Consider the following 55,789-nt stretch of genomic DNA (forward strand, 5'->3'; position numbering starts at 1 on the left):
GAGCACGACCGCGAAGGCCGCGGTGGCCAGCGCCAGGTAGACACCCGAAAGCCGCAGTGCCGGAATCGCGATCACCGCACCGACCAGTCCCGCGATACCCATGGCCGCGAGCAGCGCCCACCACTGACCGTCCGGTCCCAGATGCCCGTAGGCCACCGCGCCGATACCAGCCAGACCGAGCTGGCACAGCGAGATCTGTCCCGCGAACCCGAGCAGCGGCACATACGACAGCGCGATGACGCCCCAGGCGAACATGGCGCCGTAGGTGATCAGATCCGGCTCACTGAGCATCGTCGCCAGCATCAACCCCAGCGTGATGATCACCGCCGCGAAGACCGCCGAGCCGCCGAGGGTGGGCAGCGGCACCGCGCCCACCCGCCGGTCGCGCCCGCGTAACCGGCCGTGCGGGAACAGCAGCAGCGCGACGAACAGCAGCAGCGCGGGCGCGGCGAGCCGCAGCCCCGGCAGGTATTCGTTCTGCGGCAGGTACCCGGTCAGGTAGCTCTCCAGCAGGCCGACGACCACCGCGCCGGCGAACACCATCGGCAGATTGCGCAGCCGCCCGAAAATGGCCGCGGTGTAGGCACTCACGATCAGCAGCGACAGTTGCGCCGCGTCCAGCGTGACCATCGGCGCGATCAGGATGCCGCCGATCGCGGCCAGCTCGATGCCGAGGATCCAGGCGATCCGGTTGGCCCGCTGCGGGTCGGCGCCGGTGAGCCCCACCAGGGCGCGGTCGTCGACCGTGGCCCGCATCTCCACCCCGGTTCGAGTGCGGTACAGCAGGATTCGCAGCGCGACCGCCACCGCGATCGCGACCGCGATGGTCAGGGCCTGGTGCCAGGTCAACGTCACCACGCCCAGATCGAGCGACGGCTGGTCGGGGAAGAAGCGCGGCAGCGACCGCGACTCGTTCGGATTCCAGATCCAGCGCGCCAGCACGATCAACCCGCTGAGCAGCGCGATGGTCATCACCAATTTCTCGGCGTCGCCCAAACCCTGGGTGGGAGCGAGGGTCCAGCCGAAGAACAGACCGAAGGCCGGGGCGAAGACGAGCAGCACCGCGGCCAGCGCGAGCGGAACCGGCCAGCCCCAGCCCACCGACAACTGCCAGTAGACGAAGGCCGAGACCATGCCCGCGGCACCGTGCGCGAAGTTGAACACCCCGGTGGTGGTGTAGGTGAGTACCAGGCCGCTGCCGATCACGGCGTAGATCGCGGCGGTACTGAGGCCGACGATGCCGAAGGCGAGGAATTGCTCCATCAGCGGACGCGCTCCGTCACTTCAGATCCGCGAGACTCTTGTTCACCCAGGCCAGGGTCATCGGCTGACCGAAGTCCGCCTTGTACCGGTACGGGGTGAAGCCGCAGCGGTAGAGCCCGTCGGTGTTCGGCGAGAACTGCGCGGACTTCCACCCGCCCGGACCCGCCTGCTGCACGTTGAAGCAGCGGGTCTGATCGGCCAGCGGCTTGGACAGGTCGACCGGCGCCTGCAAACCGCCTGCGGTCCAGGCGGTCTCGGCGGCCGCGGTCTTGTAGACGCAGGCGCGAGTCAGATCGGCACCACAGGCGGTGGCCGACTTCGCGAACAACAGCCAGGACTGAAAGGCGCGCAGCACCTGGAAGGTGATGGCACTGCCGGGGGCGTACTGCTGGAAGAGGTCCTTCACCTGCTGCACCGCGGGCACCCGGTCGGCCGCGTCCAGCGGGGCGGTGCCGCTCATGTCGAGCACGTTGTTCTGCTGTCCGAGTGAGCTCTTCGCCGAGTCCAGGAACACCTGGTTGTAGGAGTTGGCGTTGGCGTCGATCCAGTCCAGCTTGTAGTTCATGCTGGTCAGCACATCCTGGAGCTTCGCCAGGTAGCGGAAGTCACCGTAGAAGATCAGGCCTTTCACCCCGGCCGCCTTGATGGCCTGGGCGTAGGGCGTCCAGTCCGAGACACCCGAGATCGGGTACAGGTCGCTGTAGGCGATCTTCGCTCCTGCCGCGGTGAGCGACTCGGTGAGCTTGTCGCCCATGACCTTGGTGATCGGCGAGTCGCCGTTGATCATGCCGATGGCGCTCTTGGACCCGGGGAAGGCCTCGTTGATCAGCCAATCCTGGAATCCCGTATAGGGATTCACGTTCTCCGACATCGACGAGCCCGCGCCCAGCTGCAGGTCCGAACCGGTGTTGGCGGTCTGGGAGACCTGCGCCGGGAACTCCGGCAGCAGACATTCGAGCCGGTCCTTGACGCCGAGACCGTCGAGCGCGGCGCTGCCGCCGACCAGGACGAAGTCCTCCCGGCAGGCCTCGAGCATGCGCTGGCGGACCTCCATGAGTTTGGTGTCGCGCAGGTTGGTGACGATCTTGCGGCCGTTGATTCCACCCGCCGCGTTGCACCACGACGTGAAAACCTTGGCCGCGTCGACGAAGTCGGGATTCTTGGTGAAGCCGATGTCGGAGAAGACACCGACCTCGATCTCGGTCGCTGTCACGCCCTGGGCCTGCGCGCTGCCCGGCGTGCCCGGCGTGCAGACATCGCTGAGCGTGCCGAAGTCGCCGGACGCGGCAGGCGCCGGACCGCCCGCACCGTCTTCGCGCGCTCCGCTCTCCCGGCCGCACCCCGCCACCAGGAGAGCGACCGCCATCAGGGCGATGACTGTTCGCTGTGGTTTCACCGTATTCCTCCTCCGTGAGCAGCGGCGGCATGGCGCCCGCTGCAACGGAAACTATCTTCTCAGAATCGGATAATCAATATCGAGTTTCCGGAGAGTATGAATCTTCCAGGTCGGCCGGGGCGGCCGACTCGACGCTCGCACCGGGCGGCCGAAGTCGCGTTTGACAGCGCCCGACCTGCATGGAAATCTGGTAGTCAGTTTTGGAGAATCATATTCTCACGAGAGGGAGTCCCTTGGCACACTTCACCAAGCCGGCGGCAGGGAGCTGGACGCAGAACTATCCCGAGCTGGGCACCGCCCCGGTGGACTACACGGATTCGATCGACCCCGCCTTCTACGAGGACGAGCGCCAGGCGATCTTCCGCAAGACCTGGCTCAATGTCGGCCGGGTCGACAAGCTGCCCAAAGTCGGCAGCTACTTCACCAAAGAGCTCGCCTGCGTGGGCACGTCGCTGATCATCGTCAAGGACAAGGAGGGCGTGGTCCGCGCCTTCCACAACATCTGCCGTCACCGCGGCAACAAGCTGGTCTGGGACGACTACCCCAACCAGGAGACCGCCGGTACCTGCCGGCAGTTCACCTGCAAGTACCACGCCTGGCGCTACGGCCTCGACGGCGAGCTGACCTTCGTCCAGCAGGAAGGCGAGTTCTTCGACCTGGACAAGAGCGAGTTCGGGCTCAAGCCGGTGCGCTGCGAGATCTGGGAAGGCTTCGTCTTCGTCAACCTCGACGAGGCCGCGGCGCCCCTGACCGAGTATCTGGGCCCGATGATGAAGGGCCTGGAAGGCTATCCGTTCGCGGAGATGAGCGAGGTCTACAGCTACAAGGCCGAGATCGGCTCGAACTGGAAGCTGTTCATCGACGCCTTCGCCGAGTTCTACCACGCGCCGGTGCTGCACCAGAAGCAGGCGGTCAAGGACGAGGCAGACAAGCTCATCGGCACCGGCTTCGAGGCACTGCACTACGAGATCGACGCCCCGCACTCGATGGTGTCCTCCTGGGGCGGCATGGCGCCGCCGAAGGACCCGATGATGGTCAAGCCCCTCGAGCGCGAACTGCGCAGCGGTCTGTTCGGGCCGTGGGACCGCCCCGACATCGAGGGCCTCGATCCGCTGCCGCCCGGCCTCAACCCGGCAGGCCACAAGGCCTGGGGCGTGGACGAATTCGAGATCTTCCCGAACTTCTCCCTGCTGTTCTGGGCGCCGGGCTGGTTCCTGACCTACCACTACTGGCCGACCGCGGTGGACCGCCACATCTTCGAGGCGAACCTGTACTTCGTGCCCGCGAAGAACGCGCGCGAGCGCCTCGCCCAGGAGCTGGCCGCGGTCACCTTCAAGGAGTACGCGCTCCAGGACGCGAACACCCTCGAGGCCACCCAGACCATGATCGCCACCCGCGAGGTCACCGACTTCCCGCTCAACGATCAGGAGATCCTGCTCCGCCACCTGCACACCACCGCCCAGAAGATCGTCAAGGAGTACCGCGATGGCAAGCACTGATTCGACCAAGGCGCTGCCCGCCGAGTTCGCCGACCTGGAGCGCTTCGGCGACTGGATCCTGGCGACCGAACCCGAGCGCTACGCCAAGCGGCTGGCCTCGACGATGGAACAGATGCAGGAGCTCTACGACGCGGTGTTCCCGCGCATGCAGCCCGCGCTGGACTTCATCGACGGCAAGTACGAGTGGCACGATCTGCCGGAGGAGGGACGTCACCTTTTCCATCTGCTGCAGTCGCTGGTGATGGTGTCGTTCCCGATCGAGGTCTGGAAGCAGGCGCGGGTGCCCGATTCGGGTGCGGCCTACCTGGATGTCGTGCGCGAACCGGTGGTGTAGCCGATGACGACGCGCACGCTGCGAGCCGCCGGTCTCCTCGATGTCGACACCGGCGAGATCGTCCGGCCGGGCATCCTGCGGGTCGAGGACGACCGGATCACCGGTGTCGGCGGTGAGGTCGAGGGCGAGGTCGTCGAACTCGGCGACCTCGTCCTGCTGCCCGGACTGATGGACATGGAAGTCAATCTGCTGATGGGCGGGCGCGGGGAGACCGGGCTCGCCTCCAGCGTGAAAGACGATCCGGCCCTGCGGGTGTTGCGTGCGGTGGGCAATGCCCGCCGCACCCTGCGGGCCGGGTTCACCACCGTCCGCAACCTCGGCCTGTTCGTCAAGACCGGCGGGTATCTGCTCGATGTCGCGCTGGGCAAGGCGATCGATGAGGGCTGGATCGAGGGACCCCGCATCGTGCCTGCGGGCCATGCGATCACCCCGACCGGCGGACACCTCGACCCGACCATGTTCGCGGCCTTCGCCCCGGATGTGCTGCAGCTGACGATCGAGGAAGGGATCGCCAACGGCGTCGACGAGGTCCGCAAGGCGGTGCGCTACCAGATCAAGCACGGTGCGCAGCTGATCAAGATCTGTGTCTCCGGCGGGGTCATGTCGCTCACCGGAGCGCCCGGCGCACAACACTATTCGGACGAGGAACTGCGCGCGATCGTGGACGAGGCCCATCGTCGCGGGCTGCGGGTCGCCGCGCACACGCACGGGGCCGACGCGGTCAAGCACGCGGTGGCCGCCGGGATCGACTGCATCGAGCACGGTTTCCTCATCGACGACGAGGCCATCGCGCTGATGGTCGAGCACGGCACCTGGCTGGTGCCCACGACCCGGCTGGCCGATGCCATGGACGTCTCCAAGGCCGATCCGGCCTTGCAGGCCAAGGCGGCCGAGATGTTCCCCAAGGCCCGCACCTCGGTGCTGGCCGCCTACCGGGCCGGCGTCCGGATCGCGGTGGGCACCGACGCGCCCGCGATTCCGCACGGCCGCAACGCCGACGAACTCGTCGCCCTGGTCGAGCGGGGCCTGGCACCGATCGACGTGGTCCGCGCGGCCACCGTGCGGGCCGCGGAGCTGATCGGCGTCACCGACCGCGGCCGGCTGGCGCCCGGGCTGCTGGCCGATGTCATCGCCGTCCCCGGTGATCCCCTGGCGGACATCACCTGCACCAGGGACGTGCGATTCGTGATGAAAGGCGGAAGAATTCATGTCCAGAAGTGACGACCTGCTCGAGATCCAGCAGGTGCTCGCCCGCTACGCGGTGACCATCACCCAGGGCGACATCGACGGGGTGCTCGCGGTGTTCACCCCCGACGGCACCTACAGCGCCTTCGGCGACACCTACACCCTCGACCTGTTCCCCGACCTCGTCGCCGCCGCACCGAAAGGGCTGTTCCTCACCGGCACACCAGCGCTGGAGATCGACGGTGACAACGCGACCGGCACGCAGCCGCTGTGCTTCGTCGACCACAGCACCCACGACTTGCGCATCGGCTACTACACCGACACGCTTGTGCGCACCGACGACGGCTGGCGGCTGCGAACCCGGCGGATGACGTTCATCCGCCGCAACGGCGACCACGATTCCGGCATCCCGCACGCGTTCGAGCGTTCCCGGCCATGAGGGTCGACACCGGCCCGGAAGTGCCTGTCCTGCATGAGATCTCCGAGTTCCGGAACCGTCTGCGCGCATGGCTCGACGTCAACGACCTGACGCCGGCACGCGACGAATCCCTGGACGGCCACGTCGCCCAGCTGCTGCGGGTGCGGCGGGCGCTGTTCGACGCGGACTGGATGCGCTACGGCTGGCCCGCCCGGATCGGTGGTCTCGGCGGGCCCGCCGCGCTGCGCGCCGTCCTGGGTGAGGAGGTCGCGACCCGCGATCTGGCCGAGCCGGGTATCTGGTCGATGATCGAGGTCCTGGCGCCGACGATGATCTCCTACGCGTCGCCCGCGCTGGCCGCGCAGATGGTGCCGCCGCTGCTCTCCGGCCGTGAGCAGTGGTGCCAGGGGTTCTCCGAGCCCGGCTCCGGCAGCGATCTCGCCTCACTCAGCACCACGGCGACACCGCGCGGCCGGGACTGGGTGATCTCCGGCCAGAAGGTGTGGACCAGTCTCGCGCAGTACGCGGCCCGCTGTGTCCTGCTCACCCGGACCGGGCCGGGCCACGACGGGATCACCGCGTTCTTCGTCGACATGGACACCCCGGGAATCACGGTGCGCCCGTTGAGGACCATGCACGGCGTGGACGAGTTCGCCGAGGTGTTCTTCGACGATGTGGTGGTTCCCGACGACCGGATGCTGGGCACGCCCGGCGACGGCTGGCGGATCGCGATGGATCTGCTGCCACACGAACGGTCCACCTGCTTCTGGCACCGGATCGCCTACCTGTTCACCCGCCTCGACCGGGTCCTCGCGCAGGTCGATGATCAGGACGACGACGCACTCGGCGCGGCCTACGTCGCCCTGCACACCGCGCGCTGCCGGTCGCTGGGCACCCAGCGCCGCCTCGCCGAGGGCGCCCGGCTCGGCCCGGAGACCTCGATCGACAAGGTGCTGCTCGCCGGCGCCGAACAGCAATTGTTCGACCTCGCGCGCGATCTCCTGCCGGGTGCGGTCGAGCTCGACGACGGCCCGTGGCGCACCGAGTTCCTCTACTCCCGGGCGGCGACGATCTACGGCGGCACCGCCGAGATCCAGCGCAACATCATCGCTCGCAGGCTCCTCGATCTCGGGAAGGAATGACCGTGCCCGAACACCCAGGACTCGACCCGGCCGAGCGCGCCCTGCTCACCGGCTCGCTCCGCCATGCCATGTCCGGCCGCACCGGCCACGCGCTGGACACCGCGCTGGCCGAACTCGGCTGGCCCGAGATCCTCACGGCGGCACCCGAACTCACCGGTCCGGTCCTGTTCCGGCTGCTCGGTGAGACCGGCGCGCACGCGCCACTGGTACTCGACGTGCTCGCCCACGCCGGGGCGGACACCGCGGTCCTGCCCTTCGCGGGCGGGCGCTGGGTACGGTGGGCCCGACACGATCCGCATTCGATTGCGCCACACGGTGATTCGGTCGACGACGAGCTCCCGCTCTACCGCGCGGCGCCAGGTGTCCCGCCGGCCGCGCACCCCCTCGCCGAGGGCAGGCGCGTGCTGGGCTGGTGGTTGCTGGGCACCGGGCACGCCATGCTGACGCTGGCCCGCACGCACGCACTGGACCGGGCCCAGTTCGGCCGCCCACTCGCCGCGTTCCAGGCGGTGCGGCATCGCCTCGCCGAGACCCTGGTGGCGCTCGACGGCGCCGAGGCGGCACTGACCGTCGCCGACGAGGCCGCCCTCGACCCCACCCGCGCCGAGCACCGCGCCCCGGCCGCCCTGCTGGCCAAAGCGGCCGCCGGACAGGCGGCCCGCACCGCCGCCCGGCACTGTCAGCAGGTGCTGGGCGGCATCGGTTTCACCGCCGAGCACGCGCTGCACCGGCATGTCCGCCGGTCCCTGGTCCTGGACGGCCTGCTCGGCAGCGCGCGTGAACTCACCCGCGAGGCGGGCGCGGCGATCCGGCTGTCCGGCACGGCCACCCGGCTCGCCGACCTCTGACCCGCGCCACGACACGACGATCGCCCGGTACCGATGCGGTACCGGGCGATCGCGCGCGCTCAGCAGGCCGTCGAGGTCCCGCCCTGGATGGCCAGCAGCGCGCAGAACGTGGTCGCGGCGACCTTCCAGGTGTCGCCCTGCTTCACCGCCTGCCCGGTCTGATCCGGCAGCACCGGGTTACCGCCCATCAGTAGCGTGTAGCCGACGTCGGCGGTGCCTGCGCCGGTGACCTTCACCGTGGCCACGGTGACCGAGGTACCCGCGGACTGTGGATTCTGGGCCTGGGCCTGCAGGATCGCCAGGAAGGCGTCACCGCTCTCCACCAGCGCGGCCCGCTCGGTCGCCGGCTTGGAGCCGTCGAAGAAGGTCGTGTAGGTCCGGGTGATGGCCTGCGTGGTGGCGGCGTCGGCCGTCGCCGGGGCAGTGCTGCTGGTCGCGGCGGCGGACGTGGACGCTGCCGCGTCGGCCTCGTCGTCGGAGCCACAGCCGGTGAGTGCGGTGGCGAGGACGACACCGCAACAGACCGCGGTGGTGCGGAACAGGGATGTGCGCATGAAACTTCCTTGTCTCACTTGATGTTCGCTTTCATTTCGTCCATGTCGATCAGGATCGGATATCCGTTGACGCTCAACGCGTTTCCGTGTCCCGTCTGATGGATGTCGAAGACCGACTGGATGGCCGCGTAGAAGCCCTGCACATCCAGGGTCTGGTTGACCGCCCGCTTGGCCTGCCGCAGACCGAACGCCGGCATCGCCGCGATCCGGGCGGCCAGCTGCCGGGTGTGCTCGTCGAGTTCGGCGCGCGGGACGACCGTGTTCACCATGCCCACCTGCTGGGCCTCCTCGGCCGTCACCGGGCGTCCGGTGAACAGGATTTCCTTGGCCTTGCGCGCACCGAGTTCCCAGGTGTGGCCGTGGTATTCGACGCCGCCGATGCCCATCAGGACCACCGGATCGGAGAAGAGGGCGTCCTCGGCGGCGACGATCAGATCGCACGGCCAGCACAGCAGCAGCCCGCCCGCGATACACCGGCCCTGCACCGCCGCGATGGACGGCTTGGGCACATTGCGCCACCGCAGCGAATACTCCAGGTAGCGGCGCGATTCCAGCTCGTAGATCCGGTCCAGGGTGATCGAGCTCGGATCCGGCCACGACCTGTCCTTCAGGTCGTGCCCGGCCGAGAAGTGCTTGCCCTCGGCCCTGAGCACGATGACCGCGACGTCGGCCGATCCGGCGGCGCGCATCCAGGCGGCGTCCAGCTCGTCGAGCAGCTCACCGTTCTGTGCATTGGCGGCGTCCGGCCGGTCGAGGGTGATCGTCGCGATGCGATCGGCGACTTCGTAGCGGATGTACAAATCGATGCTCCTTGCCGGGCGGGATGCGATCTGACGAGAATAGCATTCTCATGATTGGAAGTAACAGTCTCTCGACTGTTGCGACATGCCGCACATGGCTACACAGTTAAACGAGGTTCTCCGGTACAGTGCATTCATGTTCTCTTCGCATGACCGGGGATCGAGGTGCCCGTGACCAGCCCGAGCGAGAAGCCGGCCTGGAAACAGCGCGCGGTCGAACGATCGCTACGCACGGCGACCCTGCGCGCCGAGGAGCGGGTACAGCGATTCCTCGACGCCGCGCAGGCCATCATCACGGAAAAGGGCAGCACCGACTTCACCGTGCAGGAGGTCGTCGACCGCTCCCGCCAGTCGCTGCGCAGCTTCTACCTGCAGTTCGACGGCAAGCACGAACTGCTGCTCGCTCTGTTCGAGGACGCGCTGTCGCGCACCTCCGAACAGTTGCGCGCGGCCGCGGACGGGCAGACCGACCCGATGGACAAGCTCCAGGTCACCGTCGAATTGCTGTTCGAGCTGTGTCGTCCTGATCCCGCGGCCCAGCGCCCGCTGTTCACCGATTTCGCGCCGCAACTGCTCGTGTCCCATCCCGGGCACGTCAAGGTCGCGCACGCACCGGTGCTGGCACTGTTCACCGAGCTGATGGACCTCGCCAAGGAAGCGGGCGAGATCACCGCCGACATGAACACCCGCCGTGCCGCGGCCATGGTGATGCAAACCGTCATGTTCACCGCGCAGTCCACCGGCGCGGTCGACGAGGAGACCCAGCATCCGATCACGGCCACCGAGGTCTGGAACTTCTGCGCGCACGGGTTCGCTCGCGCCTGAGTCTCCGGCCCTCCGCGGCCGCGTTGCCCCCTCGAACACACCACGAGAACCGGCAGGTCACCACCGACCTGCCGGTTCCCCTTTTCTCGGCACCGCTCAGACGGTAGGCACCTCGATCACCGTCGCCGATCCCATCCCGCCACCGGCACACAGCGCGGCGATGCCGAATCCGCCGCCGCGACGGCGCAATTCGTGGACCATGGTGACGATCATCCTGGCCCCGGTCGCCGCCACCGGATGGCCGAGCGAGCAGCCACTGCCGCTGTAGTTCACGATCTCCGGGTTCAGGTCCAGCGCCCGGATCGCCGCGAGCGGCACCGAGGTGAACGCCTCGTTGATCTCGATCAGCCGCACCGAGCCGAGCGAAATCCCGGCCCGGCGCGCGGCTTTCGTGATCGCCTCGATCGGCGCCAGCCCGGTGTCGGCCGGGTCGACGCCGACTGACGCCCAGCCCCGGATGTAGCCGAGCGCGGGCAGCCCGAGCCGATCGGAGGCGATCGCCAGCGCCGCGGCGCCGTCGTTGGCGCCGGACGCGTTGCCCGCGGTGATCGAGAAGCCGTCGATCTCGGGGTGCAGCACCTTCAGCGAGGCCAGCCGCTCCAGGCTGGTGTCGCGGCGTGGGTGCTCGTCGACGTCGAAGAGCCCGTGCGGGGTCTCGACGGGGAGGATCTCGTCCTTGAACAGACTTTCGTCGATGGCGGTGATCGCGTTGCGATGGGAGCGGAAGGCCCACCGGTCCAGGTCGTCCCGGGTGAGCCCGGCCCGCACCGCGGTATTCCAGCCGACGGTGATCGACATGTCGAGGGCCGGGGCGTCCGGGCGGTCGGGGTGACTGGGCGAGACCCACGGGTCGATCCATTCGTCCGCGCCGACCTTGAACCGCGCGCGCGGTGCGGTCGAATCACTGTTCACGCCACCGGCGATCACCAGCTCGTCCATCCCCGACCTGATGCTCGCCGCCGCCGACTGCACGGCGGCCATCCCCGCGGCACAGTGCCGGTTCTGGGCCAGGCCCGGCACCGCGGTCAGGCCGGCGGTGACGGCGGCATGTCGCGCGAGAACACCGCCGCCGTAACGGCCCTCACCGAGGATCACGTCATCGATCCGGTCGGTGTCGAGTTCCCCGGCGACCGCGCTGACCACGTGGTGGGCGAGGTCGAAGGCGGTGGTGTCGCGCAAGGTGCCCTTGCGGGCGGTGCCGATCGGCGTTCGCAGGGCGGAAACGATGACGGCTTCGGGCATGAGGGCCTCCTCGGTGGATTGCCCGCAATGGGCTGACGTGTCCTGATGAGAATAGTATTCTCTCTCATTGAGATTGGTATTCACAAGGAGGGATCGCGCTATGCAGATCAGTGGAAGTTCCGCACTCGTCGTCGGCGGCACCGGCGGCCTCGGCGAGGCGACCGTGCGGCGGCTGCACGCCGCGGGCGCGAAGGTCGTCGTCGCCGACGTCGCCGACGACAAGGGCAAGGAGCTGGTCGACGAACTCGGCATCCGCTACGTGCATACCGATGCCACCCAGGAGGATTCGGTGCGCGCGGCGGTCGCGGAGGCGCAATCGCTGGGACCGCTGCGGATCTCGGTCGACACCCACGGCGGCCCCGCGACGGGCGGCAGGCTCATCGGCAAGGACGGCTCGCCACTGGAGCTGGCCGGCTTCCGCACCACCATCGAGTTCTATCTGACCGCCGTGTTCAACGTGCTGCGCCTGTCCGCCGAGGCGATGGCGACCACCGAACCGCTGGACGAGGGCGCGCGCGGCGTCATCGTGAACACGTCCTCCATCGCCGCGTTCGAAGGCCAGATCGGGCAGCTCCCCTACGCCGCCGCCAAGGGCGGCGTCGCCGCGATGACCCTCGTCGCCGCCCGCGACCTCTCCCCCCTGGGCATCCGGGTGGTCACCATCGCGCCCGGCACCGTCAACACCCCCGCCTACGGCAAGGCGGCCGACCAGCTCGAGGGGTACTGGGGTCCGCAGGTGCCGTTCCCCAAGCGGATGGGACGCTCCGACGAATACGCCAAACTGGCCACCGCGATCGTCGAGAACGACTATCTCAACGGCGAAGTCATCCGCCTCGACGGTGCGCTGCGTTTCCCGCCGCGCTAGCGGCACACGGCAGCGAAGGGACCCGGATGGTTCCGGGTCCCCCTCGCTGTTGATGCCGATGCGTGCTGAGCCCCGCTACTTCCCGGCGGTGAGGCGGGTGATCACCGTGCGGAAGGCTTCGGTCTGGAACGAGAGGTCCTCCGCGGTGGTCGCGTAGTCGAGAGTGGCCAGCACGGCCCGCTCGAGATGCAGATTCAGCAGCCGCTTGGTGCTTTCCGCGGCCTGCTGGGGCAGTTCGGCGACCCGCTTGGCACAGGCCATCGCCTCGGCGAGCGGATCGGCCACCACATGATTCACCAGCCCCATCTCGCGCGCCCGTTCGGCCGTGATCTTGGCGCCGGTCAGGGCGTACTCCTTGGCCAGCAGCAGACTGGTGTGCAGCGGCCAGCTGAGCGGACCACCGTCGGCGGCCACCAGGCCGACCTGCACATGCGGGTCCTTGAGATAGGCGTCCTCGGCGATGTAGGCGATATCGCTCAAAGCCACCAGGCTGCAGCCGAGCCCGACGGCGGGACCGTTGACCGCGGCGATCACCGGCACCCGGCACCGCACCATGCCGAGCACGATCTCGCGGCCGTGCGCGATGGTCTTCGCGCGCAGCTCGGCATCGTGGGCGAGTTCGGCCAGGTAGGCGAAGTCCCCGCCGGCGGAGAACGCCGAGCCCGCCCCGGTGAGCACCGCGGCCCTGGCCGAGCGGTCGGCGGCGAGCCTGGGCCACAGCGCGGCCAGGCCGGAGTGCAGCGCGTCGTCGACGGCGTTGAGCGCGTCGGGCCGGTTGAGCGTGATGATCCGCAGCGGGCCGTCGGCCTCGACGAGGATCTCGGGGGGCAGGTCGTACATGTCAGGCTCCTAGCTCGAGGATTCGGGTGGCGATGATGTTCTTCTGGATCTGCGACGTTCCGCCCATCACGCTCTGGGCGCGGCTGTAGAGGTAGCTGCCGAACATGTCGTCGTCGGCGGTGCCAGCCACCGCGAGCGCCGCGTGGCCGACCGATTGCTCCACCCAGGTCATCAGCAGCTTGTCGAGGGAACCGTCCGGGCCGTGCACGAGCCCGTCGAGCTGCTCGGAGAGCCGGCGTCGCACATGCAGCCGCAGCATCTCCGATTCGACTGCCGCCCAGGCGAGTTCGTCGGGAATCCGGCCGTCGACCCGGGACTCGAGCTGCCGTACCGTCTTCGCGTAGCGGGCCGCGAAACCCAGTGTGGCCGGTTCGCGTTCGTGCCCGACCACCGTCATGGCGAGCTTCCAGCCGTCGCCGGGAGCGCCCACCATCCGGTCGGCGGGGACCCGGGCGCCGTCGAACCGGACCTGCCCGAACTCGCGGGTGACCCCGCTGATCATCCGCAGTGGCCGCTGCTCGACCCCCGGCTGGTGCATCGAGACGATGAATCCCGAAATGCCTTTGTGCCGTGGGGCGTCCGGGTCTGTGCGGGCGAGCAGCAGGCACCAATCGGCGACATCGGAGTAGCTGGTCCAGATCTTGTGGCCGTGCAGCACGTAGTCGTCGCCGTCGCGGGTGGCCGTCGTGCGGAGGGAGGCCAGATCCGAACCCGCGTCCGGCTCGCTGAAGCCCTGACACCACCGCTGCGAGCCGTCGATCATGCCGGGCAGAAAGCATTGTTGCAGTGCGGGACTCGCGTGCCTGCCCAGCCCGTGGACCAGATAGCCGAGGCTGGGGCGGGCGGGCGCACCGGCCCTGGTCAGCTCTTCGTCCAGGATGACGTCGTAGACCGGTGCCAGCGCGTGTCCACCGAACTCCTTCGGCCAGGACAGGCCGAAGAAGCCCGCGCCGTACAGGGCCCGATGCCAGTCCCCCGCGCGGGCCCAGTACTCGTCGCCGGAGGAGGGGAAGGACGCGGCCGCGCCGGCCAGCCAGTCCCGCAACCGGGCGCGGAAGGCGGCTTCGTCCGGCGAATCACGATAGTCCACGGTCGATGTCCTCCAGACGTGTTGCGAACAGTTCGGTCGAGGTCAGCACCCGGCGCAGGTAGACGTGCGCCAGGCATTCCCAGGTGTTGCCGATGCCGCCGTGCACCTGAATCGAGGTCTCGCACACCGTGCGGGCGGCTCGTGCGGTGTAGACCTTGGCGATCCGGGCCGCGCGCAATGCCTCGGCGGGCGCCAGCTCGTCCACCGACCAGGCCGCGTAGCGCAGCACGCTGATCGAACCCTCGATCAGCGCCAGGCTTTCGGCGAGCAGGTGCGCCACCGCCTGATAGGTGCCGATGGGGTGGCCGTACTGCGCGCGAACTTTCGCGTAATCCACCGCCAGCCGGTGTGTGCCGCGTGCCGCGCCGAGCAGATCCGCGGTGGTCGTGGTGACGGCCAGTGCCCGCCACTGGACGAGTTGTTCCGGCGACAGCTCGCCGAGCAGTTCCCGCGCACTGCCGGTGTCCGCGGCCGTCCGGGTGAGGTCGGCGCCGGACAGCCGGGCACCGACCTCGGCGGCGTAGAGCTGCCGGTCGTCGAGCAGCAGCACCCGGTCGCGGCCCGCCGCATCGACCGCACGGCCGTCGACGCCGATCGTCCATCGCCCCTCGGCAGCCCCGCGCAGGTCATCGGCCAGGACCGGCCCCAGGAACGCGACGTCGACGAGTCCCCGCGCGAATTCCTCAGCGACCAAGGCGACTTCGACGCCGGAGGCGCCATCGGAGCGCAAGGAGCGCCACCCCGCGACATCGACCGCCTTCTCGAGTCGCTCCCGCCGGTTCGCGTCGTCGAGATCGGCGACCGAGCCGGGCCCGAGGTCGTCGGCCAGCCGGGCGGCGGCATCACGCAGCTGACGCTGCTCACTGGTCAGTCGGACGTCCATGACGCTCCTCGAGGACTCGGCGGAGCACCTTGCCCGAGGGCAGGCGCGGGATCTCGGGTACGAAAACGACGCGCCGGGGCCGCTTGTAGGAGGCCAGGCGGTCACCGACCAGCGTGATCAGCTCGTCGGCGGCGACGGTGTCGAGCACGGCGACCGCGGCCACCACCGCCTCCCCGTCGTGGGGATCGGGCGTGCCGAACACCGCGCAGTCGGCGACCAGCGGATGGTCGTGCAGCACCGCCTCGATCTCGGCGGGCGCGACCTGGAAGCCGCGCACCTTGATCATCTCCTTGGCCCGGTCGGTGATCCGGATCCAGCCGTCGGAGTCGACGTGCCCGACATCGCCGGTGCGGTACCACGGGCCGTCGAAGGCGTCCGCGGTCGCCTCGGCAGGCAGGTAGCCCGCCATCGTCGAGGTCGACCGGCACTGGATCTCGCCGGTCTCCCCCGCCGCCACCGGTTTTCCGGTGTCGAGGTCCACCACTCGGATCTCGACGCCCGGCGCGGCCTTGCCGACCGAGTCCAGCCGCGCGCCCGCGAGCGGGTTGCATGCGATGACCGGCAGTTCGCTGGCGCCGTAGGCGGGCAGCCACGGCACCCCGGTGCGCACGGTCACCGTTTCGGCGATGCTCGCCGTCACCGGGGTGGCGCCCCACATGATGTAGCGCAGCGAACTCAGGTCGTAGCGTTCGAGTTCGGGGTGGGCGGCGAGGGCGATCGCGATCGGCGCGACGGCCATCTCGATGGTGATGCGGTCGCGCTGGATGCAGGACAGCATGGTGTTCAGGTCGAAGCGCCGGTGCAGCCGCATCCACACACCGGCCCGCAGCGCGGTGACGATATTGAGCAGGCCCAGGATGTGTGAGGGCGGGGTGGCGATCTGGATCCGGTCGGCACCGGTGAGGCCGAGGACCTCGGTCCACTGCCGCACCGCCACCGCGAGCGAACCGTATGTGTGCCGCACCGCTTTCGGCATCCCGGTCGTGCCGGAGCTGAACACCAGGACGGCGTCCGCGGCCGGATCCGGTTCGGCCGCAAGGTCTTCCGACGCGACGATCGGGTCGTCGAGGTGACGCATCGGCAACAGGTCACCCAGCACCGGACTGTCGCCGAGCGCGGCGACCGGTGCGGTGAGCGCCACGGCGTGCGCGACCTCGTCCTGTTTCCAGGCCGGGCTGATCAGGACGACGCAGGCGCCGATCCGCCACACGGCCAGCACCGCGACGACGAATTCGGGCCGGTTCGACGACATCAGCGCCACCCGGTCTCCCACCCGGACACCCCGGGCCGTGAGCTCTCCGCCCAGCCCGGCCGCGAGGGCGCCGAGTTCGTCTGCGGTGTAGGCCCGATCCTCGAATACGAGCGCGCTGGGCACGGTATCGGCCATCTTGGAAGGTTCCCGTCTCATGAGAGAGAATACTATTCTCATTTCGATAGAATCTTCATACCAGGAGGACGCGGTCCATGGCGACACTCTCTTCATATCTGCGAGCGACCGTGACCCGGGTGGTGGCCGAGAGCCCGGACGCGCGGACCTTCGTGCTCGCCCCGCACGACGGGCCGCTGAGCTACCGGGCGGGGCAGTTCTGCACGTTCCGGGTCACCGTGGACGGCGCCGAACTGTTCCGCTCGTACTCGATGTCGAGCGCGCCGGAGACCGATACCGAGCTGATGACCACGGTCAAACGCGTGCCCGGCGGCGCTGTGTCGAATTGGCTGCTCGACACCCTCGCCGAGGGCGACGAAGTGGAGTTGTCCAGGGCCGCGGGCCGGTTCTGCCTGCGCGACACCGATGTCGCACTGCTCGGCTTCAGCGGCGGCAGCGGAATCACCCCGATCCTGTCGCTCACCAAGGCGGCGCTGGCGAGCACCACGCGCCGGGTCCGGCTCCTGTGCGCGGACCGCGACCGGGCATCGATGCTGTTCGCGGACGCGCTCACCGACTTGGTCGCCCGCTATCCGGACCGGCTCGAGGTGGTCCGGCACCTCGACAGCGAGCGCGGATTCCTCGACGCCGCGACCGTCCGCGCCTTCGTCGGCGCGGACGCGCCCGGCGACCACTACATCTGCGGGCCCGAGGCCTTCATGGAACTGGTGGAGCGCGCACTCCCCGGACCGGGCGCGGTGTTCAGCGAGCGATTCGGCACACCCGTCGCCGACGGACCCAAACCCCCGATGGAAGACACTGCGGCAGTGGCAGATTCGGGTGGCACCGTCACGGTGATCCTGAACGGCAAGAAACGATCGGTGCCCCGCAAGGACGGGGAGACGCTGCTGGAGAGCGCCCGCCGCGGCGGCCTCACCCCGCCGTTCTCCTGCGAACAGGGCAACTGCGCGACCTGCATCGCCAAGGTGACCGCGGGCCGGGCGACCATGCGGCAGAACAACGCGCTGGCCGACGACGAGGTCGCCGACGGCTACGTCCTGACCTGCCAGGCGGTGCCCGACTCCGCCGACCTCACCGTCGACTACGAGTGAGTTCCGGTGGCGCCCAGGGCAACATCTCCGGGCGCCACCGGGGCCGTCATCCGCGCAGCTGCTGGGCCAGCTCGGCGATCATCGCCCTGGTCCGCTGCTTGGAGGCGATCAGCGCGTCGCGGTCGTCGCCGATCGGCAGCAGCCGCACCGAGATGTCGGTCGCGCCCGCCTCGGCATAGCGGCGCAGACCCGCCGCGATGGCGTCCTCGTCGCCGGCCAGGCACAGATCACCGATGGAGCTCGCATCGCCTTGCTCGAGCAGCCGCTGATAGTTGGGCGAGACCTCGGCCTCGCCGAGAATCCGGTTCGCCCGCTCGCGCGCCTCGTCGACCTGCCCCGGCGCGCACAGGCACACCGGTAATCCGGCGACCACCCGCGGCGCGGGTCTGCCCGCGTCGGCGGCGGCCTTGGTGATCCGCGGGACCACGTGCTCGGCGATCGCGCGTTCGTCGGCCATCCAGAGGACCGTGCCGTCGGCCCGCTCCCCCGCGATCCGCAACATCACCGGCCCCAGCGCGGCGACCAGCACCGGCACCGGGGCGACCGGGCCGAGATCGAGCGGATTGTGCACCGTGAAGGTGTCGTTCTCGACGTCCACCGACCCGCTGCCGGTGAGACCGGCGGACAGCACTTCGAGATAGTCGCGGGTGTAGGCCGCCGGCTTCTCGTAGGGCAGGCCGAGCATGTCACGCACGATCCAGTGGTGCGACGGCCCGACCCCGAGAGCGAGCCTGCCGCCCGCCGCCGCGTGCGCCGAGAGTGCCTGGCGGGCCAGGGCGACCGGATGCTGCGCCTGCAACGGGACCACGGCCGTGCCCAGTTCGATCCGCGAGGTGGCCAGCCCCATGGCCGCGACGGTGATGAGCGCGTCGAAGTCGGTGGGTATCTGGGGGATCCAGGCGGTGTCGAGTCCCGCCGACTCCGCCCAGGCGATATCGCGCAGCATGCGCTCGAGCTTGCGCCCGGAGTCACCTCTTTCCGGGCCGATCATCACGCCGATACGCACGGTTCCTCCAAGTGGGTCGCTGTGAGTGAATATGCTACTTGCATAGAATGAGAACACCAATACCATATTTGGAGAACGAGATGCCTGACCAGGATCACCCGCTGCGCGATCGCACCGTCCTCATTTCCGGCGCCAGCCGGGGCATCGGCGCGGCGATCGCCGTGGCCGCCGCCGAGCAGGGCGCCAATGTCGTCCTGCTGGCCAAGACCGACGCACCGCATCCCCGGCTGCCCGGCACCGTGCACACCGCCGCGGCCGAGGTCGAGGCCGCCGGTGGCCGGGCCGCCGCCGTCGTCGGCGATGTCCGCCGGGAAGACGATGTCGCCCGCGCCGTGGCGACCGCGATCGAGCGGTTCGGCGGCATCGACGTGTGCGTGAACAACGCGGGCGCCATCGCCACCGAGCGCACCGAGGCGCTCACGGTCAAGCGTTTCGATCTGCTGCACGACATCAACGTGCGCGGCACGTTCCTGCTCACCAAGGCCTGCCTGCCCTACCTGCGCACGTCGCCGAACCCGCACGTGCTGAGCATCTCGCCGCCGGTCAACCTCGCCCCGCACTGGCTCGGCGCGCACCCGGCCTACACCCAGTCCAAGTACGCCATGACGCTGCTCAGCCAGGGCTGGGCGGCCGAATTCGGTGATGCCGGAATCGGATTCAACTGCCTGTGGCCGCAGACGTTCATCGCCACCTCGGCCGTCGCGGCGCTCGAGAACGGCGCCGAGCAGCTCGCGTCGGCACGCAGCCCCCGGATCATGGCCGACGCCGCCATGGCGATCACCGCCCAGCCCGCGCGCGTCGTCACCGGCCGGTGCTTCCTCGACGCGGAGGCGGTCACACAGCTCGCGGGGATCGACGACCTGTCCCGCTACGGCGGTGGCGAGCACCCGACGCGCGACCTGTTCGTCGACTGACCCCCGTGACGCGAGAAGCGGCGGCCGGGATACCCGCCGCCGCTTCTCGCTACCGTTTCAGAGCTGAGCCCAGACCGACTTCGTCTTCATGTAGGACTCGACGCCTTCGCGCCCGAATTCGTGTCCCCAGCCGGACTGCTTGTAGCCGCCGAAGGGCACCCCGTGGTCGAACACCAACTGGCAGTTCAGCGACACGGTGCCGGCCTGCAGCCGCTTGGCGAGCCGATGGGCACGGCTGAGGTTGGTGGTCCAGGCGGTAGCGGCCAGGCCGTAGGAGGTGTCGTTGGCCAGCGCGACCGCCTCGTCCTCGTCGTCGAACGGGAGCACCGTCACCACCGGGCCGAAGATCTCCTCGCGGTAGAGCCTGCTCGTCGCGGGATCGACATTGGCGAGCACGGTGGGATGGACGAAATAGCCACTGCGGTCGAGGCGGTGCCCGCCGGTGACCACCTCGACACCATCGGACTTGCCCTCGTCGATATAGCCCATGACGCGGTCCAGCTGCTTGGCGCTGATCAGCGGCCCGATCATGCTGCCCTCTTCCTTCGGGCCGCCCAGCTTGAGGTTGTTCGCGACGGTCGCGATGCCCTCCACGACGCGCTCGTACACCCCGCGCTGCACGAAGATCCGGGAACCGCAGACACAGCCCTGGCCCGAGTGCACGAAGATGCCCATCGCCGCCATCAGCACCGCCATGTCCAGGTCGGCGTCGTCGAAGATCAGCACCGGCGACTTGCCGCCGAGCTCGAGCATCACCTTCTTGAGGTTGCCCACCGAGGCCTGCACGATCTGCTTGCCGACTTCGGTGGAGCCGGTGAAGGCCACCTTCTCGACGTCGGGGTGCGCCGTGATCGCGGCGCCCGCGGTGTGCCCGTAGCCCGTCAGCAGGTTGACCACCCCCTCGGGCACCCCGGCCTCGGCGATGAGCCGATCCAGCAGCAGCGCCGAAAGCGGCGTCTCCTCGGCAGGTTTCACCACACTGCTGCAACCGGCGGCGAGTGCGGGCGCCAGCTTCGCGCAGGCGTTGAACACCGGCCCGTTCCACGGGAAGATCAGCCCGACCACGCCGTAGGGCTCTTTGAGGGTGTAGGCGTGCATGTCGGCGTAGGCGCCGGACACGCCACCGGTCATCTGCACCTCATACGCCGAGCCATTGAGTTTGGTACACCAGCCCGCGTAGTAGCGGAAGAACTCGGCACAGGTGGGAACGATCATCTGAGCCTGAGCAAGTGGCATTCCCGTATTGAGCGAGTCCAGCTCCGCGAGCTCCTGCGCGTGGGCGTCCATGAGGTCGGCGATCCGCCACATGATCTTGGCCCGCTCACGCCCTGGCAGCCCCTGCCAGACCCCGGCCTCGAACGAGGTCCTGGCGCGGGCCACAGCCTCGTCCACCGCCTCGGGCCCACAGTCGGTGAACTCGGTGATCTGCTCCTCGGTCACCGGGTCGATGATCGGGATGACCTCGCCTTTTCCGGGTCGCTCACGTATTTCGTCCAGAACCGATCGCAGCGTCATCGCGCATCCCCTTCGGCGTCACAGCCCTCGTGGCACATGTCTCGAAGACAGGCTTAGCACCGGAGCGAAACCATGGTCAAGAGTTTCGTTCTACTTTTCGGAAATCAGATTCTCGATGAGTGGGGCGGCCACTCCGCATGGCGCATACCAGGTCGCCCGTCCAGATTTGTCCGTTCGTACAGCTTCCCGATTTTCCGCCTCAGGGCCGGTGGAGTTGTAGTACGACTGCTGATAAGCGCTTCGATCTCTCGGAATGGACTGTTCGTGGATGTTGCCCAGGACGCAGGACCGATCGTCGACTGGTGGGCCTACGCGCACCGACACACGCTGCGGTATCGGCTGGCGGTGCTGGCGACCGACGCCCGCGAAGTGGTCACCCACGCCGGTGGATGGCTGTTCGACCGCTCCATGGCCGGCTGGGACGTGAACGCCGTTCTCACCGATGTCACCGACCTGCTGCCGCTGCAGATCCTCGGCGCGAGCGTGCTCGAACTCGAAGGGCCCCTTGCTGTTCCGGTGCACCACACCTGGCCCGACGCGCTGGCCGTCGCACCGGATCTGCTCCGGTCCGACAGCCGGGTGCGCGACGGCGTCCTGAACTGCCTGGAACACGATCTGATCGAAATCGTGCTGTGGGGCCCACTGCCCGCGGAGTTCGAGAGCCGCGTCGACGTGATGAGCCATCGCCTCAGCACCGCCGCGCGGGCATTCAAGCAACGCGCGCTGGCCGCGACCGACACCGAGACCGGCACCGTGCCGGTGATCGAGGGATTCCGCAGCAACGCCGCCTCGCTCGCGGCCTCGCGGGGCGCTGCGGGCATCCCCTCGGTACGCTGACCAACCCTTTCGGCGCGGGACGTTCGAGGTGGGACTCGTCGCCTACTTCCCAGCCTCGCCGGCGTTCTGCTCCAGCCACTCGGTGAGCGACCGGCCCGCGTCCAGCACATGCCGTTCGGCGATCGCCCTGGCCCGCACCGCATCACGCTCGCCGAGCGCGTCGATGAGCTGATCGTGATCGTCGAGCGAGTGCTGTTCATGCTCGGGGAACAACCGCAGGAAGTTCGACGGGACCACCCGCACAGCCTGTTTGATCTGGGTCAGCAGGCGCGGTGAGTGCGCGGCCCGGTGAACTTCCTGGTGGAACCGCCAGTTGGCTTCGCCGATGGAGTCGTCACCGGAGCGGGACGCGACGTCGGCGGCGAGTTCGCGCAGATGCGCCAGTTCGGGGGTGCTCGCGCGCTGCGCAGCCCAGGCCGCCGCCTGTCCGGTGAGGACGCCCAGGATGGTGAAGCTGTCCATGATGTCGGCCGGGCTGATCCCGATCACCGTGATCCCACTGCGCGGCGCGACGCGGACCAGACCTTCGTAGGACAGCTCCAGCAGCGCCTCACGCACCGGCGTACGGCTGGTGGCGAATTCGTCGGTGATGGCGTCCAGGTCGATCCGCGTGCCCGCGGGCAGAGCCCCGGTGAGGATGCGATCGCGCAGCTCACGAGCCGCCCGTTCACGAACGGTCCCTGCGATGTCGGTTGCCATCCGCGAAGTTTAACAGGCCAGAGGTACCAGGTTTGAAATCTGATATGTCAGATGTTACATTCCAACTATGGCGATGAGGCACGGCGACCGGATGACGTTGGTCGCGTTCATGCAGGCGGGCAACACCTCGGTCTACTCGGGTTCCTGGCGGCACCCGGCCACCGAGCACGGCTATCTGGACGCGTCGTACTACGCGAAAGTCGGGCGGCAGCTGGAAGAGGGCTGCTTCGACCTGATGTTCTTCGACGACCGGCTGGCCATGCCCGGCATCTACGGCGGCTCGGTCGAGGAGGCGGTGCGCACCGGCGCGCGCCCGGTGAAGCTCGATCTGGGCGTGGTCCTGGGCGTGCTGGCGCAGAGCACCTCCCACATCGGCTTGGGCGCAACGTATTCCACGACCTACTACGCGCCCTTCCACGTCGCGCGCACCTTCGCGACCCTCGATCACCTCTCCGCGGGCCGGGCCGCGTGGAACGTGGTGACCTCGGTCAACGACAGCGAGGCACAGAACTTCGGCATGGACGCCCACCTCGGGCACGACGAGCGCTACGACCGCGCCGACGAATTCCTCGAGGTGGTCGCCGGCCTGTGGGACACCTGGGACGACGGCGCGATCGTGCACGACCGCGCGGCCGGCTACTTCGCCGATCCCGCCAAGGTGCACGAATTGCGGCACGCCGGCCGCTTCTTCTCCGCGCGCGGACCGCTGACCGTCCCACGCACGCCCCAGGGCAGACCGGTGATCATCCAGGCCGGCTCGTCGGGCCGCGGCCGCGAATTCGCCTCACGCTGGGCCGAATTGATCTTCACCGGCGATCCCGGCCTGGAGGTGGCCCGCAATCACTACGCCGACCAGAAGGCCCGGATCGCCGACGCGGGCCGCGATCCGGCCTCGGTGCGCATCTGCCCGATGGCCTACGCGGTGGTCGGCGAATCCGAGCAGCACGCCAGGGAACGTGAGGCGATGCTGCTCGAGGACCTGGTGCATCCGATGGCGTCGCTGACGTTGCTCTCGGAGCTGATGAACTACGACTTCGCGCAACACGATCTGGACGACCCCGTCACCGACGAGCTGATCGCCTCGGTCTCGGGTATCCGGGGTCTGGTGCAGAATCTGCGCACCCACATCGGTGGCACCGTCACCGTGCGGGATCTGGCGGGCCACCGCGCCACGCTGTTGCAGGGGCCGCGGTTCGTCGGCACCGGCGAACAGGTCGCCGACCAGATGGCCGAGTGGTTCCACGGCGAGGCCTGCGACGGGTTCGTGCTGGCGGCCACGCACATGCCGGGTTCCTTCGAGGACGTCGTGCGGATGGTGGTGCCCCGGTTGCAGCAGCGCGGCCTGTTCCGCACCGCCTATGAGGGCACGACCCTGCGCGAGCATCTCGGCCTGTCCCGGCCCGCGCCCGCCCGGCCCACGAGCACCGTGGTGTGAGATGAGCCAAGCGATGCTCGACGGCGTGCGGGTGCTCGATCTCGCCACGCTCGCGGCGGCGCCACTGGCCGCCACCTACCTCGGTGAATTCGGCGCCGAGGTGATCAAAATCGAGCAGCCCACCGGCGGTGACCCGATCCGGACCTGGGGCGCGCAGCGCAACGATGTCGGCCTGATGTGGAAGTCGGTGTCGCGCAACAAACGTTCGATCACCTTGGACCTGCGTGTCGCCGAAGGTCAGGAACTGCTGCGCAAGCTGGTCGCGACCGCCGATGTCGTGGTCACCAACACCCGGCCGCAGACCCTGCGCAAGTGGGGCCTGGACTACGCGAGTCTGCGCGCGGTCAACGAGCGCATGGTGATGCTGCATATCACCGGCTTCGGGTTGACCGGCCCCAAGAGCGAGCGCCCCGGCTTCGGCACCCTGGGCGAGGCGATGAGCGGTTTCGCGCACATCACCGGCGAGGCGCAGGGCCCACCGACGCTGCCGCCGTTCATGCTGGCCGACGGCGTCGCCTCGCTCAACGCCGCCTACGCCGTTCTGATGGCGCTCTACCACCGCGATGTGCACGGCGGTCCCGGCCAGTTGATCGATATCAACCTGGTCGACCCGCTCACCCGGCTACTGGAACAGACGCTGCTCAGCTACGACCAGCTCGGCACCGTGGCCCAGCGCGCGGGCAACCGGTGGGACATCTCGGCCCCGCGCAACACCTATCGCACCGCCGACGGCAAGTGGCTGGCGATGTCGGGCAGTTCACCCGCACTGGCACTGCGGGTATTCCACGCGATCGGCCGCGCTGACCTGGTCGACGACGTGGACTTCGCCGATCCGCAGCGCCGCCTCGCCCGAGCCCGCGAGGTCGACGACATCGTCGCGGACTGGGTGTCGCGGCAGACCCTCGCGGACGCGATGACGATCTTCGACGCCGAACAGGTGGCCGCGGCGCCCGTCTACGACGTCACCGATCTCCTGCGCGACGAGCAGCTGCGCCACCGTGCGGTCTTCGTCCCCGTCGCCGACGACGAGCTCGGCACGATGACCGTGCAGGCGCCGGTGCCGCGCTTCTCCGAGGCCGTGGGCCGCGTCGCCCACCTCGGCCCACGCCTGGGCGAGCACAACGCCGAGGTCTACGGCGGGCTGCTCGGTCTCAGCGACCACGACATCGATGACCTGCACAGCCGCGGCGTGCTGTGAGTTTCCCACCACGACAAAGGATTCCACGATGACCCTGCTGATACGGCGCTCCGAGCTCGCGCTGCCTGCCTGCAACGACCACATGTTCGCCAAGGCCCTGGCCAGCGGCGCGGATCTGGTGTTCCTCGATCTCGAGGACGCCACCCCGGAAGCACTCAAGGAGCAGGCGCGGGAGAAGGCGATCACGGCGCTGACCGAGCTCGATTGGGGCCGTACGGTTCCCGCGATCCGGATCAACGCCCTCGACACCCGCTGGTGCCATGACGACATCATCGAAGTGGTCAGCCGCGCCGGCGCCCACCTGCACACGATCGTGGTGCCCAAGGCGCGCACCGCCCGCGACGTGTGGTGGGTCGATGTGCTGCTGACCCAACTGGAAGACAAGCTCGGCCTGGATCACCGGATCCGCCTCGAAGTGCTGATCGAAGAAGTCGAAGGACTCGCCAACGCCGAGGCGATCGCCGTCGCCAGTCCCCGGGTGGACACACTGATCTTCGGCGTCGGCGACTTCTCGCTCTCCCAGGGCGCCCGGGTGGACACCAATTTCGAACCGCTCGGCGACTACCCCGGCGATTTCTGGCACTACGCCCGCAACAAGGTGCTGGTCGCGGCCCGCATCGCGGGCATCGACGCCATCGACGCACCGTTCCCCGACTACGGCAACCTCGCCGGCTACGAGCGCGACGCGCATCGTGCCTCGCTGCTCGGCTACACCGGCAAGTGGGCGATCCACCCGAACCAGGTGCCGATCGCCAATGCCGTCTACTCCCCCACCCCGGCGGAAATCGCGCTGGCGGAACGCAATATCGCCGCCTATCGCGCGGCCGAGGCGGCGGGCCGTGGCGCTGTCGGCGTCGACGGCGTGCTCGTCGACGCCGCGCACATCAAGATGGCCAGGGCGACACTCGCCCGCGCCGCCGCGATCGACCCCCACCAGCGCGCCGACGGCGCGATCCCGGTTCGGAGCTGATCCACCACGGCGACTTCGGCATTCGCCGTAGCCACGGGGGCGGCCGGGGGTGTCGGCTTGGGGCCGCCACCCCCGTCACACGGAACCGGGATGGCGGCCCGGCCTCACAGATCCGATGTCATCGGGTTGCCGTCCGGAATGGCACCGCAACTCGACCCGGCGGGCACGCCCGCGAAGCGCGCATCGATCCACGAAACAGCACCCGCACTCCACATCGCCAAGGTCGGGATGTGGCTGAGTTCGTCGTATTGCCGGTATTCGACGAAGGCGTTCCCGTCCGCGCAATAGTGCCGGGCGAGGCCGCGGACGTCCCCGGCGACCATGACACCGTCACCGGCGCCGACCGTCGGCTTGCTGCCGTCGGTCCCCTCCAGGCCTCCGTTGGCACCCTGAGCGATGTGGAGCGGGATGGTCGGCGTCGGCGCGTACCCCAGGTTGACCTTGTCCACTGCTTCGACCAGGGGCGCAACGGAATTCGGATCGGCATACTCGGGCTTGACCAGTTGCTGCCAGGTCAGGCCGGGGTACTGGAACAACACGTTGGCGATCGACGCGGACCGGAGCGCGGCGGTGACCCGTGTGCCGTAGGCGCTCAGATACGGCGAGAAGTCGATGTCGTACGACCGGGCCACACCGATGATCGCCATGGCAGCGACCCCGGACCAACCGACGCTGCCGCTGACATAGCGGAGATTGTGCGCGGGATTCACCAGCAGGCCGCCCTGGGTCGCGCCGACGAGCTTCGCGTTCACCTCGGGCGCGTAGTCCGGCGCGAGCGCGGCTGCCCAGCCGGTCGCGATCGCGCCGCCGGAGTAGCCGACCAGCCCGATTCGCGTCTGCGTCGTGAGCCCGGTGGCCGCCGAGCGGACCGCCGCCCGGATCGAGTCGAGGGTGTTCATGCCGTACTCGGGCCCCGCCGCGAAGTTCGCCTGTTGCCCTTCGGTATCGGCGATGATCACCGTGTAGCCGCGGGCGAGGATGTCGGCGATCACCGCGGCCTCCGAGGTGAGCACCATGCCACCGAAGCTGACGTCACCGGCGATCGAGCGCGACGGACCGTGTTCCGGGTCGAGCGAGTCGTAGAAGGACTGGTAGGCCACCGCCCGCGCCGGATCCACACCACCGGGCGGGAGCAGGATGGAGGTGACGTTGGCACTGGGCTGATACCGGGCATCCGTCGTCCGGTACAGCAACTGCACCGCGGTGATCGGCGTAGGGATGCCGACCAGGTGGTACGTCGTGGTCCGCGTATCGAGGACAGTTCCGGGTTCGACATCGGCCAGCGACATCTCGCCGCGGTAGCTGTAGAACGAGTCCGACACCGAGTGTGCCGGTGGCGCGAACACTGTTGCCGATGCGAACGCCACCGAGAGCGCAGCAATCGCCGACATCATCGGGGCGACTGTACGTGCTTTCTTCAAGAATTTCCCCTGCAATCCGATACCTGACACCGGATGAATCCGGCAGTCATTCCAACCGGGCCGAGCGCGGGATCGACACAATGCCTCGAATTGTCCCCGCCGACGCACCAGCGAGTCCGCCGATACGAATCCCCGACCACAACCGGACATGAATATCCGGTTGCCGAGACACATTGTGAATGGGATCACCCAGAACCGTCAAGTGTGCCGGGCGTCACTCACACAGTGCGCGCAGCAACAGTCCCCAGCATTTGCCCGCCACCGATACCCGTTCCTGTTCCGGCGTCTTGTTCAGCAGCGCGCCCAGCATTCCCACAGCCAGGAAGATCTCCTCTGCCGTGACACCCCGGCGGACGCTGCCTCGCCGGCTGTCGTCGGCGAGTTTGTCGTCGAGCAGGGCGTACAGGCGGCTGATGATGTCCGCCAGCCGAGGGTCGCTGCTGTCGGCGAGCCGGAACAGGTCGAACAGGACCGCTACCTCGACGATCTGGTCGAAGATCTCCGCGAGCAGCTCGTCGAGCGTCGAGTCGGTCTTCGCGACCATCGCCTCCAGCTCTCCGAGGTTCTCGTCGAAGACCGCGAGGATGATCGCCTCACGACTCGGAAAATGCCGGTAGAGGCTGCCCTGCCCGACTCCCGCCGTGCGCGCGATCAGGTTCAGCGGCGCGTCCAGGCCGTGTTCGGCAAACGTGGCCTTCGCCGCGGCAAGGAGGGCGACGCGATTCTCGGCGGCGGCGGCAGGTCCCCTGTTGACACGGCGTGACGAGCTCATCCGGACAACGCTACCCATAGGCCGATCCGATCCGGTCACAAACCGCGACGAACCCGCGGGCAACCCGCGTTCACAGCACGCACGCATGCTGGCGGAACGAATCGATCGGCTCTTCCCCACCCGGCTATATCGAATAGCGCGCCGACCATTTCCCCCGTTCGGACATTATCGACGACCGAGTACCGAATTCACTGTTTCCCGGATTTCAGCAAGTCGCGTCGGACGCCGGGCAGCTTTCCGGTACCACGCCGTCCGGAGACATACGCCGCCCGACGTCGACCGCTTCGAATGTAGCAGCGACACGCAGCCGCACCAACCATGCGTCGTGAAATTGTCTACTCCTCCAAATATGGACGCACAACTGATGCATCCACACAATGCCGGCCCCACCGGTACACCGAACATCCGAAACATCCGGACAAGGGAGTCCGGTTGGGCTAGGGTGCAGTGATGCCGGCATCCGCTACTCCCGACAGCACATCCACGCCCACCGGGCAGGCACCCCGGTTCGACCACACCGCGGCGCAGTGAGGACAGCACACCCCAGTGCGGAGGAATCGATACCCGCTGCCGTGGACAAGGCATCGGCCCTCGAATGGCTGACCGCGTTCGCACTGCGGATGCGGTCCGAGTCTGCGAGCGAGCTGGTCCTGTCCGCTGTCGACTCCGCGATCCAGGAGACGTTTCCGCAGTTCCTCGCAGACGCCGAACTCCATCGGGAGGTCCGCGCGGCCACCAGGGCGCACTGGCTGAGTTTCCTCGCCGTGGTCGGGCGCACGCGGTTCGAGCCACGCCCGCCCACCGAGGCCGTCGACGGTGCGCGGACAGTGGCGCGCCGAGGCTACGGCGTGGACATGCTGCTCAAGACGTACCGGGCCGCACAGCGAGGGTTGTGGCGGTACATCACCCAGGTGCTGAATCAGCAGATTCCCGATGCCGAGCTGCGCGGGGTCGTCCTGATCACCTTCTGGGAACGCAGCACGCTATGGCTCGACAACTGTCTCGACGACATCGTCGCCGCGTACATGAACGAGCGCGAACACCACACCCACGACTCCGATGCCCACCGCACGGCGACCGTGCAGGCCATCCTGCACGGCGAGCCCGCGCCGACCGCCGATTCGCCCGACGACCTCGGACACCCGATGGACGAATTCCAGACAGCTCTGGTTCTCTGGACCGACCGCGAGGTGCCCGCCCGGCAGGCAACCCAGTTGCTTCGCGAACACGCGACGCACATCGCCAACTCGCTCGGAGCGCCACCTCCGCTGCTGGTCAGCAGCGGCGCCCACGGCATGTGGGCCTGGGTGGGAACGCCGCATCGCCCGGAAACCGCCGACCTGCCTGCACCACCGACCACCCACACCCATGTCGCGGTCGGCATCCCCTGTCCGGGCGTGGACGGCTTCCGGCGCAGCCATCTGGAAGCACGCGCCGCACAGCGGATCGCGACCAGCGCCTGCCACGCCGCCACGGTCACCGCCTACCAGGACGTCGACCTGGTCTGCCTGCTCACCGGCGACGGGAATATCGACTCCGTGCGCGCGCTCGTCGAGCGCGAGCTCGGCCGGCTCGCCGACCGGAGCGAGCCGGTCGCCCGGCTTCGCGATACCGTGCGCGAATTCCTTTACGCCAGAGGCAGCATCAACGCGACCGCGAACCTGTTGGGCGTGCACCCGAACACCATCCGCTACCGACTCCAGCAGGCCGAGCGCCGCATGGGTCATCCGATCGAGCGCCGACGCGTCCACATCGAGCTGGCCCTGCGCTGCCTCGAGATCTACGGCGACGAGCTCCTTCCTGCGCCGTAGTCCGGCGGCCGGAAGCCGAGCTCGTCGACCGGGAACCGTCTGTCGGCCGCGAGATCCGGCCGGCGGACCTTCACGCCGGCGACGCGACGCCCAGCGCGGCAGCGCGGCGATCCGTCCGACACGTCCGCAGTGGGCTGCGACACACACGCACGCGTCGGGCATGAACGGGTCCGACCTAGACTACTGCCGATGAGCTGGTGGGATTTCCGGATTTCTCACACTCGGCGCGAGCGACAGTGGGCAACGCGGTCGAGAATCAAGGGCGGGGCGATGAAGGACGGCAACACGCTGCGCGCCTGGTGGCGGGACCCGGTCGACTACCGATGGCTGGTAGGCACCCTGGCGGCTCGATCAGCGCTGGCACCGCTCAAGATACTGATCGGCAGCGCGGGCGCGGTGATCGCGGTGATGGGCGCGGTGATCGCGGGAACCCCGGTGGGGCCGCCCGGCGATCCCGGCATCGCTTCGATGATCGGAGTGCTGTCCGGAATGCTGTGGGCAGCGCGCTGGTGGCTGCTGCCGTGGCCGACCAAGACCGAGTCGCTGTTGCTGATCGCCTGTGCCGACGTGCTGTTCACGGTCGAATTCCTCCAGCTGCAGGATCGGCTGTTCGGGGCGATGGGCACGGTACTTCTCCTGGTCACCGGCAGCTATCTGAGCTTCTTCCACAACGCGCGGGCGCTGGCCGTGCATTCGGCCTGGTCGGTGCTGTCGGTGCTGGTGTTGTCGGTGCGCATCGCCACCGGCGGCGGCGATGTCCACCTGGCACTCGCGGTCGCGCTACTGCTCGCGTCGGTGGCCGGCGCGATGCCCGCGTACCAGCTCCTCTATTGGCTGCTGCGCACCGAGTCGCTGTCGGACCCGCTGACCGAGCTGCTCAACCGCCGGGGCCTCGAGAACCGACTGCCGCAGCTGATGGACCGCAGTCCCACGATCTGTGTCATCTGCTTCGATCTCGACCGGTTCAAAAGCGTCAACGACACCTGGGGTCACAGCATCGGCGATACCGTCCTGGTCCGGACCGCGCGCCGGTTGCGCGATGCCGCCGGGGAGACGGCCGTGGTGGCGCGCACCGGCGGGGAGGAATTCGTGGTGGCCGCCCCGATCGCCGCAGCCGGCGCGCAGAGCGAGGCCGAACGCTTGTGCCAGGTCGTCGCCGAACCGCCGGAGACCGCCGTGGTTGTCACCGCCAGCGTCGGCGTGGCCGTCTTCGACGCGATGATCTGTCCGCAGTGTCCACGCCCGACTCCGGACCGGCTGCTGCAATCCGCCGACGCGGCGATGTACCGGGCCAAAAAATCCGGCGGGAACCTGGTGGTGGTCGACGATCTCTCGCCGCCGCCGAATCATCACCACCCGACCCCGGACGACAGCCGGTAGCGACCGATCATGGCGCCATCGCCGTGACGAATCCGGCCATCGCAGCAACGACATCGTCGGGAGCGTTGAATCGCTCCTTGCCGGCTGGGCTGGGGCGCCGAGTCTGTTCGGTCAGATGTCGTCGAAGGTGACCTCGTCTCGACGGAAACTCTGGTCGCTGATCGGACCGATGAGAACGACGAAGTCCGGCAGTGCATCCGGTGCCGCTGTGCCGTCAGACAGCAACATGCCGGGCTCCTGCTCCCAGTTCAGCATGTGCACTGTCGCGGAGTACTCACCCGTCGGCAGGGTGAACGCCTGCGGTGGCTCCTCGTCCTCGTACTGACCGATGTACTCCACGCCTGTCACATGCACGGTCCCGTTCGACCGGAACAAGTACGGATCCGACTCCAACTCCCGGTACGCAGCTTCCCGCTCGTCCAGCACCGGCGCGGCCTCCGCCGAGAAACGCACACGCACGCCGTAACGGCCGTCGGACAGGATGTTCAGCGGAACAAGATGCCCGTCGGCCACGTGACCCGTCTCATCCACATCGATCAGTTCCTCCTCCCAGATCCCCTGATCGGTCACGTGGACGAAGGAAGCGGCATCCCACAGCGCAACCCACCCACTGCCGGTGTCGGCGACGACGCTGAACTCGATGACGGAAGTTGTTGTCATGCCGCTACTTCAGCAGATGCCACCGACATGGGTGTGTCGCGATCACACGTCCGGCGCCGCTCCGCCCGCCACCACACCGCTCGTAATCACCGATCGCGGTATCCAATTCGTCGCTACTGCGGTCATCGGCGCCATGGACTACCTACCTATCGATGGGGTGTAGTCCATTCTTATCGCCCCGGTCGAGCGCCCCCGGGAATTGGCCGATGACCCACTCGACGCGCGGATCCAGCGACTCGATGTGCCGGTACTGGCAATCCACGGACGCCGGGACCAGATGTACACCTGCGCTCCGTCGATCGCGCGGTACTCTGCCGCGGGTGCGCGCACCGCGATCATCGAGGACGCCGGACATTCCCCGCATGTCGAGTCACCGCAGGCCGTCGCTGTCGTGCTCCGGCAATTTCTGCGCTGACGACGTGAATAGCGCACCATATCGATCTCAGCTTCCGAGAGCTTGCGGCGCTAGGGAATCGGTTCCCAGCCGCTCCACGGCCGCGCGCCGAATCGGCCGCGCAGGCAATCGACGCGGTGCTGGGCTTGGGCAGCATGCGCGGGTTTCGACCCGGCGGCTTGGGCGGCCATACATGTCATCCGCAATTCGCGGATGTCACGCAACACCAGGAACCCGGACCACGTCGTCACGTCGTAACCATATGCACGCCAATAGCTCTCATATCGCTGCATCGAGATCCAGCCGAATGAGCTGTGCTTTATCGCCGTGGAGGTCAGATCCCATTCGGGTGGTCCGACTGACGCACGCTCCAGGTCGAGGAACGTCGTCACCCCGGCGTCGGTAGTGACGACGTTGCCTTCCCATGCGTCACCGTGGATCGGTCCCCAAGATCGGCCCGGCACCAGCTCTGCCCAGGCCGCGCGTAGGTCGGACAGCCGACCACGCAGCCACTGTCGGTCCTGCGGCAGGACGGTTGACGCGGCGTCGATGCGCTCCTCGAGTCGCACAAACGGCTGCACTTCATAGAGGAAATCCGGCGCCGACAGGCTGTGCAGGGCGCGCAAAGCCTCGGCGATTTCCTGTTCCGTGCCCGGCCGGTGAGCGGGCAGCTCACGCCAGAACGTGACCGGACGCCCGTCGACGACGACGAAATCGGCGCGGGTACCTCCAGGCTCGACGGCTCCGACGTCGTTGACCTGGAGCCACCGGGCGATCTCGAGTTCCCGGCGCGCGGCGTCGATTTGTCCGGCTCGGGCGACGCGCACCACGAGCTGCTGGTCAGGCAGCCGGAAGATCCCGTTCTCGGCAACCTTGATCGGAATCAGATGCGGTTTCGTGATTCCTACTGTGACACAGGCATTCCTGGCGGCCTGCTCGATGTCGAAATCCCTCACGCCGGTGCTGCCGCGACGTCGACCCCAGCCCGGCGAGCGTAGCGATGCAATTCGCCGACGTCCTCGGCTGCACGACGTGAGCGCAGGGCGTTCGATCTCACTCCGGAGCAGGAAGCGCACATCCTTGACATTCTGCTCGACCCACCAGAAAGGGCTTAATGCTTGTTCGCTATGAGTCGCCGGACGTAGACTACGGCGGACGATCAGGCCCCAGTCGGTGGAGGACGGCGATGACGAATCCAGATGTGGTTGTCGCGATGATCATTCGGATCGAGCCCCCGGTGGATCGGATCTCTCCCAAAGAACCGACGCCCACGATCGATGTGGAGTTGACGGAGGGACGCCGCGTTCACCTCGATCCGCACGATCCGCGATCGGGCGGATACGCCCGTGTACTCGACGGGCTGCGGACTCAGCGGATGTTCGCGTATCTCGAGATCGACCCGGCAACATCGGCGATCACGCGGCTACTCATCCCGCAGGTCACCCGAATCGACAGCCTCCGGCCCCTCACCGCCGACGTTTTCCGCGTCGAACTGCAGCGCTCCCACGCGCAGCACGTATTGCAGCGGAACGCATCCGGATTCACCGACATGATCGACCTGCTCCGCGACGCGGCGAACAGCGGCACCCCCGTGATCGTCACCGAGAACGACGCGCACGAGATCATCGATGTTCGCGCCTACATCCCAGACCCGAATGCGCCTCCGCCACCTCCCTTTCCCAAACCGGTGATACCGCAGCCCGATCTGGTCGCCCTGATCCTCGAGCGGCTGCGACGACTACGGCTGATTCAACTGCTGTTGTGGTTCAGCGCGCTGTCGCGAAGCCGGGCACAGCAGATTTTCGACGAGGTCGCGGCGACAAGCTGCGATCCAGCCACCATCGCAGCGCCGTGCATCCCGTTCATGTATCCCGACGACGGCTGCTGGGCCCGCGCCCACGAAATGTGCAGGCTGATGATCGGCGCCGGGCTACACCCCCGCAAAGTATGGATCCAAGGCCAGTTGTCGGTCGATACGAGAAACAGCCCCGACTGTTTCGTCGGCTGGGCGTGGCACGTCGCCCCGACACTGCGCGTGCGGGGGACGAGTTTCCCCCAGGTACACATCATGGTGATAGATCCCGCGATCTTCACGGAACCAGTGACCGAAGCGACATGGAAAGGCGTGCAGAACGATCCGAACGCTACCCTGACCGCCACCGACGCATCGGACTTCTACGGGGGAAGCACCGATCCGAGCTACACGCAGACGAACACGGACCTCGCTCGCTTCCGATTGGCACTACAGCTGCGCACCACCGAATTCGGCCCACCGCCTTACGCGCACTGCCCGTGACCACTCGAGGTAACCGCCATAGGCCGGCAGATCTCATACGAGCCGCCGATCGGGCGGCAGGCGCGCCACGTCATCCCGCTTCGTCGGATCCGTAGACCAGGATGAGCTGGGGGTGGGTCACCGTTCCATCGCACGAGAGATCGGCACCGCGACGTCCGGGTCTGCAAGATAATCTTCGATGGCATGGGGGCCAGTCGGATTGAATGTCCGCTCGTCGGCAAGTTGTCCGGCGAACGACTCGTCGAATGCTCCCGCCAGCGGGTGGACGAGGGCGACGATGTCCAGCACGTCGTAGGCGTTCAACCACGCAGCTGAGCGCGTCGGGACGTTCGCCGGGACGGCGGGTCGCCGCCCGGCGACCTTGCCCAGGAGGTTCTTCTGCACAATCGGGAACCCCAGCGGGCTGCCGGCGGTCACCAGCTGCCTGACCTTGTATGTCGCCGGGAGCCGAGTGAGCAGATCGTAGGCGACGATGCTGCCCAGACTGTGCCCGACGATCACGACATCACCACCGGATCCCACTGTCGCCCGCAGGTCCCGCTCGACGAGGGCGAGGACTCGCTCTCGCATCTCCGTCATTTCCAGGTAGTAGGCGACGTCGTCGAGGAAGCGTTCGATGATCAGAGCGGGCGCCCCCGTCTTGCGGCTCAGGAATTGCAGAGCGCCACGCACCACCGGCAGCTTGAGCGCATCTCCGAACCCGATCTCCTGCGCCACGTCATGTTCGGTGAGCCCGACCCCGGGATCGGTATAGCCGAGTTCTTTGACCGGGTCATAGCTGATCGCAGCCGCGGCATCCAGAAGCAGAGCCACCTTCGTCTGCACCAGCTTCGCTTCGTCGGCATCGGGAACGGTGTCGAGCATCTCGAGCTCCGGCCGCCGACCACCGCCGGCCTCGAAATCCTTGATGGCATCAGCGAAGACGTTGCCGTAGAACGGAAACACCACGTGTGATTCGTCGACAGGACCGCGTCCAGCGGCGATCAAACCCTTGGCCAGTCCCCCGACCCATTTCCGCTTCATACTCAGGACGTAGGCCGCGAGCCGGTCAGGATCGCGGGCGATCTGGTCGTCGCTCTCCTGGCTGCGACCATGGATGAACAGCAGCGTTGTCGACATGGACCTGCCCCTAGTCTTCTTGCAGAACTTTGGTGAGTAATGCGGCCTGGTCCGTCGGCAAGTTCAGCGTCTCGAGGCGAGCGACGATGCTCGATACACGTATGCCCGCGTTGGCGATCCAGTTGCGCAGGTGATCGGGTGTCCGTGATGTGACGAGATTGCCGTTGATGTCGATCTGCCTGCCCTGGGAATCCTGAGCCTGTTCGGCTCGATAGTGCAGCCCGACCAGCTCCCACTCATCGTTGAACACCGGCGAGCCCGACGACCCGGGCATGGTGTCGGTCTGATAGATCAGCCGCGTCGGATCGACCTTCAGCAACAGGTTCTGCCGGAACGCCAGCTTGCGCGGATTCCCGCCCGGATGTTGCACGATGTTGAGAGGTTTGCCGAGCAGGACCTTCCCTATGACCGGATTCAATCGGATACGGCCGAATCTCGTCGCCGCCGCCTTCCCGTTGGGCAGTGCGGAGACTGCCACCAGCGCGAAGTCGAGTTCCCGGTCGCCCGTGACGAAGAACCGGTCCGGATCCAACGTCAAGCTGACCGAGGAACGGATCTGGCCGGCTTCGTTCTCCTCGAATCGGAAGACCGCGCGGACCCGAGGATCTTGCGCCGATTCCAACGTCGGGAACACGTGCCAGTTGGTGAGTAGCAGCTCGTCCGACACCAGGAAGCCGGTCGCCGGCCCGCGGGGCGTCTTGATCAGCGCGACCGAATCCGCGGCCGCGGCTGCCCGCTTGAGCCACAATCCGGGCACCATGTCGTCATCGCCCATCATCTGCTCTAACCGACCGTCGATCATCTCGTCATCGGCGTTGTCCGGGATGACGATGCCACGAAGATTCGCCGCTGCCACCTTGCGGCCGACCGGTTCGATCCGCCAGGCCTGGCCGGGGTCGGCCAACACCGACGCGATGTGTTCGACATTGCCGCGTGTCACGATCGACCCGCCGTCTGTCGGTACCAGTGGGTCGACCCGCTCGATCGAGCTGATGTCGCCAGAAGCGCGACGTCCATCGTCCATATCGCACCACCCCGTACCTCGTTCGGCCACGGAATCCACAACCATATTGCACTCCCGTCCCGCAGAACCGCGGTTCTGCGGGACAGCTACGCAATCGTGACGGCCCGACCCGGCATCATGAACGAGTGGAGTCGACACCGCCGACCAGCTTCGCCTGCAGGCTGTGGTGCCGTCAGGGTTGTCACTGCTCGGGCTCGTCCGCCACCTGACCGATGTCGAACTAGGTCTCTGGCCCTGGGCCGCAGGGTGTTTGAACATCCCACAATGCCGAGTTGAGTGCTTCCAGCCACGGAACCACCACCGGAAAACCTGTTGGCGGACCACGGCAGCCGCTGCTACCTTTCCGGAGGCCGTGCAAGAGACCGAGGAGGTGGTACCCGTGAACGCAGTATCGACATGGGTGCTCCCCTCTGATGGGGTCACGGTCGGGCGATAGGTCGTCCGGGAGCGCCGTTTCACAGCACTCCCGAAAGGCACTACCGTGCAATTCATTTCCGAACAGCGCCTCGACGACGACAGCGTCCTCGAGCGCTCATTCACCCTCGGCGAGATCCCCGGCATCCTGTGGACACCCGCATCCACATCCACACCGGTGCCGCTGATCCTGCTCGGCCACTCCCCCATCGGACTGCAGAAGATGTACCCGCGATTGCTGGACAGGGCCCGATACGCCGTGGCGGAGGGCTACGCTGCAGCCTCCATCGAACTCCCCGGCAGCGGTGAGCGGCCCCGTTCCGCTGCCGTCGATCAAGCCCGCGCCGACCTGCACCGGGCGCTTGCCGCCGGCGAGCCGGTCACCGACGACATCGTCGACCGGCTCATCCTCCCTCTGCTCGACCCAGCGGTCTCGGAATGGCAGACAGCTCTGGACGCCCTGCTCGCGCTGCCCGAGATCGGGGGCCCGGTTGGGTATTCGGGAGGGGTGATCTCCATCGGCACACGACTAGCGGTGGTCGAGCCGCGCATCGCGGCCGCCGTTCTGTTCGCGGGAAGTTACGTGCCACGCACCATCATCGAGGAGGCCCGGCAGGTCACCATTCCCCTGCACGTCCTGCTGCAGTGGGACGACGAAGGAAACGACCGGCACATGGCCCTGGACCTGTTCGACGCCTTCGGCTCCCAGGACAAGACGCTCAACGCCAACATGGGCGGACACACCGGCGTCCCGCAGCACGCGGGAGAGGAGGCGAACCGGTTCTTCGCCCGGCACCTGAAGTGAGACCGGCCCGTCAGGCCAGCGGCAGACAATAGCGCCGTCGGCCAGGACGCCGCTCATCGAGGACAGGTCTCGGCCCTCCTCGATGAGCGGTGGCCGCAGTCAACGCACTGTCATGCCGCATGGCGCGCGGCATCGTTCGCGGACACTGCTGCCGATGCCCGAGCTGCGGCACGTGCACACCCGATGCCGTGAAACATCCACACGATGATCACGTGGATTGGTGAAGGCGCGTCGCGCCGATCGTCAAGGGGGTTCCCGGCACGTATCCAGGGTGGTGGTACCGCGCCGGTGGATCAGCGGGAGGTGTTCACCGCGGTGGTGCTCGCGTTGACCAGCGGTTGCGCGTGGCGATTGTTGCCGCCGTCGTTCGGTGTCAGTGTTCCTACTGCGCATCGCCGGTTCACGGTGTGGACCCGTGCCGGGGTGTGGCGGCGCCTGCACCGGGCCGTCCTCGACGAACTCGGCGGTTCGGGCTCGATCGACTGGTCACGGGCGGTGATCGACGGGGCGTCGGTACGCGCGAAAAAAAGGGGGATCCGATGACCGGGCCGAGCCCGGTCGATCGTGGCAAGCCCGGCTCCAAGCTGCACATCCTCACCGATCGTGCAGGAATCCCGCTGGCTGTCGCTGTTTCGGCGGCCAACACCAACGACGCCGAGGCACTGCGCCCGCTGGTGCGGGCTGTCCCGGCGATGCGGTCGCGGCGCGGGCCGCGTCGGCGCAAGCCTGCGAAACTGCATGCTGATAAGGCCTACGTCATCGTCGACCTGCGTCGCTGACCGGGTATCGGAGTTCGTATCGCCCGAAAGGGCGTCGAGCGCAGTGACCGCCTTGGGCGACATCGGTGGGTCGTGGAACGCAGCTTCTCCTGGCTGACCGGCTACCACCGGCTCAACCTGCGCTACGACGGCAAAGCTGAACACTTCCTGGGATTCCTGACCCTCGCTGCCGCCCTCACCTGCTTCAAGAAGCTGACCAAGGCTCGATCCGCGACATGAGACACGATCTAAGAGATCGAGTAGAGCACTACTCGCGCTTTGTCCGCGATGACGGCGAAGGCTGGGGGAATCCACAAACCGCATATTAGATTCATAGGAGTTCCGATGTGGTCGAAACGCATTCTTGCAACTCCATTACTCGTGCTGGGCATGACTGTTGCCGGCTGTTCGACGGCAGACGATATCGCCAGGAGTGGTGACGACGCCGCTCGCGCGGCGCAACACGAGGTCCGCCCCCCGGTTCGTCCCCCGGTTCGTCCGGTGCCCGTGGACCCGACGATTTTGACACCACCGGAGGACTCGGTTGCGCAGTTGATCATGCGCTTCACTGAGGGAGAAGACGGTGAGAAGCTTGTGAAAAAAAGCGTGTGCCAGCTCCTGAACGCCGTCAACGAACAGAGCGGTGACACCGAGTCGTGGTCGCGGCGGATCAAGGCGAACATCCCTGCACAGACCGATCCTAAGAGTCAGTTCACGGTGGATTTTGCCACTCATCAGGTCGCGCAGAGGCTGGCCGGGTTGACTTCACAGGGCGGGGGATTCTCGCGAATCTATATTAAGGCTTGCTTCTAAGCATTCATATTGCGTAGGTAGTGACCAGGGCCATCGCGCGGACAGAGCAAAAGTCCGCCACAGCACTTAAACCGTGTCTCACTTGGTTGATTTCGCCATGGCGATCTCCTTGTAGCCGGCGAGTGGTTCTTCGGGCCATCTACGACACCACTTACAGGTGGATCTGGCCGTCACTGGTGGTCCGAAGATGTTGGTACAGACGGATTTCGATATCACCTGGTCGTGATAGTGGTAGGTTGCGCCGCAACGTTCTGTGTGCTCTGCCCGAGGCCCGGAACCTGTCTCGTTGGAGCCGTCGTTGCCGCCGCCTCGTCAGTCCAAGGTGGAGCCCTATGCCGCCATCCGGTGAGACTCGCGAGCCGGGGTGTCGGACCGGGATCTGCAGCGCGCGGTCGACAGTCATCTCCCGGCGGTCGGCCCGGCCAGCGTCGGTTCCCTCGACGAACTGCATGGCGATCCACAGGAAGTGATCGGTGCTGCCACGATCGTGCACCACGACGATGTTCGGGTTGTTCCAGCCGGGCAACAACATCGGCCTCCTGCTCGAAACGGCGAACCAGCTCCGCGTCCGCGGAGACGCCCTGATCGAGTAGCCCGAGGGCGACGTGGCTGGGTAGCTGTGGTTGGCGGGCGAGGTATACCGAACCCATACCTCCGCTGCCAAAAATCCCTCGATGTGTACCCGGCGAAAACTTCCCCGATCCGCAACAACGGCTACTCCACCGATCCCGCCTGGGATTGCACCACGGAAGGTGTTGCGCCCCAACAAATCTAACGCACCACTGGTGAATCCCGCGAATCCAGCTCCATAGGCAAGACCGGGTGAGGCGCGGAGCTTGCCGTATCTGCCGCAGCTTGTGCGGCCGCGCAAGCACTCGCGCGAAAACGGTCCCGCGCACTCGCTCAGTACCGGGACGCTTCCGGGTCAGCTCGCGTTCCGCCTGACGGAACGCGAGCTGCATCACGAACTGCCGCTCGGGTGACACTATTCACATCGAATGCGCTGATTCATCGCCACAACGATATGTCCCAGCGGACAGGGCCCGGCGGCTCTACCGTCAGGTATGTCGGTCCTGGCATCGACCGGATCGGTGGATACGACTCATACCGACGGCGGTAGGCCGACGGTGCCGCATCAGGAAGGGTCCCTCATCGGCGAGGGAGACCATGACCTCACTTCCCACTCGAGTCCGACGAGTAGCAACTCTCGGCATCGCAGTAATCCTGTTCCCCGCAATGACCGTGCTCGGTCCGTCAGACCCGGCCGCCGCCGAGGTGCAGGTGCTGCACGATATCGCCCGGTCGACCGCCGCCCGTGCGACGTGCGGACCCGGTTCGACACCCGAATCCGGCCTGCAAGGCGACGTCCCGGCCGCCGACCGCGACAACGGCCGAAGCACCCACGGCTATACCTGCAACATCACCCGGGTCGGGAGTTACGGCGGATACGGCGGTGGCGTGGTGTCGGCAGCCTTCGACACCTGCGTGTACATTGGCAGTTTCATACCTGGAAGCTTCGACGGCCCCGCTGTCGGCGTTCAGGTGCTCGATGTCGCCGACCCCGCCAATCCGGTGCTGATCGGCGCGCTCACCGAACCCGCGATGTTGGCGGGCACCTGGGAATCGCTCAAGGTCAACACCACCCGCAAACTCCTCGCCGCCACCGGCGCACCATTCCTGACCGGGGCGGGGCTGATGTCGGTGTACGACATCTCCGACTGCCGCCACCCACGGCTGCTGAATCCCGGTGCCGGCAGCAACCTGTCCATACCCCTGCCGATCACCGGCCACGAAGGCGGATTCGCGCCCGACGGCAACACCTACTGGTCCTCCGGTGTCGCCCCCGGACTGGTCAGCGCCGTCGATCTGCGCGACCCCACCCAACCGAAAGTCATCTGGCAGGGCCTGCCCGGCCTCTCCATGCACGGTATGGGGTTCAGCCCCGACGGCAACCGCCTCTACCTCACCAACAACATGGGCGGAGTCACCATCATGGACGTCTCCGCGGTGCAGCGCCGCGATCCCGACCCGGTGGTCCCCGTTCTGTCGGAGACCACCTGGACCGACGGTTGGGCCACCCAGCACGCCATCCCGGTGACCTACGGCGGCACACCGTATCTGTTCGCCCCCGACGAAGCAGGCAGCGGCGGAGTAAAACTCATCGATATCTCCGACGAGACGCGCCCGCGGGTGGTCAACTCGATCAAACTCGAGATCAACCTCCCCGAGAACTTCGACACAGCATTGGCCTCGAGCATGGGCGGCTCCATCTTCTCCTACGACCCGCACTACTGCACGGCCGATCGCCCCGCAGATCCGACCGCGCTGGCCTGCGCGTGGTTCGGCTCCGGTATTCGCGTCTTCGATGTCCGAGATCCGTTCCAGGTCAAAGAGATCGGCTACTACAATCCGCCCGCGCGCAAGCACGACGCCGACCAGATCGTCAACTCCGCCCACAAGACGATGTCGGTCATCGGCGCACCCATCCTCGGCGCGAACGCACTGATGCAGGCCATCACCAGCGGCGTGTTCGACCCCGAACAGGCACTGAGCTCACGCTCCGGCCAGCTCGTCTTCGGTGACATGTCCAGCGACTGGTGCACCTCCCCACCGCACTGGCGCGGAAACCAGCTGTGGGTCAGTTGCAACGACAACACCTACTCCACGCTGGCGCTCGACCCTGCGGTCTACAGTCCACCCGCCGATCAGCAGACAACTATCGGCTCATGAGCGCCCGACGCTGGGTGACCGCAGCCGGACTCGTCGGCGTGGCCGTCGTGCTACTCGTAGTCGGTGCCGCGACGTGGCCGCTGCTCGTCGACGACCACACCCTTGCCGAACCCATACTCGGCCCAATCGAGATCGGCTTCGCCCAGGACATGCTCACCACAGTCAGGCACTGGTCATGATCTCGCGCCGCCAACGGCGAAGCGGGCCATACGCTCCCAGTCGATGTAGAACCGCCTCGCCGCGGGCTGAGGAACGCGACCCGGGCGACGTTTGCCCTGCACATCGCATCGGCGTACATCTCAGAGTACAGGGCCCGGCCCAGCGGGTTGGCGGCCAGCGTGTCGAGGCGGTTGTTCATGACGGACGCCGGCAGCCCCGGCATGCCTTCGACGATTCGCGCCACGCTGGGCCGAACCGTCGGCCGGATCGCCCGCTGCCGGGCCTTGGGCGCCGGTCCTGCCGCACGGGCGAGGTCGTGGAGGTACATGGCTCGGTACTGTCGAGCCGCAGTGCCTGGGCCAGCGCGTCCAGCACGCCGTCGGAGACACCTTTGAGGCTGCCGCGCTCCATGCGCGTGTAGTACTCGACGCTCACCCCGATCAGCACTTGATTAGTTCATACTAGCTGGACCTGGGGAAATGCGGCAATGTCATGTGCCTACATCTCACTCGGGATTGAAACGGCCATCAGATCGAGCCGCCGGTTCGGGTTGCGATTTCGGGCTCCCGTAGCCCGAACCGGCGGGGATCATCCGATCTGTTCAGCCGCGTCGAGCACCTCGGCCGAGATGGTTCCGCGTGCGCCGATCACCTCGATACCGAGTAGCACGCCATCGGCATCGAAATCCAAGACCATCTCGGCCCCGCTGAGTGGTACTGCTTGTTGCCGAACGGCTTCTCCAGGGCCGATGCGATCGGCCAGGTAGATCATCGCGGCGTTCGCCGCCGAATCGTAAGTCATCCGCACAAGCTCAACTCCTGCCAAGTTGGTTCCAACGTCTGTCCGCTATCGTCGTTGATTCGCGATGGGGGCACCCTAGTTCCACCCGGTCGACACGACAGCGCAGTTGCTGTTCAGGACAACCCACACTTTGTCCCCGACGTATTTGATCGTGTCCGCCCCCTTCCGCTTGTACCGCTTCCCGCTGCTGTTGGCTTGCGTGATCGCTTGGTCCATCATGTCTTCGGATATGCCTCGCGATATCGCCTGTTCCCGACCGTGGTTGGTGAAACTTGCGACACTGCTGCACAGCGCGATGAACGACAGATCACCCCGCGCGTTCGGTCCCGATCCCGTACCTGTCGTCCATGGGCTCGCGGCGGCTGGTGCGCCCATGACGACCATTGCCGTTGCAGCTGCTGCGGCGACACCGGTTGCGGTCCACTTCACGATCTGCATTTGCTCTCCCCTTATGCCCATTCACGCGATCACGTGAAAGTTCCCTTCGATGACTTAGACGCCGCGCACCCGGGTTTGGTTCCCTTGCAACAGAACACGAATTTCTGGTCCACTGTGTCGTCGGCTGCATGCGATGCGGTCGAGCAACTCGGTGAGCAGGCCGCGCTCGCCGGGGGTGAGTGCGGTGGTCTGCGGGAGGAGGGCGCGCAGGGCGACTGCCGCGCTGGCGGGCCGGACGCCGCCATGACGGGAACGTCGGTAGTGATCGTGGCGATGACGGCTTCCCTCGCCAGATGAGGCACGGTGATGTCGCGGTGGTCCGGAGGAGTGGCGATGAGGGCGTGGGTGGTGCCGCCGCCGACGGCGTGGACCAGTTGGGTGGCTCGAGCCTCGTCGATGCGCAGTCGGCCTGCTTCTGCGATCCGGCGGATATGGGCGCCGAGAACTGCCAGTGCGGTCAGCGCCGCGGGCGCGGTGCCGCCTGGGCGGGGCTCGGCATACATGAGGGTGTAGAGAGCGGGGTTGGTCAAGCCGAATTCCATGTTCAGATTCCAGCCGGTGCGCAGGTCCTCGACCGGGTCGTCGATGAGTTCGAGGCTGGTCTTCTCGCTCAGGTGGGCTGCGAAGCCAGAGGCGGCGACCGCGTCGAGCAGGCCTTGCTTGTCGACGAAGAGCCGGTAGATGGTCGGAGCTTGGACACCGGCCGCGGCGCTCACCGCGCGGGTCGACACCGCCTCGCGTCCACCTTCAGTGAGGAGTTGAGCTGCGGCGGCGATGATCCGTTCGCGGTTCCTCTCGGCGGCAGGCGCGCGATCAGTCTCCATGGTTATCGATGACAACAGTGCTGTGTTATCGACTTCAGTTCTCCCTGTTGCGGTTTGAGTTGATTCCGAGCGGGGTAGGTAAATGCTGGTCGAGTTCAGCGACGACCGGGTCGAGGTCGGTGCTCTCGCCCTGGTCATCCCTTGTGGTCGGGTGGCCGGTCATTGTGCCCAGAAATATTCATTGCCGGCTGCCCGCCGCCGCCAGGTTTCGGCTGCTTCGAAGTCGCCACGGTCGTGCAGCAACTCGCCGAGACGAGCCATCGCAGGCTTGTTGTCGCGTCCGGCTGCCCGCTCGAGCCAGGCTTCGGCTTCGTCGAGGTCACCGCGACCGGCCAGCAGCACGCCCAGGCGGTACATGGCAGAGATGTGGCCCGGGTAGTACTCGGCAGGAACGGGCTCGGCGGCGCGCCGCCACCAGCTTTCGGCTCCGTCGAGATCCTCAGCGGCCCTGAGCATGTGGGCGAGCCCGGCCATTGCTGTGGTGTCACCGGCATCGGTGGCGCGGCGATACCACATTTCGGCTTCCTCGTACTCCGCGTTCTCGTCGATGAGCATGGCGAGCTGGGTCATCGCGGCGATGTCACCGGCCTCGGCCGCCGCGCGGTACACCGCTTCTGCGTCGTCGATATCGCCGTGCTCGTCGGTGTCGGAGGCCGTATTCATCACGCGACCACCGTCATTTTGCCGATCTCCTCCTTGCGCTGTTAGACCTCCACACCGGTCTCAGACTGCGACTGGTCCGGTTCCTCGTTCTTCTTCGGCATGCGCTCGTGTACCTCGCGTATCGCGATGCCAAGCGCGCTCGGGTCGTGACCGCCGAACTGCAATACCCGGGCGGTCCGGCGAACAGACCGTATGCCTGCGACTCGCATCGCCTACAAGCATGCAGTAGTAGGTCGATCAGCCCGCCAGGAACTCGAGGCGGTTGCCAACCGGATCTGCCATATGGAAACGACGACGACCAGGGATTTCGGCTGGATCGGCCCAGTGAATTTCGTAGCCGGCGGCCATGACCGTGGTCGCGACCGCGTCTACATCGGCGACGAAGGCAGGGTGGGCTTTGCGTGCAGGGTGAAAGGGATCCTCGATGCCCACGTGGAGTTCGCCGTCCGGGCCACCGGTGCCCGGGACCACGAACCAGCATCCGCCACGTGCGGCGAGCATCGGAGGTTTGGGGAGTTCCGTCCACCCGAGAACTTCGGTGTAGAACGCCCGCATACGATCTTCGGCCCCGGGCGGACAAGCGATTTGAACGTGGTGGATCACGGATCCCCTCCTCCGGAACACATCTTGTAGGACAAGCGTACTACTTGACTTTGTGTTCCGCGTGCCGAAACATCCGCTACCAGCCGCATGCCAGGACTCGCCGATCAACGGCGTCCGCCACGAGGAGGAAGAGCGTTTCCTGAGCTTTTCGCTGTTTGTGCCGCCCCTTTGGGTGCCCGGCGGATTCGAGGGGGCGTTGCCACAATGGCAGGCTGGAGTCGTTTTCCTGAGCTGATAGGGATGGCGTAGCTCATGACCGAGTCGGGGCCGGCGGGCCGGTATTCCTCGCCGTAGATCTCCAGGTCCGGGCCGTAGGTGTGGCGACGGTACTCGGAGCCGGTCAACCAAGTGGAGTAGATGTAGTTCACCGTGAGGTTCAGGTTGGTGGCGGGCCCCGGTGGGTGAAGTGTGCGTAGGTGGCGGCGGGCACATCGAAGCGGACCATATGTTCGGGCAACGTGTCGATCCCCGAGCCCTCGATGGCGGCGTCGTACACGAGGTGGTCGCTGTCAGGGTTCTCCGAGCGGATGACGCCGTAGCAAGTGTGGCCGGTGACATCTCACACCTCAATGCTCGTCGAGACCTTGGACAGGTTTTTGACAATCTCATCACTAAAGCTCGATGCAGAACGTTTCTGATGATATCATCATCTAATGACCGCGGAGCGATCTATACAACTCCGGGGCGGCGACGTGAGCACAACACACTCGTCGCGGCTGCAACGAGTGGAAGGAACCACAATGTCCGTGGACCGCATCGACGTGCATCAGCACCTGATACCCCCCGCCTATCAGGACGCTTTGCGCAGCCACGGCATCACTGCGCCGGGCGGGCGGGCCCTGCCCGACTGGACCCCCGAGCTCGCACAGCAGCTGATGACCACGGTCGGTATCAGCTCCGCTATTTTGTCGGTTTCAACTCCGGGAACGGCATTCATCCCCGACCCCACCGAGGCCACGAAGCTCGCGCAGTCACTCAACGACTACTCCGCGAATCTTGCCGCCGAGCACCCAGGACGATTCGGATTCCTGGCCACCCTGCCCATGCCCGACGTCGCAGCCTCCGCACGGGAAGCGGAACGAGCCCTCGACGCGCTCGACGCGGATGGCGTCGTTCTGCTCGGAAACGCGGCGGGCAACTATCTCGGCGCCGAAGGCCAGGGCGAGCTGTTCCGGGTGCTCGACGATCGCTCGGCAGTCGCGCTGGTTCACCCCGCCGATCTGCCCGGCGACGCCGCACCCGATGTTCCCCCGTTCGCCGCAGACTTTCTTCTCGACACGACGCGCGCCGCCTACCTGTTGGTACGTAACGGTATTCGACGCAAGTACCCGAACATACGCTTCATTCTGTCCCACGGCGGCGGCTTCGTCCCCTACGCCGCACATCGCCTGGCCGCAACGATCTTCAGCGAGACCGGAACCAGTCCTGCTGATCTACTCGATGACTTCTCCGGTTTCTACTTCGACACCGCACTGTCCTCGAGCGCGTCCGCGCTGCCCACTCTGCTGGCATTCGCACAGCCCGGGCATGTCCTCTACGGCAGCGACTGGCCCTTCGCGCCGGACCCGGCAGTGCTGTACTTCGCAGCGGGACTCGACGCCTACGACCGGATAGACGATGCCTCACGCCGGGAGATCGAACGCACCAATGCGCTGGCGTTGTTCCCGCGCTTCGGCACTGCCGCGACCACTCAGCCCTCGACCGCACTGCTCGACAAGGTTCGGGGAAACATTCGCCGACAGGCGTTTCGCGGCATCGCGCGAGCCATCAGCTCCAAGGTTTGACGGCACACCATCGAGCCACGCTCGTCTCGACACTCGGCGCGGATGGCACTGCGACAGCGGGCACTTCTGAGCAAGGCCAAGCCGCCGAAGTTTTTGGCGGGCTATACCACCCACCGCATTGATGCGCCCGCGAGTATCGGTCGCAGCATGGAGTCGACGGTGCAGCCGTGTGCCGATCTGCCCGACACCGCTGTGTCACGCACCGCAAGGCAGCGAACCGTTCGTCGCGCTGCGCGAGATCGACGACGGTTTGACGACCGCCTACCGTGAATTTCTCGAGTGGCCGCCACACCTCAATGCTAAGTCGACACAACGAGATTTGATTCAGCGGCAACGGCGCGGGGTGGCGGCACTTCGAGGGATGTCCATCGACTACGGATTCCGGTCGGGAGCGGTGGCGGAGCATGCGGATCTGACCGATGCCCAGTGGGCGAGGTTGGAACCGTTGCTGCCTCGTGGCAAGAAGGCGCGTCGCCCGCCGAAGTGGAGTAGACGCCAGATCATCGACGGGATTCGGTGGCGCACCCGGGTGGGTGCGCCGTGGCGGGATGTGCCGGATCGGTATGGGTGCTGGCAGACGGTGCATGGGTTGTTCCGACGGTGGCAGCGTGCGGGGATTGGGCGTTGATCTGGAAGCTGTTGCAGATCCTGGCCGATGCGACCGGCGGTATCTGCTGGCAAGTGAGTGTGGACTCGACCATCATGCGGGCTCATCAGCACGCCGCCGGAGCGGTCCGTGACGGCGGCGCTCAGGCTGAACCGCCGGGTGGGGTCGAGGTCGAGCCGGCCGATCACGCGTTCGGCCGATCTCGGGGTGGATGGTCGACCAAGCTGCATCTGGCCTGCGAGCAGGGTTTGGCGCCATTGGCGGTGCTCATCACCGGTGGCCAGGCTGGGGACAGCCCGAATTTCACCGCCGTGCTCGATGCAATCTGGGTGCCGCGCCTCGGTGGTGGGCGTGCAATACCGTGCTCTGGCAACCAGATACGACAAACTCGCCGTCCGCTACGTCGCCACGATCCACGTTGCCGTTGTCGACCTGTGGCTACGGTGACCCGACCTTCGAAACACGCCCTAGCTGCGGTACTGGTCCCACCAGGCGGCGCCGTCCCGGTGGGAGGGTTCTGGTCTTTCGGCGGCAACGGCGCGCTGGGGATGCCGAGGGCCCATAGTCTCCAGTCGTCCTCACGGATCGCGTGGCCACGACACGGACGGGAACGACTGCGCCCGGGCATACCTCAGCTTCCCTGTCACCGACCGCGCAGTGCCCATGGATTCCCGGATCCAGAGGTCCGTTCTTCGCTGGGAACTGTTCACCCACCACGGTTTCCGCGATATCGTTCACACCCAATTCGTGGCCAGCCTGAACCAGGTACGCCGACACACTCGCGCACTCGCCGCCTTCGACCCGATCCCACGCCTTCGCCGCTACGAACCGACGCGCGCGGGCGCGGAGCCAACCGACCGCTAGGAACGACGAAAGACCCCGCCGCTCAGGACGACCACCGCGGCGGGTCAGTAGCGCAGAACACTGGCGCGCACCCTGCAGCCAGACCTACGAGCGAGCGACTTCGGACTCCCGCAGGATTCGCAACGCCTCGGTAGGGCAACTGTGCACAGCTTCCTCGACCGCGGCCAGTTCATCCGCGGTGACACTGTCTTTGTGCATGATGAGGTCGCCGTCGTCGTCGACCTCGAAAAAATCCGGTGCGAACGACTCGCAGATTCCCAACCCAGTGCACTTGGCCCGGTCCAACTCAATCCTCATTGCGAATTCCTTTCCGACAACAGACTGAACAGCGATTACTAATATATTGATTTCACCCGAGGTTCGGCAACGGGAGGCCAGGCACGGGTTGATCGAATGATCATCGAACAATCGGCGGTGATACGAGAATCCGCCCCGCTGCTGATCATGGATTTGTCGCGAATCCCTACGGAACGGTGTCAACCAATCTTCCAGGTCACGTGCACGCGATGAGCGTGATGCAGGCCGCGAGGCAGTACGCTTCGAATGCACCACGAAGTACAGGTGGCGCCTCACGTAGCTCCATGAAGTAGCGGCCGATCAGTCGCACCTTGATGAAAGCCACAACGAGTATCACAGTCGTACACATATTGTCCGACGAGATTCCGTGGTCGGCCCCGAGCCAGAAAGACAGCAGTGTCGCGGCGACCAAGATGCCCCAGATAATCGTCACCCGATCCCGCATGAATACGGCAGCAGTTTCCATGTTTTCACCTGATGAGATAGAGCAACGGAAGAATTATCATCCACAGCAGGTCGACCATGTGCCAGTAGCAGGCTGCACCTTCTACAGCCGCATGGTTGACCTCCAGACGACCGGAACGACGGGCGATATACAGCAGATAGAACAGTCCGCCGACACCCACGAGGAGGTGAACGAGATGCAGACCGGTCAGCGCAAAATAGTACGGATAGAAGTTTCCACCGACGGACAGCAGGTCATTGCCGACTATCGAAACGTAGTCGACGACCTTCATAGCAATGAAGCCTAGTGCGCACACAATTGCTCCGGCGAACAAGCAGGTCCCGGCAGTTGCGTCCCCGGCTCGTATCGCACGAACACCACGCACCACCACGAGTGAGCTTACGAGCAGCAGAAGCGTATTGATCACGCCGTGACTCTGATCTAGAGTCCTGCGCGCAATTTCGAATTGATCGGCCTGCTGACCGCGGTAGTACAAGAATGTGGCGAAAATGACGGTGAACATAACCATGTCGCCGATGAGAAATACCCACAGGCCTTCTTCGCCGGGCACTTTCCAAATCTTCTCGGGTGACTTCCATGGTTCTCGGCGGCCGATGCCGCCGCTACTGATTCCCGTTGTGAGCATGATCGACCTCTTCGCGATCGGGGGAGGTTGTCAGCACTGATCTTCCCGATGCCGGCGCAGACCGGGCGGACCCGTGATACGCCCGCCCGGCCTGCGTTCATCGGGTTGACTAGCCGGCATTGTGCGGATCAGCCACCATTCGGGACCTAGCCGGCGACCGCGACCGGCACTGAGCCGACAGATTCCCCGTCGCCATACGTCCGGTTGATCGCCTTCAATGTCAGCACCGTGATCACGAGGAACCACAGGAAGAAGTCCGTCATCGGTATCCACCACGACAGCACTCCGTTCCACGCGAATGGTCCGGACTTGACGTAGACCAACACGATCGGCGGCGCCGCCTGAATGAAAGCCATCAGCAAGCTGAAGTATCCGGACCACCGGGGAAACAGTGGAGTTTCGCTCAGGTCGGACAGAATTGCGACACCGGTGGCAGCTATCCACGCGACGAAGGGCGGGAATCCTGCGACGAATGAAATCCACCCGAAGTCATTGAAGATCTGAATGTTCTCCGCCGATTGAGTGTCCGGACGGAATGCAGCGGCGAACCACATGATAATGGGCAGAATAATGAGCAAACTGGACGCGGCAAACGCGCAGACCTGGAGGAGTATGACTGTCGGCGAAACACCCTTGATTCGTCGCGTCTGCCCGATGATCCCCGCACCGAATGCGAGATAACCGATCGTACCGAAATAGCAGAGCGCCAGGCCGGTCCGAACGCCGTTCGCATTCTCTCGGTAGAATTCCGCCGTTTGTTCTGCACTGTCACTGGGACTGAGTGGCGGGAGAAATCCGGCGAACAACACGAATCCGACGAAGAACAGCAGCGCAAAGACCGCGCCACCCCAGGTACAAATGACCTCTGATCGACGATTCACGGGTGCGAGCTCCTTTGCTTCGCTGACATTTATCGACATGATTTGTACCATGGGTTCGATCGGCGGGTCAGCGGATTGTGTTGATCAGACATCCCACTCGAACTCGAGTTTCTCGGGCCGGTGGAAGATCATTCCGTCTTGCACCTGGATCTGCTGATCGGGTACCACTCGCAAGTTCGGCAGCCTCGTGATAACCGTTTCAATCGCAATCCGTGCGTCCAACCGTGCGACGGACTGACCGATGCAGGAATGTACGCCTCCGCCGAAGTGCATGCTGTTTCGCATCTCCGCCGGGGTGCGATCGATATCGAACCTCTCAGGGCACTCGAACCTGGATTCATCGTTGTTTGCCGATTGGACCAACGCGAAGATGTTCGCCCCCGCAGGAATTCGCTGCCCGTGGAATTCGACATCCTGCTTCACCCTGCGGACGACTCCGCGCGCCGGTGTCAGCCGCCGCAGCGACTCTTCGACGACCTTCGGAATCAGCGTCAGGTCATCGCGCACCCGTGCGAGAAGGTCCGGCTGCTCGCACAGCTTGTACAGCGAGAAGCTGATGGCACCCGCGCTGGTCTCGAATCCGGCGATGACCAGCTGGCCGACGACGCCGAGAACCTCGCGGTCGGTCAGGCTCTTCTCGTTGCGTTCCTGCGCCAGGATCAGACCGCTGATGAGGTCGTCCCCGGGGGACTTGCGGCGGGCGGAAATCGCCTCGGTGAGGTACTCGCTGAAGTCAACCTGTTCACGTGCCAGTGCCAGACGGCGCTCGTCGGAGATGGTGGGGACGAACAATTCGGTGATGCCCAGCGTCCACTGATGGAACTGCTTGTGGTCCTCCGGTGACACACCGAGAATCTTGATCAGCACCTGCACAGGCATGGGAGTCGCGAACCGGTCGACGAGGTCCACACGACCCAGCGGAATCAGTGGTTCGATCAGACTGGTCGCCGCTTCGCGGATCTGGCCTTCTCGCTTTGCGACGGCCACGGGCGTCAGCGGCTTGGCCGCGAGTTTACGGATGCGGTCATGCTCGGGCGGGTCGGTGTTGACCAGAGCCGGCTGCCACGGGGCGTATCCGTGCGGAAGCGCCTCCTTCAGCTCATCCGGTACTTCGCCGACCAGGTCGGAGGGCATGGACCCGAAGCGTTCCGAGTCGCGCACCACGGTGAGCACATCGTCGTACCGGCTGAGGATCCAGGCATCGAGTTCAGGAACGTGCAGGACGGGCGCATGGTGCCGCAGCTCCTTGAACATCGGACAGGTGTCCCACACTCCCCGGAAGGCTTCCATCATCGATGGTCCGGCCGTCGGTTCGGTCATACTTCTTCCTCCAGATGATTCATTCCATGTCGCGCGACCGCTTCGATCCGCAGGGCGCGCGTGACGGGGTGATCAGCGGACCGAACACCCGCAGATTTGCCCAATCGGGCGATCGTCCGCCGGCAACGGGTGCAGGCGACGAACGCTCGGCGAACAGAGTTCAGTTCAGGCCCGCGACACCGACCGAATCGAGGTCCAGCGCCATGTCGGCGTAGCGGCGGATCTGATCGACGATCAGCCGGTCACCACGCTCGGTCGATTCGACCTGGCTCGCCGACCCGACGAACAGAAAGACACCATAGAGTGCGCCTTCGCGATAGGAGGACCAGCAAGCGTCGAAATCGAAGCCCGTCACTCCGGCGCCGACCAGCTGCTGGTGATAGTCCGCGATCAAGTCCCGCTCGGCCGACCGGCGTGATTCAGTCGGCAGCGAGGATCCGAGGAAGTACGCGGGATCGACGCCAGGAGGGCCGAGTCGCACCGTCTGGAAATCGATAACCGTCGCCGCACCGGCAGTCGAATCGGTCCCGAATAGGAAGTTGTCGGTTCGGAAGTCACCGTGCTGCACAACCGTCGGGGCCTTCCAGTTGCGGACCCACTCCCCTGCGCGGGGCAATACCGATTCGAACAGCTGCACGTGCTCGGGTTCGAGGCCGTGACCGAAGCGTTCGAGGAACGGGCCGAGTCCAGCCGACAAACCGTCGAAGATCCCGAAGGTTCGCGCCGGATTGGCGATCCACTCCAGCGCCTGCAGGGCAGGCGAGTTCCAGAGGGGTGCCTGGAAATTCACAAGTTGATGCAGCACACTCGCGCAGTCGTCGAGACTGCTCGCCTGTAGCACATCGCCCGGCCTGGTTCGACTACTGAGATCCTCGAGGATCAGATTGAAGGCGTTCGAGTCCGGGGCGAAATACGAGTGGTAACACTTCGGCAAGCTCATCTCGGTGAGCTGCGGAGCGATGTCGCGATAGAAGGATGTCTCGAGTTCATACAGTCCCATTGCCTGCGCCAAGCCCGAACTGCCCGGGTCATCGGTCGGGAATTTCACCACGACCGATGCTGGTGCCGAAGTCGTGTCGGCGTAGGTCAGCACTGCCCGCACCATGCGTGCGAGGAGACCGCTTCCAATAGGTTCGAGTGCGACATCCGTGATCGCCGGAGAGCCCGGTGCGATGTGATCCTTCAGCGCGGACCGGAACCAATCGACCGTCATATCGGCTGCGCTGGTGGCAACGGCGATGGGTTCCCGGGCCACGATGCCCGGGGTAGCGGACTGCGTCATTCGTATCTCTCTCCTGCTGTGCAACGGTGGCCGGCCAGAACCGGCCTCGATTTTTAATCACCAATAGATACGATGAGCCTATTGGCTTGGTCGAATATGGTGTTCGAACAGTATGTACGCCCATGGGAGTGTTGTCAATCACATCCATGCGCCGCAGCCATCAACGCTCGTCGGCGCACCGGTAGCGAGCTCCTCCCCCTGGGTGCCCGGGACGGCCTATATGGCTAACTTTTGCCAGTTCAGAAGGGTATTTACACACCACGATCGGGTCGCTTCCACGCAGGCTCCCGACAAGCCGTGACGCCGCCGCGAGCGACTCGGCAGATGATCTGCTGGCGCCTTCCCACCGCCTTGGATGCGATTGGACGGTCGATCGCCACCCCTTCAGGCGCGCGCCAGCGACCTAGAGTTGTGAACCAAACTTAAATTTCTTCTTGACCGCTGTCCGCTCCGATGCCTACGGTGGAGACCCCGTCGATGACGGAGCGTGCGAGCAGACCCCCGGCCAGAACCGGGAACGAGCTATACGCCATCCCCCTGGCCAGGTCGGCCTCCTCACAGCCTCAGCGTCTCTCGCCGGATGACACATCAATACATAGGAGCAGGAATGGGTTGGAGCGACGAGATCAACGCCGCTGACGAATACTTCCACAAGCGCAGCGACGACCCCTACTGGAGTGAGAACAGCCTGCTCGGATTCACCGTGCCGGAGCGAAATCTTTGCGGCTTCATCTATTTCTATTTCCGGCCGAACATGAATCTCGTGGTCGCCGGTCCAGCGATCTGGGACCACACCGGAGAGGACGTGTACAACTGTAAGTACTATGGCTGGGATCAGCATCTCGCGATCCCCGAAGGCGCCGAGATGTTCGACTTCGAGTTGTCGAACTCGCTGACCTGCAAGATGATCGAGCCACAGCGCGAGTATCGATTCGGGTACGATCGCCACGGCGTCAAGATCGATCTCACCTGGACTGCCGTGGCCGAGCCGCATTACATGAAGCTGTCCAAGACCGGCGAAGAGGACCCCGGCATCGCGAACTGGGTATCCAAGGACGGCGAGTACTCGGTCGGCCACTATGAGCAGGCGGGCCGCTTCCGCGGGACAGTCGAGGTCGAAGGCGAAGTACTCGACATCGACTGTGGCGCCCTGCGCGACCGCGGCTGGGGACCCCGGCACGCGGACATCAAGGACCCGCTCCGCGCCGGCTGGCCGTATGTTTTCGCTTCGGCCGAGAGCGGGTGGCATCTCTATGATCCGCAAACCACCCTCTCGTTCGACGAAGATCCCATCGAGGGCACGACCGAGACAGTGACGACGGGCTTCTACATTCGCGACGGAATCAAGGCTCGTGTGGTCGAGGGAACTCGGCGAGCCGAACGCGGTCGCGACGGCCGAGTTCTCACTCAGGTGATCGACTGTGTCGATGAACTCGGCCGGGAACTGCACGCGGTCGGCCAGTCGATGAATTGGCTCAAGTGGCCCGTCAACAGCGACATCATGAACTGGTGGTCGTTGGTGAAGTGGGAGTACGACGGCCA

At 66.3% G+C, this 55,789-nt stretch carries 56 protein-coding genes and 3 pseudogenes (2 of these 59 running past the window's edge); 28 read left to right on the top strand and 31 right to left on the bottom strand.

What is annotated here, in order from left to right:
* Positions 1-1,263 carry the 5' portion of an ABC transporter permease gene (locus ACFVAV_RS13135; protein ID WP_379034380.1) on the bottom strand. The gene continues 861 nt to the left of window position 1, outside the view, so the window shows 1,263 of its 2,124 coding nt (coding positions 1-1,263); the start codon lies at positions 1,261-1,263; the stop codon falls past the left edge of the window.
* 16 nt (positions 1,264-1,279) lie between these two features.
* Complete coding sequence (locus tag ACFVAV_RS13140) at positions 1,280-2,659, bottom strand: ABC transporter substrate-binding protein (protein ID WP_379034382.1); 1,380 nt, start codon at positions 2,657-2,659, stop codon at positions 1,280-1,282.
* A 233-nt stretch (positions 2,660-2,892) separates the two neighbouring features.
* On the opposite strand from ACFVAV_RS13140, the gene ACFVAV_RS13145 reads away from it, so the two are divergent.
* Genes ACFVAV_RS13145 through ACFVAV_RS13170 form a run of 6 tightly spaced genes read left to right on the top strand, consistent with a single transcriptional unit; the run spans position 2,893 to position 8,085 of the window.
* Positions 2,893-4,158, top strand: coding sequence for an aromatic ring-hydroxylating dioxygenase subunit alpha (locus ACFVAV_RS13145; RefSeq protein WP_379034384.1), 1,266 nt, complete (start codon positions 2,893-2,895; stop codon positions 4,156-4,158).
* Positions 4,145-4,492, top strand: coding sequence for a hypothetical protein (locus ACFVAV_RS13150; protein ID WP_379034386.1), 348 nt, complete (start codon positions 4,145-4,147; stop codon positions 4,490-4,492). Before ACFVAV_RS13145 ends, ACFVAV_RS13150 begins: the two co-directional genes overlap by 14 nt.
* 3 nt (positions 4,493-4,495) lie before the next feature.
* Positions 4,496-5,713: an amidohydrolase family protein gene (locus ACFVAV_RS13155; RefSeq protein WP_379034388.1), complete on the top strand. Its 1,218-nt coding sequence runs from the start codon at positions 4,496-4,498 to the stop codon at positions 5,711-5,713.
* Complete coding sequence (locus ACFVAV_RS13160; RefSeq protein WP_379034390.1) at positions 5,700-6,116, top strand: nuclear transport factor 2 family protein; 417 nt, start codon at positions 5,700-5,702, stop codon at positions 6,114-6,116. The genes ACFVAV_RS13155 and ACFVAV_RS13160 overlap by 14 nt, the downstream gene beginning before the upstream one ends.
* Entirely contained in the window at positions 6,113-7,237 is a 1,125-nt protein-coding gene (locus ACFVAV_RS13165; protein WP_379034393.1) for an acyl-CoA dehydrogenase family protein, read from the top strand. The genes ACFVAV_RS13160 and ACFVAV_RS13165 overlap by 4 nt, the downstream gene beginning before the upstream one ends.
* Positions 7,234-8,085, top strand: coding sequence for an acyl-CoA dehydrogenase family protein (locus ACFVAV_RS13170; protein ID WP_379034395.1), 852 nt, complete (start codon positions 7,234-7,236; stop codon positions 8,083-8,085). The genes ACFVAV_RS13165 and ACFVAV_RS13170 overlap by 4 nt, the downstream gene beginning before the upstream one ends.
* A gap of 59 nt (positions 8,086-8,144) precedes the next feature.
* On the opposite strand, the gene ACFVAV_RS13175 is transcribed toward ACFVAV_RS13170, so the two are convergent.
* Together ACFVAV_RS13175 and ACFVAV_RS13180 are read right to left on the bottom strand one after the other, a co-directional pair.
* Positions 8,145-8,639 carry a hypothetical protein gene (locus tag ACFVAV_RS13175; RefSeq protein ID WP_379034397.1) on the bottom strand — a complete coding sequence of 165 codons (495 nt, stop codon included), beginning with the start codon at positions 8,637-8,639 and terminating at the stop codon, positions 8,145-8,147.
* Between the two features lie 14 nt (positions 8,640-8,653).
* Positions 8,654-9,439 (bottom strand): enoyl-CoA hydratase, encoded by a 786-nt coding sequence (locus tag ACFVAV_RS13180; RefSeq protein WP_379034399.1) that lies wholly within the window; start codon positions 9,437-9,439, stop codon positions 8,654-8,656.
* 171 nt (positions 9,440-9,610) lie between these two features.
* Between ACFVAV_RS13180 and ACFVAV_RS13185 the strand changes: the two genes are divergently transcribed.
* The gene (locus ACFVAV_RS13185) at positions 9,611-10,264 is read left to right on the top strand and encodes a TetR/AcrR family transcriptional regulator (RefSeq protein WP_379034401.1); all 654 of its coding nucleotides are present in this window, start codon (positions 9,611-9,613) and stop codon (positions 10,262-10,264) included.
* 96 nt (positions 10,265-10,360) lie between these two features.
* On the opposite strand, the gene ACFVAV_RS13190 is transcribed toward ACFVAV_RS13185, so the two are convergent.
* Positions 10,361-11,506 (bottom strand): thiolase family protein, encoded by a 1,146-nt coding sequence (locus tag ACFVAV_RS13190; protein ID WP_379034403.1) that lies wholly within the window; start codon positions 11,504-11,506, stop codon positions 10,361-10,363.
* A 100-nt stretch (positions 11,507-11,606) separates the two neighbouring features.
* Between ACFVAV_RS13190 and ACFVAV_RS13195 the strand changes: the two genes are divergently transcribed.
* Entirely contained in the window at positions 11,607-12,371 is a 765-nt protein-coding gene (locus ACFVAV_RS13195) for an SDR family NAD(P)-dependent oxidoreductase (protein WP_355278194.1), read from the top strand.
* Between the two features lie 75 nt (positions 12,372-12,446).
* On the opposite strand, the gene ACFVAV_RS13200 is transcribed toward ACFVAV_RS13195, so the two are convergent.
* From ACFVAV_RS13200 to ACFVAV_RS13215, 4 genes are read right to left on the bottom strand one after another with little or no spacing between them, the layout of a single operon-like run.
* Entirely contained in the window at positions 12,447-13,211 is a 765-nt protein-coding gene (locus ACFVAV_RS13200; RefSeq protein WP_379034406.1) for an enoyl-CoA hydratase/isomerase family protein, read from the bottom strand.
* Between the two features lies 1 nt (position 13,212).
* Positions 13,213-14,301 carry an acyl-CoA dehydrogenase family protein gene (locus tag ACFVAV_RS13205; RefSeq protein WP_379034407.1) on the bottom strand — a complete coding sequence of 363 codons (1,089 nt, stop codon included), beginning with the start codon at positions 14,299-14,301 and terminating at the stop codon, positions 13,213-13,215.
* Positions 14,288-15,184, bottom strand: coding sequence for an acyl-CoA dehydrogenase family protein (locus ACFVAV_RS13210; protein WP_379034409.1), 897 nt, complete (start codon positions 15,182-15,184; stop codon positions 14,288-14,290). Before ACFVAV_RS13210 ends, ACFVAV_RS13205 begins: the two co-directional genes overlap by 14 nt.
* The gene (locus ACFVAV_RS13215; protein ID WP_379034411.1) at positions 15,162-16,592 is read right to left on the bottom strand and encodes a class I adenylate-forming enzyme family protein; all 1,431 of its coding nucleotides are present in this window, start codon (positions 16,590-16,592) and stop codon (positions 15,162-15,164) included. The genes ACFVAV_RS13210 and ACFVAV_RS13215 overlap by 23 nt, the downstream gene beginning before the upstream one ends.
* 56 nt (positions 16,593-16,648) lie before the next feature.
* On the opposite strand from ACFVAV_RS13215, the gene ACFVAV_RS13220 reads away from it, so the two are divergent.
* Positions 16,649-17,662, top strand: a complete 1,014-nt coding sequence (locus ACFVAV_RS13220; RefSeq protein ID WP_379034413.1) for a 2Fe-2S iron-sulfur cluster-binding protein — start codon at positions 16,649-16,651, stop codon at positions 17,660-17,662.
* Between the two features lie 46 nt (positions 17,663-17,708).
* Here ACFVAV_RS13220 and ACFVAV_RS13225 read toward each other — a convergent pair whose 3' ends face one another.
* Positions 17,709-18,668, bottom strand: coding sequence for an LLM class F420-dependent oxidoreductase (locus ACFVAV_RS13225; RefSeq protein WP_379034415.1), 960 nt, complete (start codon positions 18,666-18,668; stop codon positions 17,709-17,711).
* Positions 18,669-18,748: 80 nt separating this feature from the next.
* Here ACFVAV_RS13225 and ACFVAV_RS13230 point away from each other — a divergent pair, with 80 nt between their 5' ends.
* The gene (locus tag ACFVAV_RS13230) at positions 18,749-19,582 is read left to right on the top strand and encodes an SDR family oxidoreductase (protein WP_379034417.1); all 834 of its coding nucleotides are present in this window, start codon (positions 18,749-18,751) and stop codon (positions 19,580-19,582) included.
* Positions 19,583-19,639: 57 nt separating this feature from the next.
* Here the strand turns inward: ACFVAV_RS13230 and ACFVAV_RS13235 are convergent, their stop codons facing one another.
* Positions 19,640-21,097 carry an aldehyde dehydrogenase family protein gene (locus ACFVAV_RS13235; RefSeq protein ID WP_379034419.1) on the bottom strand — a complete coding sequence of 486 codons (1,458 nt, stop codon included), beginning with the start codon at positions 21,095-21,097 and terminating at the stop codon, positions 19,640-19,642.
* 327 nt (positions 21,098-21,424) lie between these two features.
* Here ACFVAV_RS13235 and ACFVAV_RS13240 point away from each other — a divergent pair, with 327 nt between their 5' ends.
* The gene (locus tag ACFVAV_RS13240) at positions 21,425-21,934 is read left to right on the top strand and encodes a hypothetical protein (protein WP_379034571.1); all 510 of its coding nucleotides are present in this window, start codon (positions 21,425-21,427) and stop codon (positions 21,932-21,934) included.
* 42 nt (positions 21,935-21,976) lie between these two features.
* On the opposite strand, the gene ACFVAV_RS13245 is transcribed toward ACFVAV_RS13240, so the two are convergent.
* Positions 21,977-22,633 (bottom strand): GntR family transcriptional regulator, encoded by a 657-nt coding sequence (locus ACFVAV_RS13245; RefSeq protein WP_379034421.1) that lies wholly within the window; start codon positions 22,631-22,633, stop codon positions 21,977-21,979.
* A gap of 67 nt (positions 22,634-22,700) precedes the next feature.
* On the opposite strand from ACFVAV_RS13245, the gene ACFVAV_RS13250 reads away from it, so the two are divergent.
* From ACFVAV_RS13250 to ACFVAV_RS13260, 3 genes are read left to right on the top strand one after another with little or no spacing between them, the layout of a single operon-like run.
* The gene (locus ACFVAV_RS13250) at positions 22,701-24,068 is read left to right on the top strand and encodes an LLM class flavin-dependent oxidoreductase (RefSeq protein ID WP_379034423.1); all 1,368 of its coding nucleotides are present in this window, start codon (positions 22,701-22,703) and stop codon (positions 24,066-24,068) included.
* A 13-nt stretch (positions 24,069-24,081) separates the two neighbouring features.
* A complete protein-coding gene (locus ACFVAV_RS13255; RefSeq protein ID WP_379034573.1) occupies positions 24,082-25,266 on the top strand; it encodes a CaiB/BaiF CoA transferase family protein in 1,185 nt (394 codons plus the stop codon).
* A 28-nt stretch (positions 25,267-25,294) separates the two neighbouring features.
* Entirely contained in the window at positions 25,295-26,236 is a 942-nt protein-coding gene (locus ACFVAV_RS13260; RefSeq protein WP_379034425.1) for an HpcH/HpaI aldolase/citrate lyase family protein, read from the top strand.
* Between the two features lie 104 nt (positions 26,237-26,340).
* On the opposite strand, the gene ACFVAV_RS13265 is transcribed toward ACFVAV_RS13260, so the two are convergent.
* Positions 26,341-27,630 carry a lipase family protein gene (locus ACFVAV_RS13265; RefSeq protein ID WP_379034427.1) on the bottom strand — a complete coding sequence of 430 codons (1,290 nt, stop codon included), beginning with the start codon at positions 27,628-27,630 and terminating at the stop codon, positions 26,341-26,343.
* Positions 27,631-27,871: 241 nt separating this feature from the next.
* Positions 27,872-28,429, bottom strand: a complete 558-nt coding sequence (locus ACFVAV_RS13270; protein WP_379034429.1) for a TetR/AcrR family transcriptional regulator — start codon at positions 28,427-28,429, stop codon at positions 27,872-27,874.
* A 572-nt stretch (positions 28,430-29,001) separates the two neighbouring features.
* On the opposite strand from ACFVAV_RS13270, the gene ACFVAV_RS13275 reads away from it, so the two are divergent.
* Both ACFVAV_RS13275 and ACFVAV_RS13280 read left to right on the top strand, forming a co-directional pair.
* The gene (locus tag ACFVAV_RS13275; RefSeq protein ID WP_379034431.1) at positions 29,002-30,240 is read left to right on the top strand and encodes a PucR family transcriptional regulator; all 1,239 of its coding nucleotides are present in this window, start codon (positions 29,002-29,004) and stop codon (positions 30,238-30,240) included.
* Positions 30,241-30,510: 270 nt separating this feature from the next.
* Positions 30,511-31,620, top strand: a complete 1,110-nt coding sequence (locus ACFVAV_RS13280) for a GGDEF domain-containing protein (RefSeq protein WP_379034433.1) — start codon at positions 30,511-30,513, stop codon at positions 31,618-31,620.
* 111 nt (positions 31,621-31,731) lie between these two features.
* Here ACFVAV_RS13280 and ACFVAV_RS13285 read toward each other — a convergent pair whose 3' ends face one another.
* A complete protein-coding gene (locus tag ACFVAV_RS13285; RefSeq protein WP_379034435.1) occupies positions 31,732-32,280 on the bottom strand; it encodes a hypothetical protein in 549 nt (182 codons plus the stop codon).
* Between the two features lie 199 nt (positions 32,281-32,479).
* Here ACFVAV_RS13285 and ACFVAV_RS13290 point away from each other — a divergent pair, with 199 nt between their 5' ends.
* Complete coding sequence (locus ACFVAV_RS13290) at positions 32,480-32,695, top strand: alpha/beta fold hydrolase (RefSeq protein WP_379034437.1); 216 nt, start codon at positions 32,480-32,482, stop codon at positions 32,693-32,695.
* A 50-nt stretch (positions 32,696-32,745) separates the two neighbouring features.
* Here the strand turns inward: ACFVAV_RS13290 and ACFVAV_RS13295 are convergent, their stop codons facing one another.
* A complete protein-coding gene (locus ACFVAV_RS13295) occupies positions 32,746-33,750 on the bottom strand; it encodes a phosphotransferase enzyme family protein (RefSeq protein ID WP_379034439.1) in 1,005 nt (334 codons plus the stop codon).
* Positions 33,751-34,223: 473 nt separating this feature from the next.
* Between ACFVAV_RS13295 and ACFVAV_RS13300 the strand changes: the two genes are divergently transcribed.
* Positions 34,224-34,970 carry a protein-glutamine glutaminase family protein gene (locus tag ACFVAV_RS13300; protein WP_379034441.1) on the top strand — a complete coding sequence of 249 codons (747 nt, stop codon included), beginning with the start codon at positions 34,224-34,226 and terminating at the stop codon, positions 34,968-34,970.
* A gap of 117 nt (positions 34,971-35,087) precedes the next feature.
* On the opposite strand, the gene ACFVAV_RS13305 is transcribed toward ACFVAV_RS13300, so the two are convergent.
* Entirely contained in the window at positions 35,088-36,089 is a 1,002-nt protein-coding gene (locus tag ACFVAV_RS13305; RefSeq protein WP_379034443.1) for an alpha/beta fold hydrolase, read from the bottom strand.
* Positions 36,090-36,099: 10 nt separating this feature from the next.
* Positions 36,100-37,371, bottom strand: a complete 1,272-nt coding sequence (locus tag ACFVAV_RS13310; RefSeq protein WP_379034445.1) for a trypsin-like serine peptidase — start codon at positions 37,369-37,371, stop codon at positions 36,100-36,102.
* On the opposite strand from ACFVAV_RS13310, the gene ACFVAV_RS13315 reads away from it, so the two are divergent.
* From ACFVAV_RS13315 to ACFVAV_RS13345, 7 genes and pseudogenes are all read left to right on the top strand, one after another.
* Complete coding sequence (locus tag ACFVAV_RS13315; protein ID WP_379034447.1) at positions 37,280-37,549, top strand: hypothetical protein; 270 nt, start codon at positions 37,280-37,282, stop codon at positions 37,547-37,549. The two genes, ACFVAV_RS13310 and ACFVAV_RS13315, sit on opposite strands and share 92 nt — an antisense overlap.
* A gap of 45 nt (positions 37,550-37,594) precedes the next feature.
* Entirely contained in the window at positions 37,595-38,332 is a 738-nt protein-coding gene (locus tag ACFVAV_RS13320) for a dienelactone hydrolase family protein (RefSeq protein WP_379034449.1), read from the top strand.
* A 204-nt stretch (positions 38,333-38,536) separates the two neighbouring features.
* Positions 38,537-39,195: pseudogene (locus ACFVAV_RS13325) on the top strand (IS5 family transposase); the annotation flags it as partial.
* Positions 39,184-39,330, top strand: a complete 147-nt coding sequence (locus ACFVAV_RS13330) for a hypothetical protein (protein ID WP_379034575.1) — start codon at positions 39,184-39,186, stop codon at positions 39,328-39,330. The pseudogene ACFVAV_RS13325 and the gene ACFVAV_RS13330, both read left to right, overlap by 12 nt.
* A gap of 105 nt (positions 39,331-39,435) precedes the next feature.
* The gene (locus tag ACFVAV_RS13335) at positions 39,436-39,903 is read left to right on the top strand and encodes a hypothetical protein (protein WP_379034451.1); all 468 of its coding nucleotides are present in this window, start codon (positions 39,436-39,438) and stop codon (positions 39,901-39,903) included.
* A gap of 1,236 nt (positions 39,904-41,139) precedes the next feature.
* On the top strand, positions 41,140-42,633 hold the full coding sequence (locus ACFVAV_RS13340) for an LVIVD repeat-containing protein (protein WP_379034453.1): 1,494 nt from the start codon (positions 41,140-41,142) through the stop codon (positions 42,631-42,633).
* On the top strand, positions 42,630-42,812 hold the full coding sequence (locus ACFVAV_RS13345) for a hypothetical protein (RefSeq protein ID WP_379034581.1): 183 nt from the start codon (positions 42,630-42,632) through the stop codon (positions 42,810-42,812). Before ACFVAV_RS13340 ends, ACFVAV_RS13345 begins: the two co-directional genes overlap by 4 nt.
* A gap of 71 nt (positions 42,813-42,883) precedes the next feature.
* Here ACFVAV_RS13345 and ACFVAV_RS13350 read toward each other — a convergent pair.
* From ACFVAV_RS13350 to ACFVAV_RS13380, 7 genes and pseudogenes are all read right to left on the bottom strand, one after another.
* Positions 42,884-43,120, bottom strand: a pseudogene (locus tag ACFVAV_RS13350) (transcriptional regulator); the annotation flags it as partial.
* A gap of 260 nt (positions 43,121-43,380) precedes the next feature.
* Positions 43,381-43,617, bottom strand: a complete 237-nt coding sequence (locus tag ACFVAV_RS13355) for a DUF2283 domain-containing protein (protein WP_379034455.1) — start codon at positions 43,615-43,617, stop codon at positions 43,381-43,383.
* A gap of 51 nt (positions 43,618-43,668) precedes the next feature.
* Positions 43,669-44,031 (bottom strand): hypothetical protein, encoded by a 363-nt coding sequence (locus tag ACFVAV_RS13360; RefSeq protein WP_379034457.1) that lies wholly within the window; start codon positions 44,029-44,031, stop codon positions 43,669-43,671.
* A 29-nt stretch (positions 44,032-44,060) separates the two neighbouring features.
* On the bottom strand, positions 44,061-44,993 hold the full coding sequence (locus ACFVAV_RS13365) for a TetR family transcriptional regulator (protein ID WP_379034459.1): 933 nt from the start codon (positions 44,991-44,993) through the stop codon (positions 44,061-44,063).
* A gap of 21 nt (positions 44,994-45,014) precedes the next feature.
* Positions 45,015-45,518 (bottom strand): tetratricopeptide repeat protein, encoded by a 504-nt coding sequence (locus tag ACFVAV_RS13370; protein ID WP_379034461.1) that lies wholly within the window; start codon positions 45,516-45,518, stop codon positions 45,015-45,017.
* A gap of 237 nt (positions 45,519-45,755) precedes the next feature.
* The gene (locus ACFVAV_RS13375; RefSeq protein WP_379034463.1) at positions 45,756-46,121 is read right to left on the bottom strand and encodes a VOC family protein; all 366 of its coding nucleotides are present in this window, start codon (positions 46,119-46,121) and stop codon (positions 45,756-45,758) included.
* Between the two features lie 104 nt (positions 46,122-46,225).
* Positions 46,226-46,659, bottom strand: a pseudogene (locus tag ACFVAV_RS13380) (GyrI-like domain-containing protein); the annotation flags it as partial.
* Positions 46,660-46,867: 208 nt separating this feature from the next.
* Between ACFVAV_RS13380 and ACFVAV_RS13385 the strand changes: the two are divergent.
* Both ACFVAV_RS13385 and ACFVAV_RS13390 read left to right on the top strand, forming a co-directional pair.
* Positions 46,868-47,905: an amidohydrolase family protein gene (locus ACFVAV_RS13385; protein WP_379034465.1), complete on the top strand. Its 1,038-nt coding sequence runs from the start codon at positions 46,868-46,870 to the stop codon at positions 47,903-47,905.
* Positions 47,906-48,074: 169 nt separating this feature from the next.
* Positions 48,075-48,533, top strand: coding sequence for a transposase (locus ACFVAV_RS13390; protein ID WP_379034467.1), 459 nt, complete (start codon positions 48,075-48,077; stop codon positions 48,531-48,533).
* A 927-nt stretch (positions 48,534-49,460) separates the two neighbouring features.
* On the opposite strand, the gene ACFVAV_RS13395 is transcribed toward ACFVAV_RS13390, so the two are convergent.
* From ACFVAV_RS13395 to ACFVAV_RS13420, 6 genes are all read right to left on the bottom strand, one after another.
* Positions 49,461-49,673, bottom strand: coding sequence for a ferredoxin (locus ACFVAV_RS13395; RefSeq protein WP_379034469.1), 213 nt, complete (start codon positions 49,671-49,673; stop codon positions 49,461-49,463).
* 196 nt (positions 49,674-49,869) lie between these two features.
* Positions 49,870-50,139 (bottom strand): cytochrome C oxidase subunit IV family protein, encoded by a 270-nt coding sequence (locus ACFVAV_RS13400; protein ID WP_379034471.1) that lies wholly within the window; start codon positions 50,137-50,139, stop codon positions 49,870-49,872.
* Positions 50,140-50,143: 4 nt separating this feature from the next.
* Positions 50,144-50,764 carry a cytochrome c oxidase subunit 3 gene (locus ACFVAV_RS13405; protein ID WP_379034473.1) on the bottom strand — a complete coding sequence of 207 codons (621 nt, stop codon included), beginning with the start codon at positions 50,762-50,764 and terminating at the stop codon, positions 50,144-50,146.
* Positions 50,765-50,910: 146 nt separating this feature from the next.
* Entirely contained in the window at positions 50,911-51,684 is a 774-nt protein-coding gene (locus tag ACFVAV_RS13410; protein ID WP_379034475.1) for a hypothetical protein, read from the bottom strand.
* 45 nt (positions 51,685-51,729) lie between these two features.
* Positions 51,730-52,965: a cytochrome P450 gene (locus ACFVAV_RS13415; protein ID WP_379034477.1), complete on the bottom strand. Its 1,236-nt coding sequence runs from the start codon at positions 52,963-52,965 to the stop codon at positions 51,730-51,732.
* Between the two features lie 160 nt (positions 52,966-53,125).
* Positions 53,126-54,247 (bottom strand): phosphotransferase, encoded by a 1,122-nt coding sequence (locus tag ACFVAV_RS13420; RefSeq protein ID WP_379034479.1) that lies wholly within the window; start codon positions 54,245-54,247, stop codon positions 53,126-53,128.
* 487 nt (positions 54,248-54,734) lie between these two features.
* On the opposite strand from ACFVAV_RS13420, the gene ACFVAV_RS13425 reads away from it, so the two are divergent.
* A protein-coding gene (locus ACFVAV_RS13425) for a hypothetical protein (protein WP_379034481.1) crosses the window boundary here: on the top strand, positions 54,735-55,789 show its 5' portion. It continues 139 nt past the right edge of the window; only the first 1,055 of its 1,194 coding nucleotides appear in the window; its start codon is at positions 54,735-54,737; its stop codon lies off the right edge, out of view.

The sequence above is a fragment of the Nocardia sp. NPDC057663 genome (genome assembly GCF_042799895.1).
GTDB lineage: Bacteria > Actinomycetota > Actinomycetes > Mycobacteriales > Mycobacteriaceae > Nocardia.

Bases quoted from the DNA above. Each gene is read 5' to 3' on its own strand.
- ACFVAV_RS13285 (WP_379034435.1), bottom strand. From the start codon at position 32,280: ATGACAACAACTTCCGTCATCGAGTTCAGCGTCGTCGCCGACACCGGC.
- ACFVAV_RS13195 (WP_355278194.1), top strand. From the start codon at position 11,607: ATGCAGATCAGTGGAAGTTCCGCACTCGTCGTCGGCGGCACCGGCGGC.
- ACFVAV_RS13230 (WP_379034417.1), top strand. From the start codon at position 18,749: ATGCCTGACCAGGATCACCCGCTGCGCGATCGCACCGTCCTCATTTCC.
- ACFVAV_RS13310 (WP_379034445.1), bottom strand. From the start codon at position 37,371: ATGTTCAAACACCCTGCGGCCCAGGGCCAGAGACCTAGTTCGACATCG.
- ACFVAV_RS13220 (WP_379034413.1), top strand. From the start codon at position 16,649: ATGGCGACACTCTCTTCATATCTGCGAGCGACCGTGACCCGGGTGGTG.
- ACFVAV_RS13155 (WP_379034388.1), top strand. From the start codon at position 4,496: ATGACGACGCGCACGCTGCGAGCCGCCGGTCTCCTCGATGTCGACACC.
- ACFVAV_RS13235 (WP_379034419.1), bottom strand. From the start codon at position 21,097: ATGACGCTGCGATCGGTTCTGGACGAAATACGTGAGCGACCCGGAAAA.
- ACFVAV_RS13215 (WP_379034411.1), bottom strand. From the start codon at position 16,592: ATGAGACGGGAACCTTCCAAGATGGCCGATACCGTGCCCAGCGCGCTC.
- ACFVAV_RS13170 (WP_379034395.1), top strand. From the start codon at position 7,234: ATGACCGTGCCCGAACACCCAGGACTCGACCCGGCCGAGCGCGCCCTG.
- ACFVAV_RS13265 (WP_379034427.1), bottom strand. From the start codon at position 27,630: ATGATGTCGGCGATTGCTGCGCTCTCGGTGGCGTTCGCATCGGCAACA.
- ACFVAV_RS13305 (WP_379034443.1), bottom strand. From the start codon at position 36,089: ATGTCGACAACGCTGCTGTTCATCCATGGTCGCAGCCAGGAGAGCGAC.
- ACFVAV_RS13365 (WP_379034459.1), bottom strand. From the start codon at position 44,993: ATGACCAGGGCGAGAGCACCGACCTCGACCCGGTCGTCGCTGAACTCG.
- ACFVAV_RS13345 (WP_379034581.1), top strand. From the start codon at position 42,630: ATGAGCGCCCGACGCTGGGTGACCGCAGCCGGACTCGTCGGCGTGGCC.
- ACFVAV_RS13210 (WP_379034409.1), bottom strand. From the start codon at position 15,184: ATGGACGTCCGACTGACCAGTGAGCAGCGTCAGCTGCGTGATGCCGCC.
- ACFVAV_RS13200 (WP_379034406.1), bottom strand. From the start codon at position 13,211: ATGTACGACCTGCCCCCCGAGATCCTCGTCGAGGCCGACGGCCCGCTG.
- ACFVAV_RS13360 (WP_379034457.1), bottom strand. From the start codon at position 44,031: ATGCAGATCGTGAAGTGGACCGCAACCGGTGTCGCCGCAGCAGCTGCA.
- ACFVAV_RS13280 (WP_379034433.1), top strand. From the start codon at position 30,511: ATGAAGGACGGCAACACGCTGCGCGCCTGGTGGCGGGACCCGGTCGAC.
- ACFVAV_RS13150 (WP_379034386.1), top strand. From the start codon at position 4,145: ATGGCAAGCACTGATTCGACCAAGGCGCTGCCCGCCGAGTTCGCCGAC.
- ACFVAV_RS13415 (WP_379034477.1), bottom strand. From the start codon at position 52,965: ATGACCGAACCGACGGCCGGACCATCGATGATGGAAGCCTTCCGGGGA.
- ACFVAV_RS13370 (WP_379034461.1), bottom strand. From the start codon at position 45,518: ATGAATACGGCCTCCGACACCGACGAGCACGGCGATATCGACGACGCA.
- ACFVAV_RS13255 (WP_379034573.1), top strand. From the start codon at position 24,082: ATGCTCGACGGCGTGCGGGTGCTCGATCTCGCCACGCTCGCGGCGGCG.
- ACFVAV_RS13270 (WP_379034429.1), bottom strand. From the start codon at position 28,429: ATGAGCTCGTCACGCCGTGTCAACAGGGGACCTGCCGCCGCCGCCGAG.
- ACFVAV_RS13160 (WP_379034390.1), top strand. From the start codon at position 5,700: ATGTCCAGAAGTGACGACCTGCTCGAGATCCAGCAGGTGCTCGCCCGC.
- ACFVAV_RS13410 (WP_379034475.1), bottom strand. From the start codon at position 51,684: ATGTCGATAAATGTCAGCGAAGCAAAGGAGCTCGCACCCGTGAATCGT.
- ACFVAV_RS13260 (WP_379034425.1), top strand. From the start codon at position 25,295: ATGACCCTGCTGATACGGCGCTCCGAGCTCGCGCTGCCTGCCTGCAAC.
- ACFVAV_RS13335 (WP_379034451.1), top strand. From the start codon at position 39,436: ATGTGGTCGAAACGCATTCTTGCAACTCCATTACTCGTGCTGGGCATG.
- ACFVAV_RS13175 (WP_379034397.1), bottom strand. From the start codon at position 8,639: ATGCGCACATCCCTGTTCCGCACCACCGCGGTCTGTTGCGGTGTCGTC.
- ACFVAV_RS13395 (WP_379034469.1), bottom strand. From the start codon at position 49,673: ATGAGGATTGAGTTGGACCGGGCCAAGTGCACTGGGTTGGGAATCTGC.
- ACFVAV_RS13405 (WP_379034473.1), bottom strand. From the start codon at position 50,764: ATGCTCACAACGGGAATCAGTAGCGGCGGCATCGGCCGCCGAGAACCA.
- ACFVAV_RS13400 (WP_379034471.1), bottom strand. From the start codon at position 50,139: ATGGAAACTGCTGCCGTATTCATGCGGGATCGGGTGACGATTATCTGG.
- ACFVAV_RS13250 (WP_379034423.1), top strand. From the start codon at position 22,701: ATGGCGATGAGGCACGGCGACCGGATGACGTTGGTCGCGTTCATGCAG.
- ACFVAV_RS13340 (WP_379034453.1), top strand. From the start codon at position 41,140: ATGACCGTGCTCGGTCCGTCAGACCCGGCCGCCGCCGAGGTGCAGGTG.
- ACFVAV_RS13190 (WP_379034403.1), bottom strand. From the start codon at position 11,506: ATGCCCGAAGCCGTCATCGTTTCCGCCCTGCGAACGCCGATCGGCACC.
- ACFVAV_RS13245 (WP_379034421.1), bottom strand. From the start codon at position 22,633: ATGGCAACCGACATCGCAGGGACCGTTCGTGAACGGGCGGCTCGTGAG.
- ACFVAV_RS13420 (WP_379034479.1), bottom strand. From the start codon at position 54,247: ATGACGCAGTCCGCTACCCCGGGCATCGTGGCCCGGGAACCCATCGCC.
- ACFVAV_RS13300 (WP_379034441.1), top strand. From the start codon at position 34,224: ATGATCGACCTGCTCCGCGACGCGGCGAACAGCGGCACCCCCGTGATC.
- ACFVAV_RS13165 (WP_379034393.1), top strand. From the start codon at position 6,113: ATGAGGGTCGACACCGGCCCGGAAGTGCCTGTCCTGCATGAGATCTCC.